Here is a 56216-nt window from a genome sequence, read left to right as displayed (position 1 = left end):
TGCGGCGCGAACAAGTGCATATCTTGCGCCGTGAAGACAACCGCACCGTCGTGGATACGCCGGACGAGCATCCGCAGGGGATGGGAATAACCGGGTTGTTGAAAAGTGACTTGTTTGGGCTGGCTTCAACTTTGGATGCGGAAACGGAGCGCCGTTTGTTCCGTCGCAACGAGTTGTATGCAAAAGATCGGCGAACTCTTGCTGAGGATGAAGAGTTGCGACGCCAGAGTGAAGAACTGGCCGATCTTGGTTTTTCGAATGCGGATTTCAAAGATCCGTATTACGCAAAATTTGTTCGCCAAATGGGAAAGCACACCAGATTTCACAAACGCGAACTTTCCCCGGCAGAACGGGCGGAGCAGGACGCCATTGCCGAGGAAATTATTGATGAAATTTTGCGCCAAGGAGACGCAGGGTGATTTTTATTGATGTCGAGGGTCGGCAACCGATTGATAAAGATATTCCTGGTTGGACGCCTTGGTCTGCGGCTGACTGGAACGCATGGTTGGCTCAGTCGAAGCGATTGACGAGTGAGCTTGCAACGCTCGATGCTGCGGGCAAGGTAGACGAGCGGAATAAGTATATCGATAGCCACAGTGCTCACTGGGGAAAACTAAAGCCTTGGCTTTCTGCTTTGTCGGGCGGTAAATGTTGGTTCACAGAGGCCCGAGATATTGCGTCCCATCTCGATGTTGAACACTTTCGACCAAAGAAAAGTGCAAAGAATTCCAAGGGGCCGGAGCGGGATGGCTATTGGTGGCTAGCGTTCAACTATGTCAATTTTCGATTTTCAGGATCTGTCCCGAATCGTAAAAAGGGAGTTTGGTTTCCACTCAGACACGGATCAAAATATTCTACGTTCAAAAATCAATGCGAGGATGACGAAACATTTCATTTCCTGGATCCAACAAATGCGCATGATGTGACTCTGATCTCGTTCGATGAAACCGGTAGTGCAATACCCACACCCGGCATTACCCGCTGGGAGCGGGTTAGGGTCAAAAGAACGATTGAAAGACTCAAACTCACAGATCACCCTGAGTTGGCTGAGGCACGTAGAAAGTTGTGGCAAAAAATGAACAATACGATCACTGCCTACTATCAAGCTAAGGCACAGGCATGTACGCCACACGCTGCGGCCGCACGACAGAAAATGAACGATCGAGCAAGGGAGATCGTCAGGTTGACACGGCCATCCGAACAGCTTTCTTCCGTAGCGCGGTGGTGCGTTGAGTTCCGAAATGATCCACAGCTCAGGAAGCTGATCGGATGACTGTCAGCCCTTTCTCTCTCCGCATCTTCGTCGCCGACGGAGACCCCGACGGCCTGCGCATCGTCGAACGCTCCAACTGGATCGGCAAGGCGCTGGTATTTCCTCGCGCCTTGCTGCCGCAGGTGAAGGCCCGGCCCGAGCTGCAGCAGACCGGTGTGTACCTGTTGCTCGGCCCGCGGCCGGATGGTGAGGGCGAGTTGCTCTACGTGGGCGAGGGCGACCCGATTCGCCCGCGGCTGGAGAGCCACTACGCGCAGAAAGATTTCTGGACCCGCGCCATCGGCTTCGTTGCAGTGGGCGGGCTGCTGAACAAGGCGCATGTGCAGTTTCTGGAGGCGCGGCTGATCGCGCTGGCCCGCGCGGCCAAGCGCGTGCCGCTGGACAACGCCAACCAGCCCACCGAACCCAGCCTGAGCGAGGCGGATCGGGCCGACATGGAGGTGTTTCTGGCCCACATGCTGGGCATGCTGCCGGTGCTGGGGGTGCATGCGTTCGAGTCGGCGCCAGCCGTGGCCGCCAAGGCGAGCCCGGTGCTCAGCTGCAAGGGCAAGGGCGCGTTGGCCAGCGGTTACGAAGCGAGCCAGGGTTTTGTGGTGAAGGCGGGTTCGCAGGCGGTGGCCGAGTCGGTGCCTTCCATGCAGCAGCATGTGCGCGGCATGTTCGACCTGCGGCAAGAGCTGATCGCCAACGGCGTGCTGGCGCTGGCTGAAGGGCTGTACCGCTTTACGCAGGACTACAGCTTCAGCTCGCCCAGCACGGCGGCGGCCGTGGTGCTTGGCCGCAGCGCCAACGGGCGCATTGAGTGGAAGGATGCGCAGGGGCGCACTTTAAAGGCGTTGCAGGAGGCGGAGGCGGGGCATGAGCTTTGATTGTTTTATTGGCATCGACTATTCAGGTGCCGAGACGCCCACATCGAGGCTCAAGGGGCTGCAGGTCTACGCGGCGCAGCCAGGTGGCGGACCTGTAGAGGCCTGGGCGAGCCCCACACGTTCCAACAACGGACAGCGCGTGAACTGGACCCGGCAGGAAGTGGCCGAACGGCTGCTGCAGGAGGTGCACAAGGGAACACGTTTTCTGGCTGGCATTGACCATGGCTTTTCGATGCCTGTGAGCTACTTTGCGCGCTACGGGCTGGAGAGCTGGCCTGATTTCTTGTCTGACTTTGTGCACCACTGGCCAACGCACAGCGACCACGTGTATGTGGACTTTGTGCGCGACGGCAATCTCTACCGCACGGGAGATGCGCCGCCACCCGGCACCCGCACCGGCAGCTCTGACGAGTTTCGCCTGACGGAGCGCTGGACCTCATCGGCCAAGAGCGTGTTTTTGTTTGATGTGCAGGGTTCGGTGGCCAAGTCCACGCATGCCGGTATTCCGTGGTTGAAGTGGTTGCGTGAGCAAGCCTGCGAGCGGCTGCATGTGTGGCCGTTTGATGGGTGGGCCATTCCTTCAGACAAACCGGTGCTGGTGGAGGTGTACCCCTCAATTTTTCGCAACCGGTACGAGCGTGAAGGGCGAACGCCAGACCAACAAGACGCTTACGCCACGGCGCGCTGGATGCGTGAAATGCACGGGCGGGGCGCTTTGGATGGCTACTTTGCGCCGCCGCTGTCGCTGGGCGAGCGCGCAGTGGCGGACCTGGAAGGGTGGATATTGGGCGTGCGCTGACGGGTTGCATTTGGGTGGATGTTTCTTTACATTCCATATTCGCGATTTGCGAATAAAGAACGAAATGCAGCTCAAACCCCAAGACTTCCTGGTCGCCCTCAAGCTCGTGGCTTTGGGGGATCAGCGCTGGACCTATGTCCGCCTGGCGCAAGAGGTAGGTTTGAGCGCTTCAGAGGCCCACGCCTCAGTGAAGCGGGGTTTGCAGGCCGGGCTGCTGGTGGACGCGGCCTTGCTGGCGCCGCCGCCCGCTGCGGCGCCGGGCGACCAGGAGGCCGCCGCCATTTACCGGGTGCGTGGCAAGTCGCGCCGCGCCCTGGCGGGGGTGGCCAGCAACGCCGACAACCCGGCGCGGGTACACAGCCGCAACCTGGCAGAGTTTGCGGTGCACGGCGCCAAATACGCCTTTGCGCCAGACCGGTTGCCGGTGACGGTGGGCGTACCCACGAGCCATAGCGCGCCCGCTTTCGCAGGCGTGTTTGCGCCAGGCTCTGACGACTGGGTGTGGCCGCACCCCAATGGCACGGCCCGCGGGCAGGGGCTGGAGCCCTTGCACCCGGCGGCACCTTTTGCCGCCATGCAAGACGCCAGGCTGTATGAAATGCTGGCCTTGTTTGATGCCTTGCGCGTGGGCCGCGCGCGCGAGCGCGGCATGGCGCTCAAGCGGCTGCCGCTGCTGATCTACTCCGACGGACCCAAGCCCGCAGACAGGCCCGTGCAGGGCTAACCCCAGCCTGGAATTGTTGTCTGGCATGGCCCACGCCATGGGGCTCGCTGTGCGAGCAGGGGTTGTTTGTGGGCGGCTGCGCCGCCGGCTTGCTGATATCTCAGCCCTTGCTCAGTGACGCACGCGCCACCGAAGACGTGGACGCGAGCGCGGAGCAGCCCGAAGGCCGCTGGCGCGCCTACAGCTTTGACGACATCGTGGCGCGCGACAAGGCCAGCCTCGACATCTTCTGGCTGAAGGACGACAGCCTGGCCGACAGCGACAACCTGCCGGCGCCGGCCGTGATCGCGCAAGAAATTGTGGAAGACCTGCAGGCGGCCCTGGAGCAGTTCAAGCTGATTGCCGGCGACCTGGGCGCCGATGTGGCCGAAGAGGTTTGAGCCGATGAGCGGTACGGTTCAGCGTGCCGCGTTTTCACGCTGGAGCGTGGGTGTTTGGCCTCAGGCGTTCACCATCACCAGTTTGCCTTTGACCGAGCGCGAACCCATGATGGCGTAGGCCCGGGGCAGCTCGCTCATGGGCAGTGTCTGGTCGATCACGGGTTTGATCTGGCCTTTGCCATACATCGTTGCCAGCGTTTGCATCATGTCTGCGTTGGCCTTGGGCTCGCGCCGGGCAAAGTCGCCCCAGAACACGCCGACGATGCTGGCGCCCTTGAGCAGGGTCAGGTTCAGCGGCAGGCTGGGGATGGGGCCGCTGGCAAAGCCCACCACCAGGTAGCGCCCGCGCCAGGCGATGGAGCGAAAGGCGGGTTCGGCGAAGTCGCCGCCCACCGGGTCGTAGATCACGTCGGGGCCTTTGCCGTCGGTGGCCGCCTTGATGGCGTCGCGCAAACCTTCTTTGGGCGTGTGCACGCTGTAGTTGATGGTGGCATCAGCCCCCAGCTGGCGGCAGAGTTCGCACTTTTCTTCGCTGGACGCTGCGGCAATCACCCGCGCCCCGGCCGCCTTGGCAATCTGAATGGCCGCGGTGCCCACGCCGCCTGCCGCGCCCAGCACCAGCACGGTTTCGCCCGCTTTCAGGGCGGCGCGGTCCATCAGGGCGTGCCACGAGGTGGCGTAAATCATGATGAAAGCCGCTGCGTCCACGGCCGGGAAACCGGCAGGCAGAGGCATGCACAGCGCGGCGGGTGCCAGCGTGTGGGTGCCAAAGCCGCCGGTGCCGCTCAGGCAGGCCACGCTTTGGCCCACCTGCAGGTGTTTCACGCCTTCGCCCACAGCGCGCACCACGCCCGCGTATTCCGAGCCCGGCACAAAGGGCAGCGCGGGCTTCATCTGGTATTTGTTCTGCACGATCAGCAGGTCGGGAAAGTTCAGGCTGGCGGCCTGGATCTCAATCAGCACCTCGCCCGCCTTGGGCTCGGGGGTCGGCAGTTCTTTCCAGGTCAGGGCTTCAACGCCCACAGGGTTTTCGCACAGCCAGGCTTGCATGGGTTGTTCCTCGTTGGGTTCGTTCAAAGCGGATCATGATAGGCACGCAACCCCGGGGCGCCCCACGGGGAAAGCCCTGTGCTTGTCCCTCGTGTGACGCGGGTATGTCGGCCCATTTGCTGCGGCGGGTGTTCCTTTGGCGCGGCGTCTCACCCCCCCGTAAGCACCTAAAATCGAGCACATGAAAATTCTCATCTCCAACGACGATGGATACCAGGCGCCCGGCATCGTGGCCCTTTATGAAGCCATCAAGGCGCTGCCCGGTGTGCAGGTGGAGGTGGTGGCACCTGAACACAACAACAGCGCCAAGTCCAATGCCCTCACCCTGCATTCGCCCTTGTATGTGCACACCGCCCACAACGGTTTTCGCTACGTCAACGGCACACCAGCCGACTGTGTGCACATTGCGCTGACCGGTTTGCTGGGTTACCGGCCCGATCTGGTGGTGTCGGGCATCAACAACGGCGCCAACATGGGCGACGACACTATTTATTCCGGCACCGTGGGCGCGGCCATGGAAGGCTATTTGTTTGGCATTCCGGCCATTGCGTTTTCTCAGACCGAAAAGGGCTGGGCCCACCTGGATGCGGCAGCCCAAAAAGCCGCCCAGCTGGTCACGCAGCTCATGCCCTCCCTGCCCGAGGCTGCCCACCGCGGTGTGCCCTGGCTGCTCAATGTGAACATCCCCAACCGCCCGCTCGACGACATCAAGGGCTTCAAGGTGGCCCGCCTGGGGCGCCGCCATGCGGCGGAACAGGTGATTTCGCAAGTCAATCCACGCGGTGACACCATGTACTGGATTGGCAGTGCCGGCGCCGCCAAAGACGATGCCGATGGCACCGACTTTCATGCCGCCGCCCAAGGCTACGCCACCATCACGCCGCTGCAGGTGGACCTGACGGACCATGAGCGCCTGCCTTACTGGGCGCCCACAGCCGCGCATTTGTCGGCACCCGCAGAGACTCAGCCCCCGGCTGGAGCGCCTGCGTGAAGCGCAACCTGCCGGTGGCCCCCAGCGTGGCCAGCCCGGCCCGCGCGAGACCGAGCTTTCCAGCCAAGATGGCGTCGAGTGTGCAGCCTGTGGCGGCCAAGGCCAACGGCGGGCCCGCCCCCAAGGTCGTGGCATCGGCTGGCGCTGTGCAAGCGGGGGGCAAACCAGCGCAGCCCGGTGTCCAGCGCCCAGCGGTGTCTGCCGGTATGGGCATGGACTCGCAAGCGGTGCGTGCGGCCATGGTGCGAAAACTTCAAGCTCAAGGCCTGGCGCACCCGGCCGTGCTCGCGGCGCTGGCCGCGGTGGAGCGCCACCGTTTTGTGGACACGGCGCTGGCCAACCAGGCTTACGAAGACACCAGCCTGCCCATCGGCCTGGGCCAGACGATTTCAAAGCCCAACGTGGTGGCCCGCATGCTGGAGCTGATGTGTGAAGGCCGCACCGACAAGCTCGGCCGGGTGCTGGAGATTGGTACCGGCTGTGGTTACCAGGCCGCGCTGCTCAGCCATTTGTCACGCGAGGTGTACAGCATCGAGCGCCTGCGCGGGCTGCACGAGCGTGCCCGTGAGAACCTTCGCTGGTTTCGTCTGTCCAATCTGCATTTGCTGTTTGGTGACGGCATGCTGGGTTATGCCCAAGGGGCGCCTTATGCCGCCATCATTGCAGCCGCTGGTGGCAACGACATTCCACAAGCCTGGATCGACCAGCTGGGGGTGGGTGGGCGGCTGGTGGCGCCGGCCATGACGGAGTCGGGTCATCAAAACCTGGTGGTGATCGACAAGACCGCCAACGGCGTTGTCCGCACCGTGCTCGAAGCGGTGCTCTTCGTGCCCCTAAAATCGGGTGTCGCATGACGTTCTGCCTGCAGTAGGTTGGGCTTATTCTTTTTAGGGTGTGGTCAGTGGCCACGCCGGGTATCACAGGTGGGAGTTTTCATGAGCAATTTTTCGAATTTGGCGCTGGATCGCACGCGGCAGGGTGCCCGTCCGCACTGGCAGGGCGCTGCGGTGCTGAGCGTGTTGGCGGCGCTGCTGGTCGCGGCCGGGTGTTCCACCCAGCGACTGGCCCAGCCCGCTCCTGTCGAAGACCGGTCTTCGACCCGCACCGAGGTGAAAAGCCTGCCGGGCGCTGAAAACGCTGGCAAGCCGGGTTACTACACCGTGCGCCCCGGCGACACGCTGTTTCGCATTGCTCTGGACAGTGGCCAACCTTGGCGCGACGTACAAACCTGGAACAACCTGAGCAACCCCAATGTGCTGGAAGTGGGCCAGGTGCTGCGCGTGGTGCCTCCAGCCGGCGTGGCGCCCGTGGTGGTGGCTGCGCCGGCCGCACCGCTCACGGCGTCCACCTCGGCCGTGACCAGCACGGGTGTGGTGGCGCGCCCGCTGGCGCCCGCCGGCACGGCAACGGCCAGCGTCACCCCTGCACCTGCGCCCGTTGCGGCCCCCGAGCCGGCTGGCGCCGACGACATCAACTTCGTCTGGCCCGCTCAAGGTACGTTGGTGGCCACGTTTGACGAGGCCAAAAACAAAGGCGTCTCCATTGCTGGCCGCGTGGGCGACGCGGTGGTGGCCGCTGCCGACGGTCGCGTGGTGTACGCTGGTGCCGGTCTGCGGGGTTATGGCAACCTGATCATCCTGAAGCACAACAACACTTACCTCACGGCCTATGCCCACAACCAGGCCTTGCTGGTGCGCGAAGACCAAGCCGTCAAGCAGGGGCAAAAAATCGCCGAAATGGGCAGCAGCGACACCGATCGCGTGAAGCTGCATTTTGAGGTGCGCCGCCAAGGCAAACCCGTCGATCCGCTGAACCACCTGCCCAAGCGCTGAGCGGGTTGTATTGAACACAACGACAGGCTGAACACCATGGGCTGGCCTGTCCTTGTTTTCGACATCGAATCCATCCCCGACATCGCCGGTCTGCGCGCCTTGCGCGGCGAGCCCGCTGAGGCCTCCGATGAGCAGGTCTACGCAGCCTGGCTCGCTGAGCGCAAGGAAAAGGGCCAAAGCGACTTCATGCAGCTGCACCTGCAGCGCGTGCTGTGCATCAGCGTGGTGTTTCGAAATTCAGAAGGTTTGCGCATCCACTCGTTTGTGGACCGCGACGACCAGAGCGAAGGCAAGGTGGTTCAGACCTTCTTCCACGCGGTTGAAAAACACATGCCGCAGCTGGTCAGCTGGAACGGCAGCGGTTTTGACTTGCCGGTGCTGCACTACCGCGGTTTGCGCCACGGCGTTGAGGCCAGCAAATACTGGGACATGGGCGAAGACGACCGCGAGTTCAAGTGGAACAACTACATCAGCCGCTACCACATGCGCCATCTGGATCTGATGGACTTGCTCGCCATGTACAGCCCCAAGAACAACGCGCCGCTGGACGCCATGGCCAAGTTGTGCGGCTTTCCCGGCAAGCTGGGTATGGATGGCTCCCAGGTGTATGCGCAGTACCTCGCGGGGCAGACCGATGACATCCGGCGCTACTGTGAAACCGACGTGATGAACACCTACCTCGTGTATTGCCGCTTCCAGAAAATGCGTGGCGGGCTCACCGAGGCCGAATACGAGCAGGAAATAGCGCTGGTGAAAGAAACCTTGGGCCAACTTGCGCCCATGGAGAGCCATTGGGACGAGTACCTCAAGGCCTGGGTCTGAGGCGTTTTAAAGTTTGGGCCTCTGAGACAATCGGGGCATGACCGCCTCTACCCTTCACGAAAACAGCCTCCTCACCACCGCCAGCGACAACCCGCAGGCCTCCCCCACCGAAGCGCTGCCCCACGGCTGGCTGGCCGTCGAATCGCTGGACATTGACGCCCAGGGCATCGCCCGCCGACCCGACGGCAAGGTTGTCTTCATCGAAGGCGCACTGCCGTTTGAAGTCGTCAGCGTCAACATTCACCGCAAGAAAAACAACTGGGAAGCCGGTACCGTCACCGCCATCCACCGCGAATCTTCGCAGCGCGTGCGCCCAGGCTGCCCCAACTTCGGCCTGCATGCTGGTGCCTGTGGTGGCTGCAAGATGCAGCACCTGCACGAAACCGCCCAAGTGGCCGTCAAGCAGCGGGTGCTGGAAGACAACCTGTGGCACCTGGGCAAGGTGAAGGCCGAAACCCTGTTGCGTCCCATCGAAGGACCGGCCTGGGGCTACCGCTACCGGGCTCGGCTGTCGGTGCGCCATGTGCACAAAAAAGGCGAGGTGCTGATTGGCTTTCACGAGCGCAAGAGCCGCTACGTGGCCGACATGAAGGTCTGCCATGTGCTCCCGCCGCATGTCAGTGCCATGCTGATGCCGTTGCGCGATCTCATTTTTGGCATGGACGCGCGCGAGACTTGCCCCCAAATTGAACTGGCCTGCGGCGACGACGTGACCGCCCTGGTGCTGCGCCATCTGGAGCCCTTGTCGGAAGACGACCTGGCCCGCCTGCGCGCTTTTGCCGTGCAGCACGGCGTGCAGTGGTGGCTGCAAGCCAAAGGCCCCGACACCGTGAAGCTGCTCGACGAGGGCGGCCCGGCGCTGTGCTACCGCCTGCCCGAATTTGGCATCACCATGCCGTTCAAGCCGACCGATTTCACCCAGGTCAACCCGCACATCAACCGGGTGCTGGTGGCGCGCTCGCTGCGGCTGCTGGACGCGCAAAAGCACGAGCGTGTGATCGACTGGTTTTGCGGGCTCGGCAACTTCACGCTGCCCATTGCCACCCAGGCTGGCGAGGTGCTGGGCATTGAAGGCAGCGAAGCGCTGGTGGCCCGTTCCCGCGACAACCTGGCAGGCAACCAGGCCGGGCGTTTGGCACCCTTGGCGCCCACGGCGTTTGTGGCGCGCAACCTGTTTGACATGACGCCAGTGCTGCTGGTGGCCGACGGCACCGCCGACAAATGGCTGGTGGACCCGCCGCGCGAAGGCGCTTTTGCCTTGGCCAAGGCCCTGGCCGACCTGCATTTGCATCCCGAATTGCGTGGCAGCTGGACGCCACCCAAGCGCATTGTTTATGTGAGCTGCAACCCCGCCACGCTGGCCCGTGACGCCGGCTTGCTGGTGCACCAGGCGGGTTACCGCTGCGTGGCGGCGGGGGTGGTCAACATGTTCCCGCACACGGCCCACGTGGAGAGCATGGCGGTGTTTGAGCTCGACGAAACCCGGGCGGCTGGTCCAGACGCCTGAACGCAGCGCCTGCGCTCAGGACCTGCGCGCAGCCTTGTCCTGGGCGTTGGGGTCGGTGGGAGGGGCACCAGCAGCCGGTTCGGTGACCGACTGAGACGGCGCCGGCTCTGAGGGCATGCCGACAATCTCGTTGTCGCGCATGTACTGGTCCATTTCTTTCCAACCCGCGAACACGGCGGCTTTGCCCGCTTTCGGGTTGCTGCCAAAGCACGACTCGATGCTGCGCACCGCATGGCGGCAGGCGCTGCCAATGGCCTTGGCTTCGGCCTCTTTTTTGGCGTTGATCTGCGTTGCCGTTTCAATGCCCAGGGCCTCGCAGCCGGACAGCAGACTGGCGATGGCGAGCAGGCAAAGAGAGCGGGTGGTGTGGCGCATGGTGAGTCCGGCAGGTTTGCTTTCTTTTTCGGCCTTTTCTGTCCAAACTTGATAGCGTCTAGCGATCCATTTCCCCGTCTGCCCGCCGAAGACGCCAAACACCGCAAACGGACAAAAAAAAAGGACCCGAAGGTCCTTTTTCAGCGTGCCAGCTGCCGGCTGGCTTTTTTGATCGCTTAGTCGCGCTCGCCGCCAAAAATACCCAGCAGGGCCAGCAGGCTCTGGAAAATGTTGAACAGGCTTAGGTAGAGGCCCAAGGTCGCGCTGATGTAGTTGGTTTCGCCACCGTCCACAATGCGCTTCAGGTCGTACAACAGGTACAGGCTGAACACGATGATGGCCAAGGTTGCAATGGCTGCCATGCCGGCGGTGCTGCCCACGAAAATGTTCACGACGGCGCCCACCATAATGGCCAGTGCGCCCACAAACAGCCACTTGCCCATGCCCGACAGGTCGCGCTTGATCACGGTGGACAGGTTGGCCATGACGAAGAATACGCCGGCGGTGCCGCCAAAGGCGGTCATGATCAGGCTGGAGCCGTTGCTGAAGCCCAGCACGGCACCGAGCATGCGCGACAACATGAGACCCATGAAGAAGGTGAAGGCCAACAGCACGGGCACACCCGCTGCGGTGTTCTTGGTTTTCTCGATGGCAAACATGAAGCCGAAGGCGCCACCCAGGAAGACGATCAGACCCAGGCCCCCCGTCAAGCTGGCGGTGATGCCGGTGGCCACACCGATCCAGGCACCCAGCACCGTGGGCAGCATGGACAGCGCGAGCAGCCAATAGGTGTTGCGCATCACTTTGTTGCGATCGACTGACGAGGCGACGGCGCTACCGAAGCGGCCGCTGTTTTGAACGTGGTCGGTCATGGTGGTGATCTCCTTCATCATCTGACTTGCTAAAACAAACCGTTGCCAAACCCGCAGGTCAACAACGCTCTCCAACCTATTGTAGGGTGCCGCCTACCGCACAACGCCGTTCGGGCAAAAGCTCCATTTTTCGTAAGGTCACTAGTGACCTCAAAGCGCCCAATGCACGCGGTATCGTGGAAACCCTGTGACTGAGCGTTTAAGCTCAGTCCTTGTTACGCCCAATACGACTCAACAACCTCGGAAAAAGTTCATGAAAAACAAAGCCGTCCTCGAAATCGCTGACATCAAACAGATGGCCGCTGCTGCTGAAGCTGAAGCGCTGCAAAACAAATGGGCCGTGACCATTGCCATCGTGGACGACGGTGGCCACTTGCTGTGGCTGCAGCGGCTGGACGGCGCCCCGGCCATTTCTTCACACATTGCACCCGCCAAGGCGCACACGGCTGCGTTGGGTCAGCGCGAAAGCAAGGTTTATGAAGATGTGATCAACCAGGGTCGTGTGTCGTTCCTGAGCGCGCCCGCCGTGTCGGGCATGCTGGAAGGCGGCGTTCCCGTCATGAAAGACGGCCAGTGCATCGGTGCTGTGGGTGTGAGCGGCGTGAAGTCGAGCGAAGACGCGCAGATTGCCCGCGCGGGCATTGCTGCACTCGGCCTGTAAGCCGCAGGGGCGGCTGGCCCCTGAAAAAATGACTGGCTACCGAAAGTGCTAGAAAAGCACTTTCCTGGCTGGCCCAAAAAACGACGCCGGCGCCTGTAAAAGCGCCAGGTCGCCCCACGATCAAGATGGGTTGCGTGCTGCTTTTGCCGCTGGCTTCGGGTTGCTCAGCTTCATTTGGTCAGGATCAGTTTGCCAGCCCGTGTGCTTTGCAGGCGGTAAACGGTCCCGTTGTGCTCAATCACCACCGTCTTCTCCCCACGCAGCAGGTCTTGGCTGGGCAGTGCGGTGGCTGCGGTGGCTGCGGTCGAGCCTGACCGCCTTGGCTCGGCAGACGCTGCCAACGGCCCGTTCGTCTCGTTCGGTTGACTCATGCTGTCTGTCTTTTCAGGGTTGGCGTTTTGCATGGCTCACGGCCCGGGCGCAGTGGGTTCGGTGATGAAGCCGATCTTGCGTACACCGGCGCGCTGCGCAGCCGCCATGGCCAGGGCCACGCGCTCGTAGCGCACCGCTTTGTCGCCGCGAATGTGCAGTTCGGGTTGCGGCGTTTGGGCCGCAGCCAGCCCCAGGCGGTTGGCCAGAGCGGCGTCGTCCACCTTTTGCTCGTTCCAGAAATAGGCGCCGTCTGCGTCAATGGCCAAACGGATGTTCTCCGGTTTGTCTTGCACCTTTTCGTTGCTGGCGTTGGGCAGGTCGATGTTGACCGCGTGTTTGATCACCGGCACGGTGATGATGAAAATGATGAGCAGCACCAGCATGACGTCGATGAACGGGATCATGTTGATCTCGCCCAGCATGGCGTCGCTGTCTTCCTGGGTTCCAATGGCCATGGTCGTGTCTTAAAAGGTTCAGGCTTTTTTCATGGGCAGCACCTTGCCGTCGCCACCCGCCGTGACGCGGGCACCGGTGACAAAGTAAGCGTGCAGGTCGTGCGCAAAGCGGTTGAGCTTGTGAACGATGCCCTTGTTGCCGCGCAGCAGGGCGTTGTAGCCCAGCACCGCCGGAATGGCCACCACGAGGCCTAGGGCGGTCATAATCAGTGCCTCGCCAATGGGGCCTGCTACCTGGTCGATGCTGACCTGACCCGCTGCACCAATGCCCAGCAAGGCGTGGTAGATACCCCAAACGGTGCCGAACAAGCCCACGAATGGCGCGGTGGAGGCCACCGAAGCCAACACCGACAAGCCGCCCTGCGCGCGGGCCTGGAAGTCGTCCACACTTTTGCGCAGTGAGCGCTCCACCCAGTCGCTCACGTCCAGCGCGTCGTGCAGCTGGCGCACGGGGGGGGAGCCGTTGTGGCCGTCTTTGTGCAGGATGTGGCGCGTGGCTTCACGGCCTTCCATGGCCACAGCCCGAAACGGGTTGCCATCGGGCTCGCCGAGCTTGTCCAGGCCTTCGGCAAAGTCGGCGCTGTGCCAGAAGCCCTCAACGCCTTTGGCCTGGGCGCGTTGGGCGCGTTGGTCCAGGGCCTTCCACAAAATGATGATCCAGGTGGCCAGCGACATGACCAGCAGCACCAGCGCGACGCTGCGGGTGACCCAGTCACCCTGCGTCCAGACGTGGGCCAGGCCCGAGGTGGCGAATTGCGTTTCCATGGTTTCAAGCTCCGGGAGAAAAGGGGTTATTCAAGAACAAAACTGATCGGTACGTTGAACCACATGGCCTCGGCCACGCCGTTGCGTTTGCCTGGCGCGTAACGCCATTTCAAAACCGTTTGCAGCGCGGTCTGGTCCAGCCGGTCGTAGCCGCTGGAACTGCGTATTTCGGCTCTGCTGGCCGCGCCGTTGGCCTCAATGAATACGCGCACCACCACCTTGCCTTGTTCGCCCAGGCGCTTGGACAGCGGCGGGTACGGCGGCCGCGGGTTGTTCAGGTAGTCGGCGCTGCTCGAAGGCAGTTCCACGCGGGGCGGCGCCGGGGGTGCCGGTGCTGGCTCGCTCACGGCCGCCAGCAGGGCAGGTGGTGCGGGGTCCGGCTGCGTGGCGCCTGTGGGTGCATCGAGCGCGGGTGTGGGGCTGGTTAGGGCCACGGGCTGGGGGGTCGGGGTTGTCGCCGGTTTCGGCTGTTTGGGTGCCTGGCTCACCGGGCGAGCTTTTTCGGTGGGCGGTGCGGGCGGCAGGGGGGTGATCTCGGGCTGTGGCGCCTCGATCAATTCGGCCATCACCAGCGCCGGCATCACCTTGGCCACGGCGCGGTGCAGCAGGCCGCTTTGCAGCGCCCACAGCCCAGCCACGTGAAAGCCCAGCACCGCCGCAACGATAAGCAGGCGGCGCTGAACGGGGGGGCGTGGGGCTTGGAAAGGCATGGGGCTGGGGAAGGGCGCAAAGCTTGCGCTGGCGGCGGTCATAGTTTAGGCGTGCTGGTGGGTGGTGTCAGGGGGTGTGGCGCTTGGGGCTGATGACCGGGCGCAAGACCCAGCGCAGCGCCGCGAGCAGGATCGCCAGACTGACGGCAAGCATGGTGAGACCGGTGGCCATGGCGGTTCCTTGGTGCGGTGGGGTTGTGCAGGTGTGGTGTGTAGAAGTAGATCATTCTACATGAGAATGATTCGCAATAAATGAATAAGGAGGGATGAGACGTGTTTTCTGGTCTGCGGGTAGGCTCTTACAGCCACGACCCGACTGTTCGCAGGTGCGTCAAGCCAATGTCAGGTGGGCATCGTCCAGGGTACGGCATCCGGTGAGCGCCATGGCTATCTCCAATTCATCACGCAACAGCCGGATCACGTGGGCCACACCGGTGGCGCCAGCGTTGGTGAGTCCGTGCAAAACGGGGCGGCCCACCAGCACGCTTGACGCGCCCAGCGCCATGGCCTTGAGCACGTCGGTGCCCCGGCGAATGCCGCCGTCCACCAGCACCGGCACGTCGCCCTGAATTGCTTGGACCACGCGCGGCAGCAAGCGGGCGGTGGCGGGCACCGTGTCGAGCGTTCGCCCGCCGTGGTTGGACACGATCACACCGGCCACACCGCAGCGAACGGCCTCCACCGCATCCGCCGGGTGGGTGACGCCCTTGAGCAGCACCGGCAGATGCGTGATGGAGCGCAGCCAGGCCACGTCGGCCCAGGTGGGGGCGTGCGTGAGTAGACCATCGAACAGCGCGCTCTGCCCGGGTTGCAGCGGGGCGGCCGCAGGCGCGTTCATGCCGATGAGATTGACCGCAGTGACGCCAGCCGGTGTGTGAAAACCCGCGCGGCGCTCGCGGTCTCGCACACCCTGCACGGGCGCGTCCACCGTCAGCACAAGAGCTTCGTAGCCCGCTGAAGCGGCGCGCTGCACCAGCTCGCGGGTAAAGCCGCGGTCGGGTTGCATGTACAGCTGGAACCAGAGCGGTCCGCGGTCAGCATCGGGCAGGTAGGTTCGGGCCACGTCCTCCAGGCGGGTGCTGGCCTGGGTGCTCACCACCAGACCGGCACCCAGCGCTGCAGCGGCCAGAGCGGTGGCGTGTTCACCCTGTGGGTGGGCCAAGCTTTGGTAGGCCATGGGCGCCACCAAAATGGGGTGCGCCAGCGTGCGGCCCAGCAGCGGTACCCGGGTGTGGCCGCCCGCCAGCGGCCGCAGCACGCGGGGCAGCAGCTCCAGGGTTTGCCAGGCCTGGGCATTGGCCCGCAGCGTGGTTTCGTCGGCTGCGCCGCCATTGAAGTAGGCCCACACCGCCTCGGGCAGCAGCGTTTGGGCGTGCTGTTCGTGGTCAAGCAAGCACACCAGCCCTTGAGGCAACGCACGGGCCATTGGGCTGTTGGGCTGATCTGCCGCTGAGCCCGGGTCGGTGTTGACCGGTTGCATGGGCGCACTCATGTGTCCGCCCACATGCGCAGCAGGTTGTGGTACGTGCCCGTCAGCGCCGTGGTCTCGGCGGTTTCCCCGTGCTGTTGGCGCAGTTTGAGCAGGTTCATGTCCAGGTCAAACAAGAGCTGTCGCTGTTCGTCGCTGCGCACCATGCTTTGAATCCAGAAAAAGCACGCCAGGCGTTGCCCGCGCGTCACAGGCCGCACTTCGTGCAGGCTCGTGCCGGGGTAGAGCACCGCGCTGCCGGCCGCCAGCTTGAAGCTTTGTGCGCCGTAGGTGTCGTGCACGGTCAGTTCGCCGCCGTCGTAGTCGCCAGGTTCGCTCAGGAAGACGGTGCACGACAGGTCGGTCCGAACGCGCTCGGCGGTTTGCTTGGAGTGCACAATGGCACCGTCAATATGAGGCCCGTAGTGGTTGGCTTGTCCGCTGTAGCGGTTGAACAGCGGGTTGAAAATTTTGTGCGGCAGGGCCGCTGAAAAAAACAGCGGGTCGGCCTGTACCGCTTGCAAGATGCGTTGCTGCAACCGAATGGCCAAAGCGCTGTCTTGGGCCAGTTGCTGGTTGTTCTTTTGCGTCACGGCCTGTCCACCCGCACTCGATGCGCCTGAGACCCAGGGCGCTTGCGGTCCCAGGTCGGAGCGAATCGAGGCGAGTTCCCCGGGATTCAAGAGATTTTTCAGGACAAGGATCATGTTGCGTGTGGCGCAGGCCGTGGGCTTGGGGGACGTTCAGAACAAGGTCTTCAGGCTCAACTGGACACTGCGCGCAGCACCCGGCACATAGAAACCCCGGTACAGCGAGTCGGCATACAGCTTGTCGGTCAGGTTGGTCACGTTGAGCTTGACGGAGGTGCTGTCCGACACCGTGACCTCGACCATCGCGTCGGCGGTGGCAAAGGCCTTGGCCACCAGCGAGCGCTGGCCTTCGGGGTTTTGCTCCCCACGGTAGTTCAGGCCCGCGCCCATGCGCACCCGGGGCGTTACGCGGTAGGTGGTCCACAAGCTGGCGCTGTGCTTGGGCGTGAGTGCGGGGCGGTCGCCGGCTACTTGCGCCCCTGTGCCTGTCCCGTTGGGTGCTACGTTGCTTTCGTCAATGCGGGCGCTTGGAATCCAGGTGTGGTTGTAGAAAATGTCCCATTTCGGGTTGATGCGGCCCGACAGGTTGAATTCCATCCCGGTGGCGTGGCGCTTGCCTGAGAGCAGGTATTGCGTGGCAGCTGTGTCTGAATCGGTGTTGCGCTCGTTGAATTTCTCGGAACGGAACAAGGCCACGCCCAAGCTTGCACGGTCTTCAAACAACTCAAACTTGCCACCGATTTCGATGTTTCGGCTCTTCTCCGGTGGCGTGTTGGACAGTTTGTCGTTGTTGCTCCCGGGTGCAAAGCTGCCCAGTGCAAACTGGTAGGTGTCGCCCGAGGTGTTGTACGAAGTGCCGGCTGAGGCGTAGTAAGACGCGGTGGTGCTGGGCTGGAACAGCACGCCCAGGCGCGGACTCCACAAACCTTCGCTGATCTCTTTGCTGTTGCCGGCGGTGTCGCGGTAAGCGCCTTTGAATTTGTCGTAGCGCAGGCCGCCCAGCAGCTTGAGCTGGCGGGTGATCTCCACCGTGTCCTGCAGGTACAGGCCAACGCCGCTGGCCTTGAACGTGTTAAGCAGCAGATCGCCACGCACCACGGTGCTGACCGCGCCGTCGTTGGGCGTACCGACCAGGGTGGTCAAGCCGCTCGGTGTGCCGGCAAAGCTGTTGTTGCGCTGGGCGTTCTCGTAAGACAGGTCCACGCCAGCCATCAGGTTGTGCTGTTTGCCGAACGCGGAAAACCGGTTGGTGTAATCGCTCTGAACCTGCGTCAGGTCGCTGATGCCCACCCGGCCTTTGGGCGTGCGGGTGATGACCGTGGCGTCGTTCAGGTTGTCGATGGTGGTGCCCGAAGCGAAGCGCACCACACTGGCCCACAGGTCACGCTGATAGGTTCCGTGCCGCACCTGGGTCTTGAGTTGGCTGTTTGGGTCAAACCGGTGCAGGTGGCTGAAGGTGGCGTAGGTGCTTTCGGTCTTCAGGTAATCACTCGCCAGGCCGTAGTAGTTGCTGGCCGGCAGGCTGGCCACGATCTCGTTGTTGACGATGAACCAGGGGTGGTTGTAAAGCGGCGTGCCATCGGTTTCCAGGTGGTACAGCCCCACGGAGAACTCATCTTTCAAGCCAATACCCCAGCGGTAGGTGGGTGCAATGCCTTTTTTGTTCACGGTGGCGCCGTCGTTCTCGGCGCTGTGCAGCATCGCGTTGAGCCGCAGGGCTGCGTCGTCGCCCGTCTTGATGTTGAAGTCGCCGGTGAGGCGGCCTTCTTTGCCGGTGCCCACCGTCAGGTTCACCTCGTGCTGGTCCATCAGAAACGGTTGTTTGCTGACCTGGTTGACCACACCGCCGGTGGAGCCTTTGCCAAACAGCATGGAGGCCGAGCCTTTGAGGATTTCAACCCGGTCGTGGTTGAAGGTGTCCCGCTCGATCAGCGGTGCGTCCCGCAGGCCGTCCACGTAAATATCACCTGCCTGGCCAAGCGAAAACCCCCGCATGCGCACGTCCTCTTCGCCGGTTTCCCCGGCCAGAAAGGTGACGCCAGCGGTGGTTTTGAGCACTTCCCGGAAATCGTCCAGGTTGCGGTCGTTCAGCAGCATCTCGGTCATCACCGTGACCGACTGCGGAATGTCGCGCAGCGCTTGCTGGCCTTTGCCGATGGTGCTTTCGGTGGCGCGCAGGTTGTTTTTGGACTGGGGCGTTTCAGCCTGCTCGCGCACCACCACGGTTGACAGCGTTTTTTCGGACCCATCGGGTGCGGTTTGTGCCATGGCACCGACAGACCCGGCCAGCAGCATGGCCCCCAGGGGCAGCAAGGCGGCGTTGCTTTTCGCTTGTGGGGATGGGGTCGAGTTGGCTTTTTGGGCAGGGACGGGGCTGAAGCGGTTTTTCCGGTTGGACATGGTTGCGTTGGCAGTCGATCAGGTTTTCGGCTGGCTGGAACGCACGGCATGCGGCGCTGTGGCTGGCTGGAGAATGTAACTGTATAAGAAATGCGAACGATTCGCAATAAGATAAATTGGTTTCGGATCGCTTGTCGCGCAGTCGCCACACAGAGCGAGTGGGACTGCTCCAGAGGTTTTTCGGCTTTGTATGTTGCATAGCAACAAAATCTATGAGGTGTATAGAGACTATCAATAAAGATAATCAATAGTTTTGAGCTATGATTCGTTCATCGCCACAAAGCGAAGCGTTTCTTCAATCTTTTTAACCAACCTAGGAAACTCCATGTCTCTGATCAATACCGCAGTCCAGCCTTTCAAAACCCAGGCTTTCCACAACGGCAAGTTCATTGAAGTCTCTGACGAAAGCCTGAAAGGCAAGTGGTCGGTCCTGATCTTCATGCCGGCCGCGTTCACCTTCAACTGCCCGACCGAAGTGGAAGACGCTGCTGACAACTACGCCGAGTTCCAGAAAGCCGGCGCCGAGGTCTACATCGTCACGACCGACACCCACTTCTCGCACAAGGTGTGGCACGAAACCAGCCCCGCCGTGGGCAAGGCCAAGTTCCCTCTGGTGGGCGACCCAACCCACACCCTGACCAACGCGTTTGGTGTGCACATTCCTGAAGAAGGTCTGGCCCTGCGCGGCACGTTCGTGATCAACGCCGACGGCATCATCAAGACCGCCGAGATCCATTCCAACGAAATCGCCCGCGACGTCAAGGAAACCCTGCGCAAGCTGAAGGCCGCCCAGTACACCGCCGCCAACCCCGGCCAAGTGTGCCCAGCCAAGTGGAACGAAGGCGCCAAGACGATCGCTCCTTCGCTGGAACTCGTCGGGAAGATCTAAGCACCCCCGCGCCGCGCCTGCGGCGCGTCACCCCCTCAAGGGGGCAACGCTGGCGGCCCGGCAAAGCCGGTTCCGCGGCGTTCTTGGCTCAGACACTTCGCTCCGGCGCAGATTTGTTTTCTTGCCATTGGCAGCACCGCTGCCTCATGGGCTTGCTTGCAGGCCCATGCACCAGCGGCCTTCCGCACCTTAATTTTCTTTTCAGGAGTTCAACATGCTTGACGCCACCCTCAAATCGCAGTTGCAGCAGTACCTCGGTATGCTGCGCCAGCCGATCCAGCTGATCGCTTCGCTGGACGACAGCGACACAGGCATCGAGATGCGCGGTCTGCTCGACGACATCGTGTCGCTGTCCGACAAGGTCACGCTGGACACTTCGGGCGACGATGCGCGCAAGCCGTCTTTCGTGGTGGCCCGCGCCGGTGAAACCCAGGGCGTGCGTTTTGCCGGCCTGCCGCTGGGCCACGAGTTCACTTCGTTGGTGCTGGCGCTGCTGTGGACGGGCGGCCACCCGCCCAAGGTAGATGCCGACGTGATTGACACCATCAAGTCCCTGGACGGTGACTTCAGCTTCGAGGTCTACATGTCTCTGAGCTGCCACAACTGCCCGGACGTGGTGCAGGCGCTCTCTTTGATGGCGATCTTCAACCCCAAGGTCAAAACCGTGGTGATTGAAGGCGGCGCCTTCCAGCAAGAAGTGAACGAGCGCCAGATCATGGCCGTGCCCATGGTGTTCCTGAATGGCCAGGTGTTTGGCTCCGGCCGCATGACGGTGGAAGAGATCGTGGCCAAGCTGGACACCAAGTCGGGCGACCGCGAAGCCGCCAAGCTCAACGCCAAGGACCCGTTTGACGTGCTGATCGTGGGTGGTGGCCCAGCCGGTGCGGCAGCGGCGGTGTACGCCGCCCGCAAAGGCATTCGCGTGGGTGTGGCAGCCGAGCGCTTTGGCGGCCAGACCAACGACACCATGGCCATCGAAAACTACATTTCGGTGCTGGAGACCGACGGACCCAAGTTCGCTGCGGCGCTGGAAGCCCAGGTGCGCCACTACGAGGTGGACATCATGAACCTGCAGCGAGCCGACAAGATCATCCCCGCTGAAGAGCCGGGTGGTCTGGTGACGGTGCAGATGGCCAACGGCGGCGAGCTGAAGGCGCGCAGCGTGATCCTGTCCACCGGCGCACGCTGGCGCAATGTGAACGTGCCCGGCGAGCAGGAATACAAAAACAAAGGCGTGGCCTACTGCCCACATTGCGACGGCCCGCTGTTCAAGGGCAAGCGCACGGCGGTCATTGGCGGTGGCAACTCTGGCGTGGAGGCGGCCATTGACCTGGCCGGCATCGTGGCCCACGTCACGCTGGTGGAATTCGCCGACCAGCTCAAGGCCGACGCCGTGCTGGTGAGCAAGCTGAAAAGCCTGCCCAACGTGACCATCCACGTGAACGCCCAGACCACCGAGATCACCGGTGCCGACGGCAAGGTCAACGGCCTGAAGTACAAGGACCGCGCGACGAATGAAGAACATTTGGTACCGCTGGAAGGCGTATTCGTGCAGATCGGCTTGGTTCCCAACACCGAGTTCCTGAAAGGCACGGTCGAACTGAGCCGCTTCGGCGAGATCGTGGTGGACGCCAAGGGCCACACCGATGTGCCCGGCGTGTTTGCCGCTGGCGATTGCACCACGGTGCCTTACAAGCAGATCGTGATCGCCGCAGGCGAGGGCTCCAAGGCCGCGCTCAGCGCGTTTGACTACCTGATTCGCCAGCCCGTGGCGGCGGTGGCTCCAGCGGAAGCTGCCATGGCCTGACGGGTGGCGCGCCGCGCTCTGAGGCAGGGCGCGACGGTTCAAACGCAAAAAAGGGCTTCGGGAAACCGAAGCCCTTTTTTGCGTTTGAACGGGCGCCGCAACCGGTGCGGGCGCGGAGGCCGCGCTCGAATGTGATCTATTTGCTAGGGGCTTACCCTAGGGCCATGCTGGCGGGCCCCGATCAGCAATTTAGCTGTAAGGAAGCGGATCCACAGTCGCCCCCGTAATGCCAACAACCGCACGGGAATTGGCATGCAAAACGTGGCGGCGCAAGCCGTCGAAACAGCAAAAGCATCACTTTGAGGAGATGGCTTTCATGACAACTGATAGCAACGCAAAGGCCTACTGGTCTGCCACGCTTGGTCTGCTGACCAAGGTGCTGATCATCTGGTTCATCGTGTCTTACGGAGCAGGCATCCTGTTCGTTGGCGTTCTGAACAACATCAGTCTTGGCGGTTACCCGCTTGGCTTCTGGTTCGCCCAGCAAGGCTCGATCTACATCTTTATTGCGCTGATCTTTTACTACGCCAGCGCGATGGGCAAGATCGACCGCAAGTTCGGCATGCAAGAAGACTAAAGGAAGACCAAGATGGAACTCCAAACCACTATTTACATTTTCGTCGGGTTGAGCTTCGCGCTCTACCTCGGCATCGCCTTCTGGGCACGCGCGGGCAGCACGTCCGAGTTCTACGTGGCTGGCGGTGGCGTGCACCCGATCACCAACGGTATGGCCACGGCTGCTGACTGGATGTCGGCGGCTTCGTTCATCTCCATGGCGGGTCTGATCTCCAACATGGGCTACGGCGGCGCCGTGTTCCTGATGGGCTGGACTGGCGGCTACGTGTTGCTGGCCATGTTGCTGGCGCCGTACCTGCGCAAGTTTGGCAAGTTCACCGTGCCTGAGTTCGTTGGCGACCGCTTCTACTCGAAGGCCGCCCGCAACGTGGCCGTGTTGTGTCTGCTGGTGGCTTCGCTCACCTACATCATTGGTCAGATGACCGGCGTGGGCGTGACGTTTGCGCGCTTCCTGGGCGTGTCCAGCGAGCAAGGCATTTACATCGGTATGGCCATCGTGTTTGCTTACGCGGTGTTCGGCGGCATGAAGGGCATCACCTACACCCAGGTGGCTCAGTACTGCGTGCTGATCGCGGCCTACCTGGTGCCAGCGTTCTTCATCTCCCTGAACCTGTCGGGCAACTTCTTGCCACAGCTGGGCCTGGGTTCTGACTTGGCCGGTACCGACATTTCGCTGCTGACCAAGCTGGACCAAGTGGTGACCGATCTGGGCTTTGGCCAGTACACCACCACCAGCGCCGGCTCGACGCTGAACATGTTCTTCTACACCGTGTCGCTCATGATCGGTACCGCCGGTCTGCCCCACGTGATCGTGCGCTTCTTCACCGTGCCAAAAGTGGCTGACGCCCGTTCGTCCGCCGGCTGGGCGCTGGTGTTCATTGCTTTGCTGTACACCACCGCTCCGGCTGTGGGCGCCATGGCCAAGCTGAACCTGCACGGCACCGTGAACAGCGCTGTGGGTCTGAAGCAGACCGCCAACGGCATTGAAGTGGACGCCGACGTGGTGAAAGCCAATGGCGACCTGTACGCCACCGAAGCCAGCCTGGTTTACGAGCAGCGTCCTGACTGGATGAAGCGCTGGGAAAAAACCGGCCTGCTGAAGTGGGAAGACAAGAACGGCGACGGCCGCATTCAGTACTACAACGACAAGACCAAGAACGAAGCCGCCAAAGGCAAGGCAGAAGCTGCCGGCTGGAAGGGCAACGAGTTGACCGTGAACGCCGACATCATCGTGCTGGCCAACCCGGAAATTGCTCTGCTGCCTAACTGGGTGATCGCTCTGGTGGCTGCTGGTGGCCTGGCCGCTGCGCTGTCTACCGCTGCAGGTTTGCTGCTGGCCATTTCGTCCGCCGTGTCCCACGACCTGATCAAGGGTGCTATCAACCCTGACATCAGCGAGAAGAACGAACTGATTGCCGGCAAGATCGCCATGGCAGTGGCTATTTTCGTGGCAGGCTGGCTGGGTCTGAACCCGCCGGGCTTCGCGGCCGGTACCGTGGCTCTGGCCTTCGGTATTGCAGCGTCCACGATCTTCCCTGCGCTGATGATGGGCATTTTCAGCCGCACCATCACCGACAAGGGCGCCATCGCCGGTATGTTGTCAGGCTTGTTCGTGGTGTTGTTCTATGTGTTCGCACACAAGGGCATCTTCTTCGTGAAGGGCACCGACTACCTCGACCTGATCGGTGGTGCCAACTCGTTCTTCACGATCACCCCCGAGGCCTTCGGTACCGTGGGTGCTCTGGTGAACTTTGCAGTGGCCTACGTGGTGAGCAAAATGGGCTCTCCAGTGCCTAAGCACATCCAGGAACTGGTGGAGTCGGTGCGCGTGCCCAAGGGCGCTGGCACGGCCACTGGCCACTAAGTTGAACGGAAAGACCGGGCGCCCAGCAATGGTTGGGCACCGGGTCTGAATCCTGGCCCCGCTGGTTCGCTGGCGGGGCTTTTTTCATGGAGGACAATCCGGTACCCGCCGGCTTGTCCCCCAAGGTTTGTTGTGCACAGCCCGTCGGATCGGCCGTTTGCGCACAGCACATCTGCTGGCTGTTTTTAACAAGGACTTATCGGATGCACTTGCCGAGCGTTTTTATATTCAACTGGATATTTTTGTTGGCCTTGTTCCCAGTGAGCTTCTTTTGGCTGCGCCGGGCTTACCGTATTTTGGTGAAGCGCGATTTTTCCGAGGTCGCTCTCAAGAAAGGCTTGCCGCCGCCCAATGCCGAGAAATACGCGCCCTATGAGATGGCCATCAACATGATCGGCGGCGTGGTGCTGGTGGTGTTGCTGGTCGCAGTGCTGGGTTTCCAGGCGCTGGCTTCGGAAGACTGGGTTGCCATTGCCGGCGTGACGCTGTGGGTCAAGCTATTTGCCTCCTTCGCACTGGGTCGCCAGGCACACGGATTGGGGCCCAAAAAGAAGCCGGCGGCCAGCAAAGAGACCCAGTGAAGCAGGTCTGCCCAGCCGGTGCTGCGGGGTGGGCTTGTCGGTGATGTGCCCGGGCGCTGCGCCACACACGCAGCGCCGCCGCGACAGGGATCAGTACACCAGCCGATCCGGTTGAATTTCTTGCAGGATCGTGGTGGCGATCTCTTCGATCGACTTGGTGGTGGTGGACAGCCATCGAATGCCTTCGCGGCGCATCATGCCCTCGGCCTCGCTGATCTCCATGCGGCAGTTTTCCAGGCTGGCGTAGCGCGAGTTGGGGCGGCGTTCGTTGCGAATTTCGCTCAACCGCTCGGGTGCAATCGTGAGCCCGAAGATTTTTTTGCGGTGGGGCACGAGCGCCGGCGGCAGCTTTCGGCGTTCAAAGTCTTCAGGAATCAGCGGGTAGTTCGACGCCTTCAGCCCGTACTGCATCGCCAGGTAAAGCGATGTGGGCGTTTTCCCGCTGCGGCTCACGCCCACCAGGATCACGTCGGAGCCCTGCAGGTCGCGGTGGCTCTGGCCGTCGTCGTGCGCCAGGGAAAAGTTGATGGCTTCGATCCGGTCGTTGTAGGCCTGGCTTTTTGAGGCGTCTGAAAAGCGGCCTACCCGGTGGTTGGACTTGATGCCCAGCTCTTGTTCCATGGGCTCGACAAAGGTGCCGAACATGTCCAGCAACATGCCCTGGCAGTGTTCCTTCACCACCCGAAGCACATCCATGTTGACCACGGTGGTGAACACCAGCGGCCTTTTGCCCTCCACCTCGGCTGTGTGGTTGATCTGCCGTATGGCCTGGTGGGCCTTGTCCACGCTGTCAATGAAGGGCAGGCGCACCCGCCGAACGGGCGCTTCAAACTGCGCCAATATGGCGTTACCAAAGGTTTCGGCGGTGATGCCGGTGCCGTCAGAGATGAAAAAGACCGTTCGGTTGGGCATGGTGGTACCGGGTATGGGCGAAAAGGGAGGACTGCAGGATTGCGAAAAATTCAAACCCTGCCGCCGTGGCTTTCACGCGCCTGCAGGCTAGGTGGCCGCCTCATCCGGGGCATGCACCCTACAATCACGGGTTGCGGCCGGTGACCATTATCCGGGTTACGGCCCCCAGATTCAGCCCCTTTGCCCGGTGCCAGACCCACAACAGAATTACAGGTCTTTAGCTGGTGCGTGGAGCCCCCGGTTTTTTAACCTTGAGGAGTCTTTCCATGTCCAACCTGTTTGCCCCGACCGATCTGGTCGTGCCTTTCGAGCATCTGCGGATGACCGATGTGGATTCTGTGGGCGGCAAAAATGCCAGCCTGGGTGAAATGATCTCGCAGCTGCCCAGCGGCGTGAAAGTGCCCACCGGCTTTGCGACCACCGCCCACGCGTTTCGCGAGTTTCTGCAGTTCGACGGCCTGACCGATCGCATCAACGCGCGCCTGGATGCGCTGGACACCGAAGACGTGCGCGCGCTGGCTGAAGCCGGTGCCGAGATCCGCGCCATGGTGGAAAACCAGCCGTTTCCCGCCGACCTGGAAAAAGCCATTCGCGATGCGTTCACCACGCTGGTGGGTGACAACGACAAAGCCACCTTTGCGGTGCGCTCGTCGGCCACCGCCGAAGACCTGCCCGACGCCTCGTTTGCCGGCCAGCAGGAAACCTTTTTGAACGTGCACGGCATCGACGAAGTGCTGCACAAGATGAAAGAGGTGTTTGCCTCGCTGTACAACGACCGCGCCATCAGCTACCGCGTGCACAAGGGGTTTGCCCACGCCGACGTGGCGCTCTCGGCCGGCGTGCAGCGCATGGTGCGCTCCGACACCGGCGCGGCCGGCGTGATGTTCACCATCGACACCGAGTCGGGTTTTGAAGACGTGGTGTTCATCACCTCCAGCTACGGCCTGGGTGAGACGGTGGTGCAGGGCGCCGTGAACCCCGACGAGTTTTACGTGCACAAGCCCATGCTGAAAGCCGGCAAGCGCGCGCTGATTCGCCGCAACCTGGGCAGCAAGCTGATTCAGATGACCTTCACCACCGCCGAAGATAAGGCCAACGAGGGCGCGCTCAAGGGCAAGCTGGTGAAAACTGTGGACGTGCCGGTGGAGCAGCGCAACCGCTACAGCCTGACCGACGCCGACGTGGAGCAGCTGGCGCATTACGCGCTGGTGATCGAACAGCACTACGGCCGCCCCATGGACATTGAGTGGGGCAAGGACGGCAACGACGGCCAACTCTATATTTTGCAAGCCCGCCCCGAAACGGTGAAGAGCCAGTCGGCCGGCAAGACCGAGGTGCGCTACAAGCTCAAAGGCAAGGGTGCCGTGCTGGCTTCGGGCCGCGCCATTGGCCAAAAAGTGGGCACCGGCCCGGTGCGCCTGGTGAGCCACATCAGCGAGATGGACAAGGTGCAACCCGGTGATGTGTTGGTGACCGACATGACCGACCCGAACTGGGAACCGGTGATGAAGCGGGCCTCGGCCATCGTGACCAACCGCGGCGGCCGCACCTGCCACGCCGCCATCATTGCGCGCGAGCTGGGCATTCCGGCCGTGGTGGGCTGTGGCGATGCCACCGAGCAGCTGAAGGACGGCATGCTGGTGACGGTGAGCTGCGCCGAGGGCGACACCGGCAACATCTACGACGGCCTGCTGGAAACCGAGATCACCGAAGTGCAGCGCGGCACGATGCCCGAGGTGGACGTGAAGATCATGATGAACGTGGGCAACCCCCAGTTGGCGTTCGATTTTTGCCAGATCCCCAATGGCGGCGTGGGCCTGGCGCGCCTGGAATTCATCATCAACAACAACATTGGCGTACACCCCAAGGCGATCCTGGACTACCCGAACATCGACGCCGATTTGAAGAATGCGGTGGAATCGGTGGCCCGCGGCCATGCTTCGCCGCGCGCTTTCTATGTGGACAAGGTGGCCGAGGGTGTGGCCACCATCGCGGCGGCCTTCTGGCCCAAGCCGGTGATCGTGCGCCTGTCGGACTTCAAGAGCAACGAATACCGCAAGCTGGTCGGTGGCAGCCGCTACGAGCCCGATGAAGAAAACCCGATGCTGGGCTTTCGCGGCGCGGCGCGCTACATCAGCGAAGACTTCCGCGAGGCCTTTGCCATGGAGTGCGAGGCCTTGAAGCGGGTGCGCGAAGAGATGGGTCTGGACAACGTGCAGGTGATGGTGCCCTTCGTGCGCACGCTCGGCCAGGCGCAACGCGTGACCGAACTGTTGGCCGAGAAGGGCCTCAAGCGCGGTGAGCACGGGCTCAAGGTCATCATGATGTGCGAGATCCCGAGCAACGCTGTGCTGGCCAACGAGTTCTTGCAGTTTTTTGACGGCTTCTCCATTGGCTCGAACGACCTCACCCAGCTCACCCTGGGTCTGGACCGCGACTCGGGTTTGGAGCTGCTGGCCAAAGACTTCGACGAGCGTGACCCAGCCGTGAAAGCGTTGCTCAAGCTCGCCATTGGCGCCTGCAAGGCGCAGGGCAAGTACGTGGGTATTTGTGGTCAGGGTCCCAGCGACCACCCCGACTTTGCGCAGTGGTTGCGTGACGAAGGCATCAGCTCCATTTCGCTGAACCCCGACTCGGTGGTGGACACCTGGCAGCTGCTGGCATCGACCGCCAAGTAAAGCGCCGGTAGACCCGGCAACGGTAAAAAGCGGCAAGGGGCAACCCTTGCCGCTTTTTTTGTTGCGCTGCAACGTAAGGCGGGGGTCAGTGCCTGGCGCACAATCGTTACAAAGGTGCGTCCACCGAGCGCGCCCGACAACGAGGAGACACGCATGTTTGAAGGACTGGTCGCACAGCGCTTGGTGGCCCTGTTTTTCGCCGGCGGGGCGTTGCTGAACTTTCCCTTGCTCGCCCTGTGGGACCACGACGCTCGGGTGTGGGGCTTGCCGTTGTTTCCGCTCGCGCTGTTTGTCATCTGGGCGCTGCTGATTGCGGTGCTGGCCTGGGTCGTGGAGGGCAGCGCGTCTTCGCGTTCGTCTGTGCCCCACGAGCGCTTGGACTGAGGGGCTGAGAGCCTTTTGCTCATGCCCGCTCGCCACCCCAAAACGCCCAGCCTCTGACCCGGTAGCACTGCCATGTTGTCTGCCCCGCTCGTCATCGGCGTCTCGTTTGCCTACCTGTTGCTGCTGTTTGCGGTGGCGTATTTCGGCGACTGGCGGGCGTCTCAGGGGCGTTCGATCATTGGCAGCCCGTGGGTGTATGCGTTGTCGATGGCGGTGTATTGCACCGCGTGGACTTACTTTGGCAGTGTGGGCCGCGCGGCCAATTCCGGGGTGTGGTTCCTGCCGATCTACCTGGGGCCCATGCTGGCCATGATCCTGGCCTGGATGGTGGTGCGCAAGATGATCCGCATCGCCAAGACCTACCGCATCACCTCCATTGCCGACTTCATTGCCAGCCGCTACGGCAAAAGCCCGACCCTGGCCGGCCTGGTGACGCTGATCACCGTGGTGGGCATCGTGCCCTACATTGCTCTGCAGCTCAAAGCCATTGCCAGCGGCTACGCGGTGCTCACCTCGCCCCTGGGCCAGCCAGCGGTGCAAAGCGCCGACTGGTGGAGCGACAGCACGCTGTATGTGGCGCTGGCGCTGGCGGGTTTCACCATGGTGTTTGGTGCCCGCCACCTCGACAGCACCGAGCGCCACGAAGGCATGGTGGCAGCGATTGCGTTCGAGTCGGTGGTGAAGCTGGTGGCGTTTCTGGCGGTGGGGCTGTTTGTGAGCTTTGGCCTGTTTGCCAGCCCTGCCGCCTTGTTTGAGCAGGCGCATGCCGTGGAAGCGCTGCGCAGCCTGCTGCAGTTTGGGCAGGGGCAGCCATTTGCCTATGCCCAGTGGCTGGGCCTGACGCTGCTGGCCATGCTGTCGGTCATTTTTCTGCCGCGGCAGTTTCAGGTGATGGTGGTGGAAAACGTGGACGAGCAGCACCTGCGGCGTGCGGTGTGGGCGTTTCCGCTCTACCTGCTGCTGATCAATTTGTTTGTGTTGCCCATCGCCATCGGCGGCCTGCTGCATTTCGGCCCCGGTGCCATGGACCCGGAGACCTTCATCCTCTCGTTGCCGTTGTCACAGGGGCAAAACGCTTTGGCCTTGTTTGCCTTTGTGGGTGGGTTGTCGGCGGCCACCGGCATGGTGATTGTGGAAGCCATCGCGGTGTCGACCATGGTGTGCAACGACTTGGTGATGCCCATTTTGCTGCGCATGCGGCGCTTCGGCGCGCGCGCCAGTGGGGACCTGACAGGCCTGTTGCTGGCCATTCGCCGCTTGGCCATTTTGGGCATTTTGTTGCTGGGCTACCTGTACTTTCACCTCGCTGGCGAGGCCTACGCACTGGTCAGCATCGGGCTCATCAGCTTTGCCGCCGTGGCGCAGTTTGCGCCCGCCATGCTGGGCGGCATGTACTGGAAGGGCGGCACACGCCATGGTGCGCTAACCGGTCTGTTGCTGGGTTTTGCCTTTTGGGTCTACACCCTGATGCTGCCTTCGCTGGCCAAGTCGGGCTGGCTGGCGGCCGACTTTCTGCAGCACGGGCCCTGGGGTTTGGCTTGGCTCAAGCCCGAAGCCTTTCTGGGCCTGGTGGGTTTGGACAACCTGACCCACTCGCTGTTCTGGAGCTTGCTGGCCAACGTGGGCGGCTACGTGGGCGTGTCGCTGTGGCGGGCGCCTTCGGCCCGCGAAACCAGCCAGGCTTTGTTGTTTGTGGACGTGTTCAATCGGAAGGCCGGTGCGCGGCCGGTGTTTTGGCAGGGGCGGGCCAAGGTGTCGGCGCTGCTGCCGCTGGCGGGCCGCTTCCTGGGGGCTGAGCAGGCGCAGCGCCTGTTTGCCGACTACGCGCGCCGCGTGGGGGTGGCGGGGATTGACGCCATACCCGCCGACGCCCGCCTGGTGCAGTTTGTTGAGACCGAATTGACCGGTGCGATCGGCAGCGCATCGGCGCGGGTCATGGTGGCTTCGGTGGTGGAAGAAGAGCCGCTGGACCTGGACGATGTGATGCGCATTCTGGACGAAGCGTCCCAGCTGCGGGCCTATTCCCATGCGCTGGAAGAAAAGTCGCAGTCGCTGGAGCGGGCCACCGCCGACTTGCGCGAGGCCAACGAAAAGCTGAAGAGTCTGGACCGGATGAAGGACGATTTCATGTCGTCGGTGACCCACGAATTGCGCACACCCTTGACTTCGATCAGGGCGCTGTCGGAGTTGATGCGCGACGATGACAATATGGATCTGGCGCAGCGCCAGCAGTTTCTGGGCATCATCGTGGTGGAAGCCGAGCGGCTGAGCCGGTTGGTCAACCAGGTGCTGGACATGGCCAAAATTGAAGCCGGTCATGCCGAATGGCACAACACCGAGGTGGACATGCGTGAGCTGCTGGAGCAAGCCGCGGCCACCATGGGCGAAACCTGCCGGGAACGCGGCGTGGTGTTGCAGCTGGCGTTGCCACCGGTGGTACAGCCGCTGTGGGCTGACGCAGACCGGATCACCCAGGTGGTGCTGAACCTGCTGTCCAACGCGGCCAAGTACGCGCCGCGCGGCGCGGGGCGGGTGCAGCTGCGCTTGAAAGACGAGACGGATGGCATCACGGTGGAGGTTCAGGACAACGGTCCGGGCATTGCGCAGGACCAGCAGGCGATGGTGTTTGAGAAATTTCGCCAGGTGGCGGGTGACGACCACTACCGCCCAGGTGGAACGGGCCTGGGTTTGCCCATCAGCCGCCAGATCGTGGAGCACTTTGGCGGGCACATGTGGCTGCAGTCGAGCGCGGGGCAGGGCGCTGTATTTGGATTTTTCTTGCCGCGACAGAACACCGATCATGAAGTTCCGGTGAACGTCGCTTCCGACACACCAGCGACTTGAGTCCCGAAGGACTGAGCGCGGCACACAACAAACAGAGGAGCACCGGCATGAGCCAAAAAATACTGATTGCAGACGACGAGCCCAACATCCTGATCTCGCTGGAATTTTTGATGAAGCGCGAAGGCTACGAGGTGGTGGTGGCGCGCGATGGGCAGGAGGCGGTGGACGCGGTGCTGCGCGAGCGCCCGGCGCTCGTGTTGCTGGACGTGATGATGCCCATCAAGACCGGCTTTGATGTGTGCCACGAGGTGCGTGCCAACGAGGCCGTGCGGGACACACTCATCGTGATGCTCACCGCCAAGGGGCGCGATACCGACGTGGCCAAGGGCTTGGCCCTGGGTGCCAACGCCTACATGACCAAGCCGTTTTCCACCAAAGAACTGGTGCAAAAGGTGCGTGAGCTGTTGGGGTCGCCTGCATGAGCGCCCAGCAAAAAACCGACCGTCGGCTGTGGTGGTTGCTCGGTGTGGCAGCCGTGTTGTCCGTGGCCTGGTTGCTGGCCACCCTGGGTTTGGTGGGCTCAACGCTGGAGCCGACCGAGCGCACAACGGTGTGGGGCCTGCTGGGGGACCGGCTGGCCCTGATTTCGCTGACCTGGGGCGCGGGCATGGCGGCCATTGCCTGGGGGCTCAAGCGCTGGTTTGACCACTGGGTCACGCCATCGGTGCAGCTGGCCGAAGAAGCCCAGGTGCTGCTGAAAACCGATGTGGTGCGCGAACTGCGGCCCAAAGGCAATGTGGAAACCCGCGTGCTGGCCGATCTGTTCAACCAGCTGGTGGGCCAGCGCGAGGCGCTGCGGCGTGAGATGGACAGCAAGGTGCAAGCCGCTGCGCAGGGCATTGAGCAGGAGAAGAGCCGCCTGGCCGCGCTGATGTCCGAACTGACGCAGAGCGTGGTGGTGTGCAACCTGGACGGCCGCGTGCTGCTGTACAACAACCGGGCCCGCATGCAGTTTCGTGCGCTCTCACAGGCTCCCGGCGTGGCCGGTGGTGCCGAGCTGATCGGTCTGGGTCGGTCGATTTACAGCGTGTTTGACCGCAAGCTGGTCGCCCACGCGCTTGAAAATATTCAACAGCGCATGCTGCGCGGGGCAGGGCAGCCGTCGGCGCAGTTCGTGACCACCACCGCAGCCGGGCAGCTGCTGCGGGTGCAAATGGCGCCCGTGCGCTCACCGCAAGCACAAGGGGCCGAAGCCGCGGCCGACCGCATGGAGCTGACCGGCTTTGTGCTGATGCTCGACAACATCACCAGCGACTTTGAAGCCGAGTCGGCCAAAGACCAGGTGCTGCACAGCCTCACCGAGGGCAGCCGTTCGGCACTGGCCAACATGCAGGCGGCCATTGACATGCTGGACTACCCCGACCTGGAGCCCGCCATGCGCGAGCGTTTCCTGGGCGTGATCCGGGATGAAACGCGTTCGCTGAGCCAGCGCATTGGCGCGCTGGAAGCGGGTTCGGCCGACAGCCTGAAGACCCGCTGGCCGCTGGAAGACATGCTGGGTGCCGACTTGGTGAATGCTGCACTGCGCCGCATCGAGACCGTTACCCGTCTGCCTGCCTCGTCCATCGACGTGGACGGCGCGGTGTGGCTCAAGGTCGAAAGCTTTTCGCTGCTGCAGGCGCTGGTGTACCTGGCGGGGCGCCTGGCCGACGAGTTTGAGGTGCGGTTTGTCCAGCTGCGGCTGGGCAACGCCACGGGCAGCCCTGGCAAAGCCCAGCTGGACCTGATCTGGTCGGGCCAGGCCATGAGCACCGAGACGGTGATGAGCTGGGAAATGGACGCCATGAAGGTGGGCAGCGAAACCACGCGCCTGACGGTGCGCGATGTGGTGGAGCGCCACGGCGGTGCTTTCTGGTTTGAGCGCGAGCGTTCGCGGCACCAGGCGTTTTTTCGTTTTCTGCTGCCGCTGGCCAACCCGCAGGAGCAGCTCGATGCGGCCGCGTTCGTCAAGAACGAAAGCCGTCCCGAGTACTACGACTTCGACCTTTTCAAAACTACCGAGCAGACCCGCACCCTGGACGACCGCCGACTCAGCGACCTGGTCTACACGGTGTTTGATACCGAGACCACCGGCCTGAACCCTTCGCAGGGCGACGAGATCATCCAGATTGGTGCGGCTCGCGTGGTCAACAACAAGCTGTTGCGCCAAGAGTGTTTTGAACAACTGGTCGACCCGCGGCGCACGATTCCAGCCGCCTCCATACCCATTCACGGCATCCAGCCCGAGATGGTGGTGGGCCAACCCACCATTGAAAAGGTGTTGCCCGCGTTTCATGCCTTTGCGCAGGACACCGTGCTGGTGGCCCACAACGCCGCTTTTGACATGCGTTTTTTGCAGCTGAAAGAAAAGCAGAGCGGGGTGGTGTTTGACCACCCGGTGCTCGACACGCTGCTGCTGTCGGCCCTGGTGCACCCCAACCAGGATTCACACCGCCTGGAGGCCATCGCCGAGCGCTTCAACGTCACCATCATCGGCCGCCACACGGCCATGGGTGACGCCATGGTGACCGCCGAGGTGTTCCTGAAGCTCATTCCGCTACTGGCCGAAAAAGGCATCCACACGCTGGGTGAAGCGCGAGAGGCAGCGCAGCAAACGTACTACGCCCGATTGAAGTATTGAGCTTCCCCCGCGCCGGCCGCGGGCCGGCGCGGGGGAACTCAGTGCCTGTAGCGCTGGGCCAGCACGCTTTGCAGCGACTGCACCACGGTGAAGGCATCCTTGAGCTGGCTGCGCTCGAAATTGGACACGTCGGCTGGATTGAGGAAATTGTCGGGCGACTCGCCGCGGCTGATCTGCCGGGCCTGGTGCTGGATGCGGGTGTAGGCCAGAAATTCCAGAGCGTCACGCAGGTCGCGCGCGCTTTGCTCGCTGATGGCGCCACCGGCCGCTGCGCTCGTCAGGCGATCGTGGGTGTTCACCGCAGCGTCGCCACCTGCCAGCGCATAGACCCGCGCCAGGTCGACGATGGGCACCACGCCGGTGTGCTTGAGGTCGATTTTGCCTTTGTGCTCGCCACTGCGAACGGTGGAAATACCTTTGAACATGCCCAGCGGGGGCTGGTGCGTGAGCGCATTGCCGACCATGTGTGCCAGAAACAGGCTGTTGCCTTGCGTGCGCTTGAGCACGTCGCTGCGCAGTTTGTCCAGCAGCTCGGCTTTGCCGTGAATCGCGCGCAGGTCAAAAAACACGCAGGTCAGCATCAAGGCTTTCGGGTCGGGCTGGCTCGTCCAGCGCGCGAAATACTCAGCCCAGCGCTTCTGGGGTTGCCGCCATGTATCGGTCATGGCCATCATTTCGCCGGGGCAGTAGATGTAGCCGCAGGCGTCCAGACCATCGCAAACAAACTGGGACAAGTCCTTGAAATAGGCGCCGTGCTCGGCCTCGTCGTAGCGGTCGTCCAGCACCATGCAGTTGTCCTGGTCGGACTTGGCCGTCTGCTCGTTGCGCGCCTGAGAGCCTGCTGCCACCCACACGTAGTCGACCGGCGCCGGGCCCAGCTGTGCTTCACCCAGTTGCAGCAGCCGCGTGGTGATCGCATCGGTGATGGCCGTGATGATGTGGCCGGTGCTGTAGGCCGAGGCCTCGGCCGCCGCCAGACTCTGCTGCAGGCGCTTGATCTTGGTGCTGGCGCGTTGCAGGCCTTCTACCGTGCTTTGTTTGTAGATGTCGCCAGCCAGGTACACGGCCGAGGTGCTGTGCTGTTCGGTCAGATCGGTGGCGGTGATCATGCCGACGATGCGCTGCCCATCCAGCACCGGCACATGGTGGATGTTGTGCCGCGCCATCAACAGCAGTGCGTCAAAGGCCGGGTTCTGCACGTCGATGCTCAGCGGGGCCAGCGTGGCAATGTCCATGATGGGGCGCGCGCTGTCCATGCCGGCGGCGATCACGCGGTTGCGCAAGTCGCGGTCGGTGACCACGCCAAACAGGTGCTCTTGCTCCACGATCAAGACCGACGACACCCGTTGCTCGCTCATGAGCTTGGCCGCGTCGCGGATGCTGGTGTGCGGCGGCAAGGTGATCGGGGCACGCTTGATCAGCGCGCGCACCGGCGTGGTCATGAGGTTGAGGGCGGGGTCTGCGCCGCCCGGCGCACCGCGTGGGCTGCTGGCCGCTGAAGCGGCGCCAGCGCTGCCAGCGGGCAGCAACAGGCTCAGCGCAGGCAATTCGGTTTGCAGGGTCTCGACCAAGGCGCGGTCCATGCTCACCAGCGTGCAGTCGGTTCGGGCCTGGCACTCTTCAACACCAGCCACCCCATCGGCCTGCAAGCCAAACAGTTCACCAGGGTACAACGTGACCACGGGCTGCTGCTGCCCGTCCAGCAGGCTGACGCTACCCGAGACCAACCAGTGCAGCTGTTGCTGCAGTTCGGCGGGTGTACAAGCGAGTGCGCCAGACGCCACTGGCTTCGCCTGGAGCGTGTCAGCCAGCTTCTTTTGGGTGTCGTCGGACAGCAGGCCAAAGATGCGGTGCGCGCGCAGGAGGTCGGCCAAATGCCGTGTGTCGGAAGCGGTTTTTGTCATGGGTCGGGGTTTCTGATGGAGTCAACGAAACATGCTACACCGCACCGCAGCGGTCGCTGGTGGGTAAACCCTCACAGGGTTTGACCTGCGTCAGAGGGTTGGCGGGTGCCCATGTAAGAACGCGGTAAGGTCCAGATTCAGAATGGCGACACCGTTACCGCAGGCTTACATGCTCTTAATGATTTCTGCGCTCAAACTGATCACCGAAGTGGCCTTGTTGGCCCTTGCCGGTCAGTGGATTTTGGGCCTGCTGGCTGGCCAGCGCAAACAACACAACCTCTTCTATCAGGTGCTCGCGATCATCGGGCGCCCATTTGTTCAATTGACACGCTGGGTGACACCGCGTGTCGTCCTGGACCGCCATCTTCCGCTGGTGGCCTTTTTGATTTTGGGTTTTGTCTGGCTGGCCGTTACCGCGGCCAAAATTTCCTATTGCCTGAGGGTGGGGGTCTCTTTGTGCCAGTGAGTCGTCCCACCAAGAGTCGGTTCGTTCACTGGCAGGTGCGGGGCTTGCTGCTGTTTGGGCGCCGTCTCCAGGCGCTTGAGCGCATCACCGAGGCGCTGCACACCAACCCCAGTGACGCCAGGGCGCTGGCGACCCGCGCCCACGTGTTGGCCGAGCTGGGTGAAAAGCCTGCGGCGCTCCAAACGCTGGCCGATTTGGTGGCGCTTGAGCCAGGCCAAGCGGCCAGCTGGTTCAACTACGGTTTTCTGAGCGAAGAGCTGGGCTTGCTGGAGCAAGCTGAAAACGCTTTTCAGCGCGCCATCGCCATCGACCCCCAGCTCGACCGGGCTTGGTATGGTCTTGCACTCTGCCTGATCCGCCAGCGCCGTTTTGACGAAGCCATTTCCGCGCTGAAAAAAAACACCGAACTCCAACCCATGAGCCCCTACGGTTGGTACCAGTTGGCGCGCGTGCATGTGCAACGGCAAGAGCCCGACGAGGCAGCGAAAATCATTCGCCATCTGCGCCGTTTTGAGCCCAAGGTGGCTGCTCAGCTCGAAAGGGAAACGGGCTTGGGCGGACCACGATTGAAGACCGCGTGAACGCCCAAGGCGTTTGTTTTGAACACGGGTTCCCGGCACCAGCCAGGCCCATGATGTGCCCGCATGGGCCAAGTTGACCAAGGTGAAACCCGTGGACCTGACCGACAACCACCGCCGCTACTGGCGCAAGAACCTCCGCATCACGGGGGTGTTGCTGGCCATCTGGTTTGTGGTCACGTTCGTCGTGAGCTACTTTGCCCGCGAACTGAGCTTCAGTTTTTTCGGCTGGCCGTTCAGCTTCTGGATGGGTGCCCAGGGCGCGCTGGTGGTGTATTGCCTGATCATTGGTTTTTACGCTTGGTACATGAACCGCCTCGATATCGAGCACGGTGTTGAAGAAATTGAGGATTGAAGGCGTGGCAGGTAGTTCAGATTCCGGGCCCGCCAGCGGCAAAGGCGCGGCCAACAGAGCCTTCCGCCAGCAGCTCAACAAGGTCTACAAGTGGTACACCGGCGGCTTCTTCGTCTTTGTGATTGCCCTGGCCATCCTGGAGCAGTTGGGGCTGTCGCGCGAATGGATCGGCTTCATCTTTTTGCTGGCCACCATCGGCTTGTACGCGGGCATCGGCATCATGAGCCGCACCACCGACGCAGCCGAATATTACGTGGCCGGTCGGCGTGTGCCAGCGGTCTACAACGGCATGGCCACCGGTGCCGACTGGATGTCGGCGGCCTCGTTCATTGGCATGGCCGGTACGCTCTACCTCACCGGCTACAGCGGTCTGGCCTTCATCATGGGCTGGACGGGGGGCTACTGCCTGGTGGCGCTGTTGCTGGCGCCTTATCTCCGCAAGTTTGGGCAGTTCACCATTCCCGACTTTCTGGGTGAGCGCTACGGCGGCAACATGCCGCGTTTCATTGGCATCTTTGCGGCCATTCTGTGTTCGTTCACCTATGTGGTGGCGCAGATTTATGGCGTTGGGCTGATCACGTCCCGCCTCACTGGCGTGGCCTTTGAACTCGGTGTGTTCCTCGGGCTGGGCGGTATTTTGGTGTGCTCGTTTCTGGGCGGTATGCGCGCCGTGACCTGGACGCAGGTGGCCCAGTACATCGTCCTGATCGTGACCTACCTGATTCCCGTGGTGTGGCTGTCGGTCAAGCAAGCCAACTTTCCCGTGCCGCAGGCCATTTATGGCTACCAGCTTGAGAAGGTCACAGCCAAAGAAAAACTGCTGACCAACGACCCCAAAGAGCTGGAGGTGCGCGGCATCTTCAAGGAGCGCGCCGCCGAGCTGACGGAGAAACTGAAAGACCCAGCCGCGGCACTGAAGGCCGACAAGGCCGCGGCTGAAGCCAAGCTGGCAGAGTTGCGGGCGGCCAACGCACCGTCCAGGGCGGTATCCACAGCCGAACGAGCGGTGTCATCCTTGCCCAAGGATGAAGCATCAGCCAAGGCCGCCTGGACCCGAGACAAGACGCTGGCTGAAACCAAGTCCAAGCCCCTGAATGGCATGCCGCCTCACGCGGCGCAGTTTGCGGGCGATCCGCAAGGCAATGCACAGGAGAAAGCGGCCTACGACAACTCGCGCCGCAACTTTCTGGCCTTGATCTTCTGCCTGATGATCGGCACAGCCGCCCTGCCGCACATCTTGATGCGCTACTACACCGTGCCCAGCGTGAAGGAGGCCCGGCAGTCCGTCACCTGGTCGCTGTTCTTCATCTTTTTGCTCTACTTCACCGCGCCGGCCCTGGCTGTGCTGGTGAAGTTTGAGGTGTTTCATGTGCTGATTGGCACACCCATCGACCAGCTGCCCGCCTGGGTGGCGTCCTGGAACAAGGTGGATCCGAGCCTGATGTCGATCACGGACGTCAACAAGGACGGCATTTTGCAGCTCAACGAGATGAGCATCGGCGGCGACATCATCGTGCTGGCCACGGCCGAAATTGGTGGCCTTCCTTACGTCATCTCGGGCCTGGTGGCAGCCGGCGGCCTGGCAGCAGCCCTGTCCACCGCCGACGGGTTGTTGCTGACCATCGCCAACGCGTTGTCGCACGATCTGTATTACAAAATGATCGACCCCAACGCGTCCACCGCCCGCCGGGTGACCATCTCCAAGGTGTTGTTGCTGATGGTGGCGCTGGTGGCCGCTTATGTGGCCGCGCAGAAGCCTGCCGATATTTTGTTTTTGGTCTCAGCCGCTTTTTCGTTTGCTGCTGCCGCGTTTTTCCCCGCGCTGGTGCTGGGCATTTTCTGGAAGCGGGCGACCGGCATCGCCGCCTCGTTGGGCATGATCGCGGGCCTGGGCGTCACGTTCTATTACATGGTCACCACGCAGCCCTGGCTAAGAGATGTGTTTGGAGTGACCACACCCATAGAGCTCTGGTGGGGCATCTTGCCTATCTCGGCCGGTGTTTTTGGGGTTCCATTGGGGTTTGCGGTGATCATTTTCATCAGCTGGGTGACCCCGGCACCCAGCCGCAAAGTGCAACAACTGGTGGAGCATGTGCGCTACCCCAGCCTGCGAGAGCCTTGATCGTGAGCACTGCAGACGCAGGACCCGTCGCGTCCCGACGCCGAGGTCCATTCACGGCGGCGATCCGGCAAGTTTTGCCAGACCCCAGGTTTTCTTGTTAGAATCGCGGGCTTGCCTTGCTGCACCCCAATCAGACGCTGGGGGCGGCTTTTTTATCCACAAGGAGAGTCTATGCGTCATTACGAAATCGTTTTGCTGATCCACCCGGATCAAAGCGAACAAGTTCCGGCCATGCTGGAGCGCTACAAGGGCATGATCACGGCCGGCAACGGCAAGATCCACCGCGTTGAAGACTGGGGCCGCCGTCAAATGGCGTACCAGATCAACAAGCTGTCCAAGGCCCACTACCTGTGCGTCAACATCGAAGCCGATCAGGCTGTGATGGCTGAACTGGAGCACGCCTTCAAGTTCAACGACGCCGTGCTGCGACACCTCACCGTGCTCAAGAAGAAAGCCGACACTGGCCCATCTTCGATGATGAAGTCGGTCGAGCGCGAAGAAGCCCGCAAGTCCCAGCAACAACCGCAGGAACAGGCCGCAGCGTAACAGCGCTGCGTGACGTCGTCAGCGGGTGAACCAACTTCAATTGTCCGCCGTGGTGGTGCAGGTCCAGAGCCTGCGGTACACACCGGCTGGCATACCGGCTCTCAACATCGTGCTCGAACACGATTCCGAGATCGTTGAAATGGACACCCCCCGGCTCGTGAAGCTGCAACTGAGGGCTGTGGCCTTTGGTGCTCAGGCAGAAGTCTTGTCCCGCCAAGGGCTCGACTCGGCTTGTGAATTTCATGGCTTCCTGACGAACGCCCGCAACGGCAAAGGCGTTGTGTTCCATATCCAAGATTTCAGCAAGACATAGGAAGGCCCATCATGGCTGCACCAAAACGTTTCAACAAAGACAAGCGCCCCAAGCGCAACACCCAATCGCTGCTGTTCAAGCGCAAGCGCTTTTGCCGCTTCACGGTGGCCAACGTCGAAGAAGTTGACTACAAGGACGTCGACGTCCTGCGCGACTTCATCGCCGAAAACGGCAAGATCATCCCCGCGCGCCTGACCGGCACGCGCGCCTTCTACCAGCGTCAGGTCAACACCGCCATCAAGCGTGCTCGCTTCCTGGCCATGTTGCCTTACAGCGACCAGCACCGCGTCTGAAAGAGAGCCTGACATGCAAATCATTCTGCTCGACAAAGTTACCAATCTCGGCGCCCTGGGCGATGTGGTCAAGGTCAAGGACGGTTACGCGCGTAACTTCCTGATCCCCACCGGCCGTGCACGCCGCGCTACCTCCAACGCCATCGCCGAATTCGAAGCGCGCCGCGCTGAACTCGAAAAAGTGGCTGCTGCCAAGCACGCTGAAGCTGCTGCCCTGGGCGAGAAGCTGTCTGCTGTGACGGTCAAGCTGTCGCAAAAAGCCGGTGTGGACGGCCGCCTGTTTGGCTCCGTGACCAACCACGACGTGTCCGAAGAGCTGAACAAGCTGGGCTTCGCTGTGAACAAGTCGCAAGTGCGTATGCCCAACGGCCCGCTGAAGTTGGTGGGCGACTACACGGTGAGCGTGCACCTGCACACCGATGTGACGGTTGACGTCAACGTCTCGGTGCTCGGCGAAACCGCCTGATCACCGGTGCTGGCGCGCAAGCGCTGCACCCAAAAGCCGCCGCGCCTTCGGGTCGGCGGCTTTTTTCATGGCTTGGACTTCATGGCGGATCGGGTCGAGCGCTGAGGGCCTTTGGGGCCTACAGCGCAGTAGTTATCCCGTGAAGTCCACTCTCTGCTCACCGAATACCCACCGGTTGTCCACAGACTTGTCCCATGACTTCTGATCGCTCAGGGCGTACCATTGCCAGTCACTCAAAGAGAGCCCATGTCTGCTGTTTTTTCCGATTCCTTTTCTTCTTTTGATGCCGGCCTGGATGTACCGGGCATGGGTCTTGACCGCCAGGTAGCGCAGTTGCGCGTGCCGCCGCATTCGATCGAGTCCGAGTCCAGCGTGCTGGGCGGCCTGTTGCTCGACAACGGGGCCTGGGACCGGGTGGCCGATCTGCTCAATGAGTCGGATTTCTACCGTTACGAGCACCGATTGACGTATTCGGCCATTGCAACGCTGGTGAATGGCAGCAAGCCGGCCGACGTGGTGACGGTCTACGAGCATTTGCAAAACCTGGGCAAGGCCGACGAGGCGGGTGGTCTGGCCTACCTGAACTCGTTGGCCCAGTACGTGCCGAGCGCCGCCAACATTCGCCGCTACGCCGAGATCGTGCGCGAGCGCGCCATTTTGCGCAAACTGATCACGGCCAGCGACGAAATTGCCACGTCCGCCTTCAACACGCAGGGCCGGCCGGTAGACAAGATCCTTGACGAAGCCGAACAAAAAATCTTCCACATTGGGGAAGAGGGCTCGCGCATGAAAGAGGGTTTTCAAGGCATGGACACGCTCGTGGTCGAGTTGCTTGACCGTGTGCAGGAAATGGCCGACAACCCCAACGACGTCACGGGCGTGCCGACAGGCTTTGTCGACCTCGACCGTATGACCTCGGGTCTGCAGGCGGGCGACCTGATTGTGCTGGCGGCACGGCCTTCCATGGGCAAAACAGCATTTGCCATCAACATTGCGGAGCACGTGGCGCTGAACGAAGGTTTGCCGGTGGCCGTGTTCTCCATGGAGATGGGCGCTTCACAGTTGGCCGTGCGTATCGTGGGTTCCATTGGGCGCATCAACCAGAGCCACCTGCGCAGCGGCAAGCTCACCGATGACGAGTGGCCACGCCTGACCGAAGCGATTGAAAAACTGCGCAATGTGTCGCTGCACATCGACGAGACGCCTGGTCTGAACCCCAGCGTGCTGCGGGCCAATGCTCGGCGCTTGTCGCGCCAGTGCGGCAAGCTGGGCCTCATCGTGGTGGACTATTTGCAGCTGATGAGCGGCAGTGGTTCTGATGGCGACAACCGGGCATCCGAGTTGGGCGAGATTTCGCGCGGTTTGAAAATGCTCGCCAAAGAGTTGCAGTGCCCGGTGATTGCGCTCTCGCAGCTCAACCGATCGGTGGAGACGCGTACCGACAAGCGCCCGATGATGAGCGACTTGCGCGAGTCAGGCGCCATCGAGCAGGATGCGGACATCATCATGTTCATCTACCGCGACGAGTACTACACCAAGGACGCCTGCAAGGAGCCGGGCGTGGCTGAAATCATCATCGGCAAACAGCGAAACGGGCCCACCGGTACCGTGAAGCTGGCGTTCTTGAACATGCTTACACGCTTTGAAAGTTTGGCTGGTGGTGGCGATTACTGACGCTTTTGCCTTTGAATCGAAAAAAAACCGGCCAAGGCCGGTTTTTTCATGGTCGGTGAAGCAGCGCCTCGCGTCAGAGCACCTCGCTGGCGAAGTCCGCCAGCCTGGAGCGTTCACCGCGCGCCAGTGTGATGTGCCCGCCGTGTGGCCATCCTTTGAAGCGGTCCACGGCAAACGTGAGCCCCGATGAGCCTTCGGTCAGGTAGGGAGTGTCGATCTGGGCCAGGTTGCCCATGCAAATGATCTTCGTGCCGGGGCCGGCACGGGTGATCAGCGTTTTCATCTGCTTGGGTGTCAGGTTTTGCGCCTCGTCGATGATCACGTACTTGTTCATGAACGTGCGCCCGCGCATGAAGTTCATGCTCTTGATCTTGACCCGGCTGCGCACCAGTTCGTTGGTGGCCGCACGGCCCCATTCGCCAGCATTGCCGCCATCACCTTTCGCCAGAAATTCCAGGTTGTCATCCAGCGCGCCCATCCAGGGACCCATCTTTTCCTCTTCGGTGCCCGGCAGGAAGCCGATGTCTTCACCCACGCTCACCGTGGCGCGGGTCATGATGATCTCGGTGTAGCGCCGATCGTCCAGCACCTGCGTCAGGCCACTGGCCAGCGCCATCAGCGTCTTGCCGGTGCCAGCGGTACCCGCCAGCGTGACGAAGTCGATTTCAGGATCCATCAGCAGGTTGAGTGCGAAATTTTGCTCGCGGTTGCGGCTGGTCACGCCCCACACGGCATTTTTCAAGTGGGTGTAGTCCTTCAGTGTCTTGAGCACCGCGGTTTTGTCGCGAATTTCGGTGACCCGGGCGTACAGCGAAGGCTCACCGGGCGCTTCAAAGTAGACAAACTGGTTGATGTAAAACTGACCCACGGTAGGGCCGCTGACGCGGTAAAACGTATGGCTACCGCTGGCCCAGCTTTCAATGGTCTTGCTCTGGCGTGTCCAGAAGTCTTGCGGCAAAGCCAGAGCGCCTGCGTACAACAGCTCGCCGTCCTCCAGCGTCTTGTCGTTCTCGTAGTCCTCGGCGGCGAGACCCAGTGCGCGTGCCTTCACCCGCATGTTGATGTCCTTGGACACCAGGATCACTTCCCGCGGGGGGTATTTGCCCCTCAGCGCATGAACCACACCCAGAATCTGGTTGTCCGCCTTGCCTTGGGGCAGGCTGGACGGCAACTGAGCATCCAGTGGTTCCGTCTGGAAGAAGAGCAAGCCCTTGGCCGACTGGTGTCCTGTGGCCGAGAGTTTGAGTCCCTTGGTCATGTCACCGCCCTGCTGGGCCACCAGTGCGTCCAGCGTGCGGCTGGTCTGGCGGCCATTGCGGGCCACTTCGGTCATGCCTTTTTTGTGCCCATCAAGCTCTTCCAGCACGATCATGGGCAGGAAGATGTCGTGTTCCTCAAAGCGGAACAGGCTCATCGGGTCGTGCAGCAGCACGTTGGTGTCCAGCACGAACAGGCGGGGGGCGCCCACGTTACCCGACTTGCTGCGGTCACTGCGGCGGTTGCTGGCCACGGGTGCCGGGCGCTTGGTGGCAGCGCCGCCTTGTGGCTGGCTGGTGGGTTGGCGGGAGTCGCTGGTGTTGGCGGTGGGGGCTACCGCTGCTGGCATTGGCTCGGCAGCCGGCGAAGCCCTGGTCGATTCAACGTACGCAACCAAAGGCGCCGGCACCGCAGGTTGGTTTGTTTTGCGGCTGCGCGACCTGGACCGAGGGTTGCTCGTTGCCGGTGCAGTGTCTGCTGCGGGTGCAACCGGCCCTGCTGGAATCGCGCTGGCTGCCACCGGCACGATGGCTTCACGCACGGGTGCCAAGTCCATGGGTTCATCGGCCGGTTTGCGGTTGTATGCGTCGGGGGAGAGCAAAGATGCGCGTTTTGATGGGGCTGGTGGCAGTGGCATGGCGGGCGTTTGGGTTCAGCGCAGAATCAGAAAACAAAAAGCCGCCGGGGTGACCGGGCGGCTTCGAGGGCTGCTGTGGGTTTTGGAGCGCTGGGAGCGGATGGGCTTCCTCGTGTCATGAAATCATTATGCATGACAGCTGTGACAGTGTTGACCCGGAGCGGATCGGACAGTCACAGCGCTGTGGATTCAATCAACCCGCTTTTTTCAGCGTTTTCACGGCCTTGAGAACCTCTTCGACGTGCCCTGGGACCTTGAGTCCGCGCCATTCCTGTGCGAGCACACCGTCAGGTCCGATCAGGAAGGTGCTGCGCTCGATGCCCTTGACCTTCTTGCCGTACATGATCTTGTTCTTGACCACACCAAACATGTGGCACATTTTTTCTTCGGTGTCGGCGATCAACTCAAACGGGAGTTCGAGCTTGGTTTTGAAGTCGTCGTGAGACTTCATGTTGTCGCGCGAGACGCCGAACACCTGCGCACCCGCTTTGACAAAGTCTTTGTACTTGTCGCGGAACTGCATGGCTTCGGTGGTGCAGCCCGGGGTGTTGTCTTTGGGATAAAAATACAAAACCACCGTTTGCCCAAGGTGCGTTTGATTGCTGACCTTGATGCCGCCGGTGGCTTGAGATTCAAATTCGGGAATGGGTTTATTGACAACGACTGCCATACTGCGTGGACCCCTGACGTAAGTTGGTGGTGATTCGTTGGCTTGTGCTTGGCTACACAGGCTCCCGGTGGCAGCTGTGGCGCACGGGAGGCAGGCCAGGAAACAATCGGGTATTTTAACCCCGAACCGCTTTTTGGGACAGTCCCAGCCCCAGGGTGCTCGGATGGAGCTCTCTCACGGGCCCGAATTGGCGCCGTGTGGATCGCCGCTTGGCCGTGTCTCGATCCGCGCTGCGGGCCTGGTCTTCCCGGTTTGCCGGCCTCAGGTTTCTATCAGTAAGGCCGCTACGACCCGCCTGCCTTCGCTCGCGAGAATGTTGTAAGTGCGACAGGCGGCTGTTGTGTCCATGGTCTCCACGCCAATTCGCTGCCCCATCAGGCTGCGCAGCAAGGCGGGCGGCAGGAAACGGAGTTTGGAGCCGCTGCCGAAAACCACCAGTTCGGGCGCTTCCGTCATCACGCTGGCCAGCATCGAAAAATGCGCTTCGGTCAGGTCTTCAAAACGGGTGCAGGTCCATGGCACCAACTGGCCCGATGAGGCGAGCACCAGGCTTTGGGTGTGGCGCTGCCCGTTGACCGCAATCCAGCCTTCGCCATAAGCAGTGACGGACTGGGTATCCAATTTGTCGGCGTGCAGTTTCATGGCGTGATGGATCAGGCGGCTGGGGGTGCGGCTTGCACGCGGTGGTGTGCCACTGGGGGTGCAGAGATGCGGTGGAGAACTGTGGTCAAATTACAGGTTTTCCCTGCAACCGACCCGTAATATAACGCTCGGCGAACCTGCCCAGGGCGGGTGTGCCGCTTGACCCCTGACTCCCCTTGGGAGGAACTTTGAAAACCATCCAGAAATCCGCCAAGCTCGCCAACGTCTGCTACGACATCCGGGGTCCCATCATGGACGCGGCGCGTCAGATGGAGGAAGAGGGTCACAAGATCATCAAGCTCAACATCGGCAATTTGGCGGTGTTTGGGTTTGATGCGCCCGAAGAGATCCAGCAAGACATGATCCGCAACCTGCCGAACTCGGCGGGTTATTCGGACAGCAAAGGTATTTTCGCGGCGCGCAAGGCGGTGATGCACGAAACCCAGAAGCAGGGTGTCAAGGGTGTAACGCTGGACGACATCTACCTGGGCAACGGCGCCAGCGAACTGATTGTGATGGCCACCAATGCGTTGCTGGACGACGGCGATGAGCTGCTGCTGCCTTCACCCGATTACCCGCTCTGGACGGCCGCCGTGAGCCTGTCGGGCGGCACGCCGGTGCATTACCGGTGCGACGAATCCAACGGGTGGATGCCCGACCTGGACGACATTCGCCGCAAGATCACCCCCGCCACCAAAGGCATCGTGGTGATCAACCCCAACAACCCGACAGGCGCGCTGTATTCTGACGCGTTGCTCAAGTCCATCGTCGAACTGGCTCGCCAACACGGGCTGGTGATTTTTGCCGACGAGGTGTACGACAAGGTGCTGTATGACGGTGTCAAGCACACCGCAATGGCGAGCCTGTCGGAAGACGTGCTGACGCTGACGTTCAATTCGTTGTCGAAGAGCTACCGTTCGTGTGGCTACCGCGCTGGCTGGCTGGTGGTGTCTGGCGACAAAAAGCCTGCCAAGGATTACATCGAGGGCTTGAACATGCTCTCGAACATGCGCCTGTGCGCCAACGTCCCCGGCCAGTGGGCCATTCAGACAGCCCTGGGTGGTTACCAGAGCATCAACGATCTGGTGTGCGAGGGCGGGCGTTTGCGGCGCCAGCGCGATCTGGCCTATGAGCTGATCACCGCCATTCCGGGGGTGAGTTGCGTCAAACCCTCGGCGGCGCTCTACATGTTTCCGCGACTCGACCCCCAGATGTACCCGGTCGAGGACGATCAGCAGCTGTTCCTGGAGCTGCTGCAGGAAACGCGCGTGATGCTGGTGCAGGGCTCGGGTTTCAATTACCCGGACAACCAACATTTCCGCATCGTGTTTTTGCCGCACGAGGACGACCTGCGTGAGGCCATTGGCCGCGTGGCGAAGTTTTTTGAAGGCTGGCGCAAACGCCACGGCACCTGATTTTTCTGAATTCCATTCAAGCAATGACCGATATGAAACCAATTCAAGTGGGCCTTTTGGGCATAGGTACCGTGGGCAGCGGTACGTTCAATGTGCTCAAGCGCAACCAGGAAGAAATCAAGCGCCGCGCTGGCCGCGGTATTGAAATCACGATGGTGGCCGATCTCGATGTGGCCCGCGCGCAGTCTCTGGTAGGGCCCGGTGTGCAGGTGGTGAACGATGCCCGTGCCGTCATTGCCAACCCTGACATCGACATCGTCATCGAGTTGATTGGTGGCTATGGCATCGCCAAGGCGCTGGTGCTTGAAGCCATTGCCGCTGGCAAGCATGTGGTCACGGCCAACAAAGCGCTGCTGGCGGTGCATGGCACCGAGATCTTTGCCGCAGCGTCGGCCAAGGGCGTGATGGTGGCGTTTGAAGCGGCGGTGGCCGGTGGCATCCCGATTATCAAAGCGTTGCGTGAAGGTCTGACGGCCAACAGCATTCAATGGATCGCCGGCATCATCAACGGCACCACTAACTTTATCTTGTCCGAAATGCGCGACAAGGGTTTGGACTTTGACGTGGTGCTGAAGGAGGCGCAGCGTCTGGGTTATGCCGAAGCCGACCCTACGTTTGATATCGAAGGCGTGGACGCAGCGCACAAAGTGACGCTCATGAGCGCCATTGCATTTGGCATCCCGGTGCAATTTGACAAGGCTTATGTCGAAGGCATCACCAAGCTCGGCGCCGCTGACATCAAATACGCAGAGCAACTGGGCTACCGCATCAAGCTGTTGGGTATCACCAAGCGCACGGCCCAAGGCATTGAGTTGCGCGTACACCCCAGCCTGGTGCCCACCAAGCGCCTCATCGCAAATGTGGAAGGTGCCATGAACGCCGTGGTGGTGCAGGGCGATGCCGTGGGCACGACGCTGTATTACGGCAAGGGCGCTGGCAGCGAACCCACGGCGAGCGCCGTCATTGCCGATCTGGTCGATATCACCCGGCTGCACACCGCTGACCCGCATCACCGCGTGCCGCACCTGGCCTTCCAGCCCGACGCCATGAGCGACCTGTCCGTGCTGCCCATGAGCGAGGTGGTGACGAGCTACTACCTGCGTCTGCGCGTGGCAGACGAAGCCGGTGTGCTGGCCAAGGTAACCGGGCTCTTGGCTGACGCTGGCATCAGCATCGACGCGGTGTTGCAGCGCGAGGCCGATGAAATCGGCGGTGAGGGCTCGACCCAGACCGACGTCATCATCCTCACGCACGACACCCGCGAGGGCACGCTGGACGCCGTGCTGGCTCAAATGCAGGCGCTTCCTTCGGTGCTGGCACCGATCACGCGCATCCGCAAGGAAGAGTTGAATTAACCCCACGCGTCGCCTGCGGCGCTACCCCAAGGGGCGATGCTCGTGGGCCGGCAGAGCCGGTTCCATGGCATCTTGATCGAGCACCTCCCCTCGCGGAGCGTCTTGTCTGCTGATATTGGAACTGACATGCAATACCTTTCCACCCGCGGTCACCCGGATCGCAAACGTTTTTGCGAAATCCTGCTGGAAGGCTTGGCGCCCGATGGCGGTCTGTATCTGCCTGAGCGCTACCCACAGGTGGATGCAGCCACGCTGGCGCGCTGGCGGGCTGCTTTCAACGGCGGCGAACCGGGCGGCTACGCTGCGCTGGCGTTCGAGGTGCTGTCGCTCTACATCGACGATATTCCGCCGGCCGATCTGAAGGCGCTTTGCGAAAAGACGTACACGGAGGCGGTGTACGGCACAGCAGCCATCGTTCCACTGAAAAAGCTGGAGGATGGCTTTTACCTCGAAGCGCTGTCCAATGGCCCCACGCTCGCCTTCAAGGACATGGCGATGCAACTGCTGGGCAACCTGTTTGAATACGAACTGGCCCGCCGCGGCGAAGAACTCAACATTTTGGGGGCTACCAGTGGTGACACCGGCAGCGCGGCCGAATACGCCATGCGAGGCAAAAAAGGCGTGCGCGTTTTCATGCTCAGCCCGCACGGCCGCATGAGCCCGTTTCAGCAGGCGCAGATGTTCAGCCTGATGGACGACAACATCCACAACATCGCCATTGAAGGTGTGTTCGACGACTGCCAGGACATTGTCAAAAACGTCAGTAACGACCTGGACTTCAAGCGCGTCTACAAGATCGGTACCGTCAATTCGATCAACTGGGCGCGCCTGCTGGCGCAGGTCGTTTACTACTTCGCCGGCTATTTTCAGGCAACCGCCAGCGACACGCAAAAGGTGAGCTTCACGGTGCCCAGCGGCAACTTTGGCAACGTCTGCGCTGGCCATGTGGCGCGCCAGATGGGCCTGCCCGTCCAGACGCTGGTGGTGGCAACCAATGAAAACGACGTGCTGGACGAGTTCTTCCGCACCGGTGTGTACCGCGTGCGGGCGAGTGCTGACACGTTTGAGACCTCCAGTCCATCGATGGACATCTCCAAGGCCAGCAACTTTGAGCGCTTTGTGTTCGATTTGCTTGGTCGAGACGGTGCCCGCGTGAAAGCCCTCTTTGGCGATGCGCTGCACAAAGCTGGGCGCTTTGAGCTGGGTGCCGATAAGGTGTTTGCCGAGGCCGCCAGTCGCTACGGTTTTGCCAGTGGCAAGAGCTCGCACAGCGATCGACTGGCCACGATCAAGGACGCGTTTGAGCGCTACAACATCATGATCGACACCCACACCGCCGATGGCGTGAAGGTGGCGCGGGAGCACCTGCAACCGGGCGTGCCCATGATCGTGCTGGAGACCGCTTTACCCATCAAGTTCGCTGAAACCATCGTTGAAGCCCTGGGCCGTCAGCCCGATCGGCCAGCCCGTTTCAACGGTATTGAAGACCTGCCCAAGCGCGTGCGTGTCATGCCCGCAGACACCGCAGCCGTGCAGGCCTACGTCGCCGAGCATTGTCCCGTCGCATGAAGGTCGTCGGCTTTGCGGGTTACTCGGGTTCGGGCAAGACCACGCTGGTTGAGCAGCTGATTCCGGCGCTTAAATTTCGTGGCCTGCGTGTGTCGGTGGTCAAGCACGCCCACCACCAGTTTGACATTGACCACCCCGGTAAAGACACCTGGCGCCACCGCGAAGCCGGTGCCTTTGAGGTGGTGGCGGCGTCGCCTAACCGACTGGTGCTGATGCGTGAGTTTGAACAGCCAGCCGAACTCAAGGTGCACCAGTTGATTGCCGAGCTTTACGGCGGTGTGGACTGGGTGCTGGTTGAAGGCTTCAAAGAAAGCGATTTGCACAAGATTGAGATTTGGCGCGAGGCCAGTGGCAAGCCCGCTCGCTACCCCGACGATCCTTTCATTGCAGCCATTGCGACCGACAGCCCGACAGCCTTGCCCGTCTCAACCGCTCGACCGGTACTGGATTTGAACCAGCCAGATGACGTCGCGGCCTGGTTGGTCGAAAATGGCCACCGATTCGATTACAGCCCAGAGATCTACGCGCCATGACCGTTCACAAGCCAGCAGCCCGAGCCCCTTTGATGTCGCTGGACGATGCACTGGCCAGCTTGCTGGGTCGCGTGGTGCCGCTCAGCACCACGGAAAACGTGGCTACCTTTGACGCCGATCGCCGCGTGCTGGCGCAAGACCTGGTTTCTGCGCTGCAAGTCCCGCCAAACAATAACTCGTCCATGGACGGTTATGCGGTGTGCAGTGCCGACGTCACGGCCCCTGGGGTGGTCTTGTCCGTGTCGCAGCGCATTGCTGCAGGCCATGCCGCAGAACCGTTGCGACCAGGCACCTGCGCCCGTATTTTTACTGGCGCCCCCATGCCCGAAGGTGCCGACGCGGTGGTGATGCAGGAAGACACCCAAGATGTGGGTGGCAACATCCATGGCGTGCACATCAACGCCGTGCCCCAGCCGGGCCAGTGGGTGCGCCGGGCCGGAGAAGACGTGACGCGTGGTGCCGTGGTGTTGTCTCGCGGCGAGCGGTTTTCACCGGCAAGCCTGGGTTTGGCCGCCAGCCTGGGCTTGGCCCATGTGCCGGTGGTCGCGCGGCCCCGCGTGGCGCTGTTTTCAACCGGCGACGAACTGGTGATGCCGGGTGATGTATCCCCGCAGGACATGAAGCCGGGCGCCATTTACAACTCCAACCGCTTTTTCTTGCGTGCGTTGTTGCAGCGTCTGGGCTGTGAGGTGAGTGATCTGGGCATCGTGCCCGACCGCCGCGAAGCCACGCTGGCGGCACTTAAAACGGCAGCAGACCACCACGACCTGATCTTGACCAGCGGTGGTGTTTCGGTGGGTGAGGAAGACCACATCAAGTCGGCCGTGCAGCAACTCGGCAGCCTCGATCTGTGGCAGATTGGTATGAAGCCGGGCAAGCCGTTTGCTTACGGGCGTGTGAACCGCGACGCCGGTGCGGGCGCCAGCGCTGCGCAGCCTTGCCATTTCATTGGCCTTCCTGGCAATCCGGTGTCGAGCTTCGTTACCTTTGTGTTGCTGGTCAGGCCGTTTTTACTCAAGCTGCAAGGCGCGCAAGTTCCTCGTGTGCAGCCCGTGATGCTGCCGGCCCATTTCACGGTGGCCCGTGCTGACAAGCGCCGCGAATTTCTGCGCGTGTGTCGCAACGCCGAAGGTGGGTTGGACCTCTTTCCCAACCAGAGTTCGGGGGTTTTGACTTCTGCCGTGTGGGGTGACGGTCTGGTGGACAACCCGGCCGGCGCCACCATCGCCCATGGTGATCCAGTGCCCTATCTTTCTTTTGCAGAGTTGCTCGCATGATTGTCAAACTTCGCTATTTCGCATCGATTCGAGAGGCCATCGGCGCCAGCAGCGAGTCGGCTGACACCAAGGCAGCCACCCTGGGCGCGCTGCGTGAAGAGTTGGTTGCACGCGGTGGTGCTTACGCCGAAGCGCTGGCGCGTGGTCGTGCGGTGCGGGTGGCCTTGAACCAGACCATGAGCGACGAGGGGGCCGCGCTCATCGATGGCGCCGAAGTGGGGTTTTTCCCACCCGTCACAGGAGGCTGAACATGGCACCGCGCGTCAGCATCCAGACCGAAGACTTCGACCTGAGCACCGAGGTGCAGCGGTTGCGCGAGCAGGACAAGCGCGTGGGCGCCGTGTGCAGTTTCATGGGTACCGTGCGTGACCGCAACGACGGGCAGAGCATCAGCACGATGGAGCTGGAGCACTACCCTGGCATGACCGAAAAAAGCATTGAGGCCATGATCGACGAAGCCTTCCGGCGTTTCGACATCTTCGGTGCACGCGTGATTCACCGCGTGGGCTTGCTGCAGCCGCTGGACCAAATTGTGCTGGTGGCCGTGACATCGGCCCACCGTGGCGAGAGCTTCCAGGCTTGCGAATTCCTGATGGACTACCTGAAGACCCAGGCGCCGTTCTGGAAGAAGGAACAGACGCCCGAGGGTGCGCGATGGGTGGACGCACGCGTGAGCGACGACGCGGCGCTGGCCAAGTGGGGTATCGAAGCGCGCAACGCTTGAGTGTCCGTTTGCGCCTTGCGTGTCCCGCGCGACCGTGCGTGGGGTGTGCGCACAACGGACTGAAAACGCACGGCCCTCGCGGGTGCAGCCTGCGCGGATGCGCTGAGACCTTGCTTTTTTCGAATTGGCGCAAAAATGGACGGCGTGCACGTGCTTGGCTGATCTGCGTCAACGGCTGCGCGGTCAGCCTGCATCAGGCTTCATGCTTGTCTTGAAAAGTGGTCGTCAAGCGCCACATACCAGCCAATACAAACATTCGGAGTGCATGATCCATGCGACTCGACAAACTCACCACCAAGTTCCAAGAAGCCCTGAGCGAAGCCCAGACACTGGCGCTCGGCGCTGACCACGCTTACATTGAGCCCGCTCACCTGCTGCTGGCCATGCTGCGTCAGGCCGATGGCCCGCAGTCTTTGCTGCAGCGCGCGGGTGTCAACGTGCCTGGATTGACCAAGGCCGCCGAGGCGGCGATGACGCGCTTGCCGGAAGTGCAGGGGCAAGACCAAGTGCAGGTTGGGCAAGAGCTGTCCAAATTGCTGCAAGCCACCGAAAAAGAAGCCATCAAACGCGGCGACCAGTTCATCGCTAGCGAACTCTTTTTGCTTGCAGTGGCCGACAGCAAAGGGGAGTTGGGGCGCATCTCGAATGAGAACGGCCTGAACCGCAAGAGCCTTGAATCGGCCATCATCGCCGTACGCGGTGGTCAGTCCATGGACAGTCCCGAGGCCGAGGGTCAGCGCGAGGCTCTTAAAAAATACACGATGGACCTCACCGAGCGCGCCCGCATGGGCAAGCTGGACCCGGTGATTGGCCGCGATGACGAGATTCGCCGCGCCATCCAGGTGTTGCAACGCCGGACCAAGAACAACCCTGTGCTGATCGGCGAGCCCGGTGTGGGTAAAACGGCCATTGTTGAAGGCTTGGCCCAGCGCATCGTGGCGGGCGAAGTGCCTGATTCGCTCAAGGGCAAACGCGTGCTGAGCCTGGACATGGCGGCGCTGCTGGCCGGGGCCAAGTTCCGTGGTGAGTTTGAAGAGCGCCTGAAAACCGTGCTCAACGAGTTGGCCAAAGACGAAGGCCAGACCATTGTGTTCATTGACGAGTTACACACCATGGTGGGAGCCGGCAAAGGCGAAGGGGCTATGGATGCGGGCAACATGCTCAAGCCAGCGCTGGCCCGCGGAGAACTGCACTGCGTGGGTGCCACCACGCTCGACGAGTACCGCAAATACATTGAAAAAGATGCTGCACTCGAGCGCCGCTTTCAGAAGATCATTGTGGGCGAGCCCAGTGTGGAAGCCACCATTGCCATCTTGCGTGGTTTGCAAGAGAAGTATGAGGTGCATCACGGCGTTCAGATCACCGACCCGGCCATCGTGGCCGCTGCCGAGCTCAGCCACCGCTACATCACCGATCGCTTTTTGCCTGACAAGGCCATCGATCTCATCGACGAGGCGGCCAGCAAGATCAAGATCGAACTCGACTCCAAGCCCGAGGTGATGGACAAACTCGACCGCCGTTTGATTCAGTTGCAAATTGAGCGCGAGGCCGTGCGGCGTGAGAAGGATGAGGCGTCACAAAAGCGCTTCGGTCTGATTGCGGAAGAAATTGCCCGGTTGGAGAAAGAAATCTCCGACTACGACGAAATCTGGAAGGCTGAAAAAGCCCAGGCGCTGGGCTCCAAGGACGTGATGGAGGAGATGGACCGTATCCGTTCCCAGATCAAGACATTCACCGACAAGGGTGACTTCAACAAAGTGGCCGAGCTGCAATACGGCAAGCTACCCGAATTGGAAAAGCGCCTCAAAGACGCGCAGGCTGTGGAATCGGGGAAAGCCGCCAACAAAGACGGTACGGGCCGCCCGCAGCTGCTACGTACCCAGGTGGGTGCTGAAGAGATTGCAGAAGTCGTGGCCCGCGCGACCGGCATCCCCGTGGCCAAACTCATGCAGGGCGAGCGCGACAAGCTGCTGGTGATGGAAGACAAGCTGCATCAGCGTGTGGTGGGGCAAGACGAAGCCATTGGCGCCGTCGCCAACGCGATCCGCCGCTCACGCTCCGGACTATCCGATCCGAACCGACCCACGGGCTCGTTTCTGTTTTTAGGCCCAACGGGTGTCGGTAAAACCGAGCTGTGCAAGGCGCTCGCCGGCTTCCTGTTTGATAGCGAAGACCACCTGATTCGCATCGATATGAGCGAATTTATGGAGAAACACTCGGTGGCACGCCTCATTGGTGCGCCGCCCGGGTATGTAGGCTACGAGGAGGGCGGCTACCTGACAGAAGCCGTGCGCCGTAAGCCTTACAGCGTGCTGCTGCTGGACGAAGTGGAGAAAGCCCACCCGGATGTGTTCAACGTACTGCTTCAAGTTCTGGACGACGGACGTCTGACCGACGGGCAAGGGCGCACCGTGGACTTCAAAAACACGGTGATCGTGATGACGAGCAACATTGGCTCGCACCTGATCCAGGCCATGGTGGGTCAACCCTACGACGATGTGAAAGAAGCGGTGTGGGGAGAGCTCAAGGAGCATTTCCGGCCTGAGTTCTTGAACCGCATCGACGAGACAGTGGTGTTCCATGCACTCGATGCTCAGCATATCGCTTCCATAGCCGGCATTCAGCTGAAGGCTTTGCAGGCTCGCCTGCAGAAGATGGACTTGCGCCTCGATGTGGCTCCCGCAGCGCTGGATGAGCTTGCTAAAGTAGGTTTTGATCCCGTGTTCGGTGCCCGACCGCTCAAGCGGGCGATTCAACAACGCATAGAAAACCCACTTTCCAAGTTGCTGCTGGAAGGCAAGTACCCGCCTAAGTCGGTGATACCTGTCGGCGTGGACCCCGTTCGCAACCCGGGTGTGTTCGAGTTCGGCGAGGCGGTTGCCATGGATTGACGCCTGCACTTCACAAAACTTCCCCGTAGGTCACCGCGTGCACCGCTGTGTAACCGGCACAGCCCGACCGCGGCGCAACGGGGAAGGGGCGGAAGTAAAAGCTGGGATGAAGGTGCAACCAACCTTGCAACGAAAGCCGCAGCAGCAAATGGTCAGAAAATTTAGCCAAGCTGTTGACCGCCGCGAAAAAACCGATGTATACTGCAAGGCTTCGCTGATCGCTGATCGCTGCAACGCCGCAAGGTAAGCAACCCAAGTCTGCGAAGTGGGCTGAGTCTTCTAGGTAAAAACCCTAAAATACTTTTTCCAGACACCAAAAACTGTGTCATAATACGAGGCTCAGCTGATCGCAGCTAAGCAGGACGGATGAGGTGGCAAGTGCTGCTGAGTTTGTTGGATCATTAAAAATATACAGCCGATAAGCGTGGGCGTTTGAAGGCGATTGCGAAAACGGATTCT

At 61.7% G+C, this 56216-nt stretch carries 55 protein-coding genes (1 of these 55 running past the window's edge); 40 read left to right on the top strand and 15 right to left on the bottom strand.

The window, feature by feature from the left end; all coding sequences use genetic code 11:
* The 6 genes from AC0GNR_RS15625 to AC0GNR_RS15600 all read left to right on the top strand — a co-directional run.
* Positions 1-419, top strand: the 3' portion of a protein-coding gene (locus AC0GNR_RS15625) for a hypothetical protein (protein ID WP_472901822.1). The gene continues 22 nt to the left of window position 1, outside the view; 419 of the gene's 441 nt are visible here — the last part of the coding sequence; the start codon falls outside the window, past its left edge; its stop codon occupies positions 417-419.
* Positions 416-1273 carry an HNH endonuclease family protein gene (locus AC0GNR_RS15620; RefSeq protein WP_472901821.1) on the top strand — a complete coding sequence of 286 codons (858 nt, stop codon included), beginning with the start codon at positions 416-418 and terminating at the stop codon, positions 1271-1273. Before AC0GNR_RS15625 ends, AC0GNR_RS15620 begins: the two co-directional genes overlap by 4 nt.
* Positions 1270-2142 (top strand): GIY-YIG nuclease family protein, encoded by an 873-nt coding sequence (locus AC0GNR_RS15615; protein ID WP_472901820.1) that lies wholly within the window; start codon positions 1270-1272, stop codon positions 2140-2142. Before AC0GNR_RS15620 ends, AC0GNR_RS15615 begins: the two co-directional genes overlap by 4 nt.
* Positions 2132-2941, top strand: coding sequence for a hypothetical protein (locus tag AC0GNR_RS15610; protein WP_472901819.1), 810 nt, complete (start codon positions 2132-2134; stop codon positions 2939-2941). Before AC0GNR_RS15615 ends, AC0GNR_RS15610 begins: the two co-directional genes overlap by 11 nt.
* Before the next feature lie 64 nt (positions 2942-3005).
* Positions 3006-3665, top strand: coding sequence for a hypothetical protein (locus AC0GNR_RS15605; RefSeq protein WP_472901818.1), 660 nt, complete (start codon positions 3006-3008; stop codon positions 3663-3665).
* Positions 3666-3754: 89 nt separating this feature from the next.
* Positions 3755-4045, top strand: coding sequence for a hypothetical protein (locus AC0GNR_RS15600; RefSeq protein ID WP_472901817.1), 291 nt, complete (start codon positions 3755-3757; stop codon positions 4043-4045).
* 60 nt (positions 4046-4105) lie between these two features.
* Here the strand turns inward: AC0GNR_RS15600 and AC0GNR_RS15595 are convergent, their stop codons facing one another.
* Positions 4106-5095, bottom strand: a complete 990-nt coding sequence (locus AC0GNR_RS15595) for an NADPH:quinone oxidoreductase family protein (RefSeq protein WP_472901816.1) — start codon at positions 5093-5095, stop codon at positions 4106-4108.
* 181 nt (positions 5096-5276) lie between these two features.
* Here AC0GNR_RS15595 and surE point away from each other — a divergent pair, with 181 nt between their 5' ends.
* The 5 genes from surE to rlmD all read left to right on the top strand — a co-directional run bounded on the left by surE (position 5277) and on the right by rlmD (position 10247).
* The gene (surE, locus tag AC0GNR_RS15590; RefSeq protein ID WP_472901815.1) at positions 5277-6086 is read left to right on the top strand and encodes a 5'/3'-nucleotidase SurE; all 810 of its coding nucleotides are present in this window, start codon (positions 5277-5279) and stop codon (positions 6084-6086) included.
* A gap of 68 nt (positions 6087-6154) precedes the next feature.
* On the top strand, positions 6155-6940 hold the full coding sequence (locus tag AC0GNR_RS15585) for a protein-L-isoaspartate(D-aspartate) O-methyltransferase (protein ID WP_472901825.1): 786 nt from the start codon (positions 6155-6157) through the stop codon (positions 6938-6940).
* Between the two features lie 81 nt (positions 6941-7021).
* Positions 7022-7918: a peptidoglycan DD-metalloendopeptidase family protein gene (locus tag AC0GNR_RS15580; RefSeq protein ID WP_472901814.1), complete on the top strand. Its 897-nt coding sequence runs from the start codon at positions 7022-7024 to the stop codon at positions 7916-7918.
* A gap of 36 nt (positions 7919-7954) precedes the next feature.
* The gene (locus tag AC0GNR_RS15575; RefSeq protein ID WP_472901813.1) at positions 7955-8740 is read left to right on the top strand and encodes a 3'-5' exonuclease; all 786 of its coding nucleotides are present in this window, start codon (positions 7955-7957) and stop codon (positions 8738-8740) included.
* 37 nt (positions 8741-8777) lie between these two features.
* Entirely contained in the window at positions 8778-10247 is a 1470-nt protein-coding gene (gene rlmD, locus AC0GNR_RS15570) for a 23S rRNA (uracil(1939)-C(5))-methyltransferase RlmD (protein ID WP_472901812.1), read from the top strand.
* Between the two features lie 15 nt (positions 10248-10262).
* On the opposite strand, the gene AC0GNR_RS15565 is transcribed toward rlmD, so the two are convergent.
* Together AC0GNR_RS15565 and AC0GNR_RS15560 are read right to left on the bottom strand one after the other, a co-directional pair.
* Positions 10263-10622 carry a hypothetical protein gene (locus AC0GNR_RS15565; RefSeq protein ID WP_472901811.1) on the bottom strand — a complete coding sequence of 120 codons (360 nt, stop codon included), beginning with the start codon at positions 10620-10622 and terminating at the stop codon, positions 10263-10265.
* 176 nt (positions 10623-10798) lie between these two features.
* A complete protein-coding gene (locus AC0GNR_RS15560; protein ID WP_472901810.1) occupies positions 10799-11494 on the bottom strand; it encodes a Bax inhibitor-1/YccA family protein in 696 nt (231 codons plus the stop codon).
* A gap of 253 nt (positions 11495-11747) precedes the next feature.
* On the opposite strand from AC0GNR_RS15560, the gene AC0GNR_RS15555 reads away from it, so the two are divergent.
* The gene (locus tag AC0GNR_RS15555) at positions 11748-12155 is read left to right on the top strand and encodes a GlcG/HbpS family heme-binding protein (RefSeq protein ID WP_472901809.1); all 408 of its coding nucleotides are present in this window, start codon (positions 11748-11750) and stop codon (positions 12153-12155) included.
* Between the two features lie 170 nt (positions 12156-12325).
* Here the strand turns inward: AC0GNR_RS15555 and hemP are convergent, their stop codons facing one another.
* The 7 genes from hemP to AC0GNR_RS15520 form a co-directional block, all read right to left on the bottom strand.
* Positions 12326-12526 (bottom strand): hemin uptake protein HemP, encoded by a 201-nt coding sequence (gene hemP, locus AC0GNR_RS15550; RefSeq protein WP_472901808.1) that lies wholly within the window; start codon positions 12524-12526, stop codon positions 12326-12328.
* A gap of 36 nt (positions 12527-12562) precedes the next feature.
* Positions 12563-12982: an ExbD/TolR family protein gene (locus AC0GNR_RS15545; RefSeq protein WP_472901807.1), complete on the bottom strand. Its 420-nt coding sequence runs from the start codon at positions 12980-12982 to the stop codon at positions 12563-12565.
* Between the two features lie 18 nt (positions 12983-13000).
* Positions 13001-13747, bottom strand: coding sequence for a MotA/TolQ/ExbB proton channel family protein (locus AC0GNR_RS15540; protein ID WP_472901806.1), 747 nt, complete (start codon positions 13745-13747; stop codon positions 13001-13003).
* 26 nt (positions 13748-13773) lie between these two features.
* Complete coding sequence (locus AC0GNR_RS15535; protein ID WP_472901805.1) at positions 13774-14457, bottom strand: energy transducer TonB; 684 nt, start codon at positions 14455-14457, stop codon at positions 13774-13776.
* A gap of 331 nt (positions 14458-14788) precedes the next feature.
* Positions 14789-15883 (bottom strand): alpha-hydroxy acid oxidase, encoded by a 1095-nt coding sequence (locus AC0GNR_RS15530; RefSeq protein ID WP_472901824.1) that lies wholly within the window; start codon positions 15881-15883, stop codon positions 14789-14791.
* A 62-nt stretch (positions 15884-15945) separates the two neighbouring features.
* Positions 15946-16632, bottom strand: a complete 687-nt coding sequence (locus tag AC0GNR_RS15525; RefSeq protein ID WP_472901804.1) for a Fe2+-dependent dioxygenase — start codon at positions 16630-16632, stop codon at positions 15946-15948.
* Positions 16633-16668: 36 nt separating this feature from the next.
* Entirely contained in the window at positions 16669-18915 is a 2247-nt protein-coding gene (locus AC0GNR_RS15520; RefSeq protein ID WP_472901803.1) for a TonB-dependent receptor, read from the bottom strand.
* 325 nt (positions 18916-19240) lie between these two features.
* Here AC0GNR_RS15520 and ahpC point away from each other — a divergent pair, with 325 nt between their 5' ends.
* The 5 genes from ahpC to AC0GNR_RS15495 all read left to right on the top strand — a co-directional run bounded on the left by ahpC (position 19241) and on the right by AC0GNR_RS15495 (position 24632).
* The gene (ahpC, locus tag AC0GNR_RS15515; RefSeq protein ID WP_472901802.1) at positions 19241-19804 is read left to right on the top strand and encodes an alkyl hydroperoxide reductase subunit C; all 564 of its coding nucleotides are present in this window, start codon (positions 19241-19243) and stop codon (positions 19802-19804) included.
* 214 nt (positions 19805-20018) lie between these two features.
* Entirely contained in the window at positions 20019-21611 is a 1593-nt protein-coding gene (gene ahpF, locus AC0GNR_RS15510) for an alkyl hydroperoxide reductase subunit F (protein ID WP_472901801.1), read from the top strand.
* 316 nt (positions 21612-21927) lie between these two features.
* Positions 21928-22188, top strand: coding sequence for a DUF4212 domain-containing protein (locus tag AC0GNR_RS15505; protein ID WP_439114613.1), 261 nt, complete (start codon positions 21928-21930; stop codon positions 22186-22188).
* 12 nt (positions 22189-22200) lie between these two features.
* Positions 22201-24051, top strand: coding sequence for a sodium:solute symporter family protein (locus AC0GNR_RS15500; RefSeq protein ID WP_472901800.1), 1851 nt, complete (start codon positions 22201-22203; stop codon positions 24049-24051).
* A gap of 86 nt (positions 24052-24137) precedes the next feature.
* On the top strand, positions 24138-24632 hold the full coding sequence (locus AC0GNR_RS15495; RefSeq protein ID WP_472901799.1) for a hypothetical protein: 495 nt from the start codon (positions 24138-24140) through the stop codon (positions 24630-24632).
* 90 nt (positions 24633-24722) lie between these two features.
* Here AC0GNR_RS15495 and ppsR read toward each other — a convergent pair whose 3' ends face one another.
* Complete coding sequence (ppsR, locus tag AC0GNR_RS15490) at positions 24723-25544, bottom strand: posphoenolpyruvate synthetase regulatory kinase/phosphorylase PpsR (protein ID WP_472901798.1); 822 nt, start codon at positions 25542-25544, stop codon at positions 24723-24725.
* 266 nt (positions 25545-25810) lie between these two features.
* Here ppsR and ppsA point away from each other — a divergent pair, with 266 nt between their 5' ends.
* From ppsA to AC0GNR_RS15465, 5 genes are all read left to right on the top strand, one after another.
* The gene (ppsA, locus tag AC0GNR_RS15485) at positions 25811-28222 is read left to right on the top strand and encodes a phosphoenolpyruvate synthase (RefSeq protein WP_472901797.1); all 2412 of its coding nucleotides are present in this window, start codon (positions 25811-25813) and stop codon (positions 28220-28222) included.
* A gap of 153 nt (positions 28223-28375) precedes the next feature.
* A complete protein-coding gene (locus tag AC0GNR_RS15480) occupies positions 28376-28606 on the top strand; it encodes a hypothetical protein (RefSeq protein WP_472901796.1) in 231 nt (76 codons plus the stop codon).
* Positions 28607-28678: 72 nt separating this feature from the next.
* Positions 28679-31450 carry an ATP-binding protein gene (locus AC0GNR_RS15475; RefSeq protein ID WP_472901795.1) on the top strand — a complete coding sequence of 924 codons (2772 nt, stop codon included), beginning with the start codon at positions 28679-28681 and terminating at the stop codon, positions 31448-31450.
* Positions 31451-31497: 47 nt separating this feature from the next.
* Positions 31498-31872: a response regulator transcription factor gene (locus tag AC0GNR_RS15470; protein WP_472901794.1), complete on the top strand. Its 375-nt coding sequence runs from the start codon at positions 31498-31500 to the stop codon at positions 31870-31872.
* A complete protein-coding gene (locus AC0GNR_RS15465; protein ID WP_472901793.1) occupies positions 31869-34070 on the top strand; it encodes a 3'-5' exonuclease in 2202 nt (733 codons plus the stop codon). The genes AC0GNR_RS15470 and AC0GNR_RS15465 overlap by 4 nt, the downstream gene beginning before the upstream one ends.
* Positions 34071-34108: 38 nt before the next feature.
* On the opposite strand, the gene AC0GNR_RS15460 is transcribed toward AC0GNR_RS15465, so the two are convergent.
* Positions 34109-35974: a putative nucleotidyltransferase substrate binding domain-containing protein gene (locus AC0GNR_RS15460; protein WP_472901792.1), complete on the bottom strand. Its 1866-nt coding sequence runs from the start codon at positions 35972-35974 to the stop codon at positions 34109-34111.
* A 178-nt stretch (positions 35975-36152) separates the two neighbouring features.
* Here AC0GNR_RS15460 and AC0GNR_RS15455 point away from each other — a divergent pair, with 178 nt between their 5' ends.
* The 9 genes from AC0GNR_RS15455 (at position 36153) to dnaB (ending at position 42787) form a co-directional block, all read left to right on the top strand.
* Positions 36153-36440, top strand: a complete 288-nt coding sequence (locus tag AC0GNR_RS15455; protein WP_472901791.1) for a hypothetical protein — start codon at positions 36153-36155, stop codon at positions 36438-36440.
* 35 nt (positions 36441-36475) lie between these two features.
* Complete coding sequence (locus tag AC0GNR_RS15450) at positions 36476-37021, top strand: tetratricopeptide repeat protein (RefSeq protein ID WP_472901823.1); 546 nt, start codon at positions 36476-36478, stop codon at positions 37019-37021.
* A 91-nt stretch (positions 37022-37112) separates the two neighbouring features.
* The gene (locus AC0GNR_RS15445) at positions 37113-37373 is read left to right on the top strand and encodes a DUF4212 domain-containing protein (RefSeq protein ID WP_472901790.1); all 261 of its coding nucleotides are present in this window, start codon (positions 37113-37115) and stop codon (positions 37371-37373) included.
* A 4-nt stretch (positions 37374-37377) separates the two neighbouring features.
* Entirely contained in the window at positions 37378-39495 is a 2118-nt protein-coding gene (locus AC0GNR_RS15440) for a sodium:solute symporter family protein (RefSeq protein ID WP_472901789.1), read from the top strand.
* Between the two features lie 171 nt (positions 39496-39666).
* Positions 39667-40041, top strand: coding sequence for a 30S ribosomal protein S6 (gene rpsF, locus AC0GNR_RS15435; protein WP_304829898.1), 375 nt, complete (start codon positions 39667-39669; stop codon positions 40039-40041).
* A 40-nt stretch (positions 40042-40081) separates the two neighbouring features.
* Complete coding sequence (priB, locus tag AC0GNR_RS15430; protein ID WP_472901788.1) at positions 40082-40354, top strand: primosomal replication protein N; 273 nt, start codon at positions 40082-40084, stop codon at positions 40352-40354.
* Positions 40355-40365: 11 nt separating this feature from the next.
* On the top strand, positions 40366-40647 hold the full coding sequence (gene rpsR, locus AC0GNR_RS15425) for a 30S ribosomal protein S18 (protein WP_068166407.1): 282 nt from the start codon (positions 40366-40368) through the stop codon (positions 40645-40647).
* A 13-nt stretch (positions 40648-40660) separates the two neighbouring features.
* Positions 40661-41113 carry a 50S ribosomal protein L9 gene (rplI, locus tag AC0GNR_RS15420; protein ID WP_304834477.1) on the top strand — a complete coding sequence of 151 codons (453 nt, stop codon included), beginning with the start codon at positions 40661-40663 and terminating at the stop codon, positions 41111-41113.
* Positions 41114-41359: 246 nt separating this feature from the next.
* Positions 41360-42787 carry a replicative DNA helicase gene (gene dnaB / locus AC0GNR_RS15415; protein WP_472901787.1) on the top strand — a complete coding sequence of 476 codons (1428 nt, stop codon included), beginning with the start codon at positions 41360-41362 and terminating at the stop codon, positions 42785-42787.
* Between the two features lie 73 nt (positions 42788-42860).
* On the opposite strand, the gene AC0GNR_RS15410 is transcribed toward dnaB, so the two are convergent.
* Positions 42861-44393, bottom strand: a complete 1533-nt coding sequence (locus AC0GNR_RS15410; RefSeq protein WP_472901786.1) for a PhoH family protein — start codon at positions 44391-44393, stop codon at positions 42861-42863.
* Here AC0GNR_RS15410 and AC0GNR_RS15405 point away from each other — a divergent pair.
* Positions 44371-44802 carry a hypothetical protein gene (locus AC0GNR_RS15405; RefSeq protein ID WP_472901785.1) on the top strand — a complete coding sequence of 144 codons (432 nt, stop codon included), beginning with the start codon at positions 44371-44373 and terminating at the stop codon, positions 44800-44802. The two genes, AC0GNR_RS15410 and AC0GNR_RS15405, sit on opposite strands and share 23 nt — an antisense overlap.
* Before the next feature lie 72 nt (positions 44803-44874).
* On the opposite strand, the gene AC0GNR_RS15400 is transcribed toward AC0GNR_RS15405, so the two are convergent.
* A complete protein-coding gene (locus AC0GNR_RS15400; RefSeq protein ID WP_439114631.1) occupies positions 44875-45351 on the bottom strand; it encodes a peroxiredoxin in 477 nt (158 codons plus the stop codon).
* A gap of 261 nt (positions 45352-45612) precedes the next feature.
* Positions 45613-45993: an Mth938-like domain-containing protein gene (locus tag AC0GNR_RS15395; RefSeq protein WP_472901784.1), complete on the bottom strand. Its 381-nt coding sequence runs from the start codon at positions 45991-45993 to the stop codon at positions 45613-45615.
* Between the two features lie 188 nt (positions 45994-46181).
* On the opposite strand from AC0GNR_RS15395, the gene AC0GNR_RS15390 reads away from it, so the two are divergent.
* The 8 genes from AC0GNR_RS15390 (at position 46182) to clpB (ending at position 55757) form a co-directional block, all read left to right on the top strand.
* Entirely contained in the window at positions 46182-47408 is a 1227-nt protein-coding gene (locus AC0GNR_RS15390) for a pyridoxal phosphate-dependent aminotransferase (protein WP_472901783.1), read from the top strand.
* Between the two features lie 32 nt (positions 47409-47440).
* A complete protein-coding gene (locus tag AC0GNR_RS15385; RefSeq protein ID WP_472901782.1) occupies positions 47441-48763 on the top strand; it encodes a homoserine dehydrogenase in 1323 nt (440 codons plus the stop codon).
* Positions 48764-48889: 126 nt separating this feature from the next.
* On the top strand, positions 48890-50332 hold the full coding sequence (thrC, locus tag AC0GNR_RS15380) for a threonine synthase (protein ID WP_472901781.1): 1443 nt from the start codon (positions 48890-48892) through the stop codon (positions 50330-50332).
* A complete protein-coding gene (gene mobB / locus AC0GNR_RS15375; protein WP_472901780.1) occupies positions 50329-50865 on the top strand; it encodes a molybdopterin-guanine dinucleotide biosynthesis protein B in 537 nt (178 codons plus the stop codon). The genes thrC and mobB overlap by 4 nt, the downstream gene beginning before the upstream one ends.
* Entirely contained in the window at positions 50862-52142 is a 1281-nt protein-coding gene (locus AC0GNR_RS15370) for a molybdopterin molybdotransferase MoeA (RefSeq protein WP_472901779.1), read from the top strand. The genes mobB and AC0GNR_RS15370 overlap by 4 nt, the downstream gene beginning before the upstream one ends.
* A complete protein-coding gene (gene moaD / locus AC0GNR_RS15365; protein ID WP_472901778.1) occupies positions 52139-52390 on the top strand; it encodes a molybdopterin converting factor subunit 1 in 252 nt (83 codons plus the stop codon). The genes AC0GNR_RS15370 and moaD overlap by 4 nt, the downstream gene beginning before the upstream one ends.
* A gap of 2 nt (positions 52391-52392) precedes the next feature.
* Positions 52393-52866 carry a molybdenum cofactor biosynthesis protein MoaE gene (locus tag AC0GNR_RS15360; protein WP_472901777.1) on the top strand — a complete coding sequence of 158 codons (474 nt, stop codon included), beginning with the start codon at positions 52393-52395 and terminating at the stop codon, positions 52864-52866.
* Between the two features lie 272 nt (positions 52867-53138).
* Positions 53139-55757 carry an ATP-dependent chaperone ClpB gene (clpB, locus tag AC0GNR_RS15355; RefSeq protein WP_472901776.1) on the top strand — a complete coding sequence of 873 codons (2619 nt, stop codon included), beginning with the start codon at positions 53139-53141 and terminating at the stop codon, positions 55755-55757.
* The last annotated feature ends 459 nt before the right edge of the window (positions 55758-56216 follow it).

Source organism: Hydrogenophaga sp. LT287 (genome assembly GCF_055702805.1).
The sequence above is the reverse complement of the archived record's forward strand: the minus strand, read 5'-3'. Positions and strand labels throughout refer to the sequence as shown.

Excerpts from the sequence above, each read along its gene's own strand:
- AC0GNR_RS15615 (WP_472901820.1), top strand. The coding sequence starts at position 1,270 with ATGACTGTCAGCCCTTTCTCTCTCCGCATCTTCGTCGCCGACGGAGAC.
- AC0GNR_RS15610 (WP_472901819.1), top strand. The coding sequence starts at position 2,132 with ATGAGCTTTGATTGTTTTATTGGCATCGACTATTCAGGTGCCGAGACG.
- AC0GNR_RS15605 (WP_472901818.1), top strand. The coding sequence starts at position 3,006 with ATGCAGCTCAAACCCCAAGACTTCCTGGTCGCCCTCAAGCTCGTGGCT.
- AC0GNR_RS15595 (WP_472901816.1), bottom strand. The coding sequence starts at position 5,095 with ATGCAAGCCTGGCTGTGCGAAAACCCTGTGGGCGTTGAAGCCCTGACC.
- surE (WP_472901815.1), top strand. The coding sequence starts at position 5,277 with ATGAAAATTCTCATCTCCAACGACGATGGATACCAGGCGCCCGGCATC.
- AC0GNR_RS15585 (WP_472901825.1), top strand. The coding sequence starts at position 6,155 with ATGGCGTCGAGTGTGCAGCCTGTGGCGGCCAAGGCCAACGGCGGGCCC.
- AC0GNR_RS15580 (WP_472901814.1), top strand. The coding sequence starts at position 7,022 with ATGAGCAATTTTTCGAATTTGGCGCTGGATCGCACGCGGCAGGGTGCC.
- AC0GNR_RS15575 (WP_472901813.1), top strand. The coding sequence starts at position 7,955 with ATGGGCTGGCCTGTCCTTGTTTTCGACATCGAATCCATCCCCGACATC.
- rlmD (WP_472901812.1), top strand. The coding sequence starts at position 8,778 with ATGACCGCCTCTACCCTTCACGAAAACAGCCTCCTCACCACCGCCAGC.
- AC0GNR_RS15565 (WP_472901811.1), bottom strand. The coding sequence starts at position 10,622 with ATGCGCCACACCACCCGCTCTCTTTGCCTGCTCGCCATCGCCAGTCTG.
- AC0GNR_RS15560 (WP_472901810.1), bottom strand. The coding sequence starts at position 11,494 with ATGACCGACCACGTTCAAAACAGCGGCCGCTTCGGTAGCGCCGTCGCC.
- AC0GNR_RS15555 (WP_472901809.1), top strand. The coding sequence starts at position 11,748 with ATGAAAAACAAAGCCGTCCTCGAAATCGCTGACATCAAACAGATGGCC.
- hemP (WP_472901808.1), bottom strand. The coding sequence starts at position 12,526 with ATGAGTCAACCGAACGAGACGAACGGGCCGTTGGCAGCGTCTGCCGAG.
- AC0GNR_RS15545 (WP_472901807.1), bottom strand. The coding sequence starts at position 12,982 with ATGGCCATTGGAACCCAGGAAGACAGCGACGCCATGCTGGGCGAGATC.
- AC0GNR_RS15540 (WP_472901806.1), bottom strand. The coding sequence starts at position 13,747 with ATGGAAACGCAATTCGCCACCTCGGGCCTGGCCCACGTCTGGACGCAG.
- AC0GNR_RS15535 (WP_472901805.1), bottom strand. The coding sequence starts at position 14,457 with ATGCCTTTCCAAGCCCCACGCCCCCCCGTTCAGCGCCGCCTGCTTATC.
- AC0GNR_RS15530 (WP_472901824.1), bottom strand. The coding sequence starts at position 15,883 with ATGGCCCGTGCGTTGCCTCAAGGGCTGGTGTGCTTGCTTGACCACGAA.
- AC0GNR_RS15525 (WP_472901804.1), bottom strand. The coding sequence starts at position 16,632 with ATGATCCTTGTCCTGAAAAATCTCTTGAATCCCGGGGAACTCGCCTCG.
- AC0GNR_RS15520 (WP_472901803.1), bottom strand. The coding sequence starts at position 18,915 with ATGTCCAACCGGAAAAACCGCTTCAGCCCCGTCCCTGCCCAAAAAGCC.
- ahpC (WP_472901802.1), top strand. The coding sequence starts at position 19,241 with ATGTCTCTGATCAATACCGCAGTCCAGCCTTTCAAAACCCAGGCTTTC.
- ahpF (WP_472901801.1), top strand. The coding sequence starts at position 20,019 with ATGCTTGACGCCACCCTCAAATCGCAGTTGCAGCAGTACCTCGGTATG.
- AC0GNR_RS15505 (WP_439114613.1), top strand. The coding sequence starts at position 21,928 with ATGACAACTGATAGCAACGCAAAGGCCTACTGGTCTGCCACGCTTGGT.
- AC0GNR_RS15500 (WP_472901800.1), top strand. The coding sequence starts at position 22,201 with ATGGAACTCCAAACCACTATTTACATTTTCGTCGGGTTGAGCTTCGCG.
- AC0GNR_RS15495 (WP_472901799.1), top strand. The coding sequence starts at position 24,138 with ATGGAGGACAATCCGGTACCCGCCGGCTTGTCCCCCAAGGTTTGTTGT.
- ppsR (WP_472901798.1), bottom strand. The coding sequence starts at position 25,544 with ATGCCCAACCGAACGGTCTTTTTCATCTCTGACGGCACCGGCATCACC.
- ppsA (WP_472901797.1), top strand. The coding sequence starts at position 25,811 with ATGTCCAACCTGTTTGCCCCGACCGATCTGGTCGTGCCTTTCGAGCAT.
- AC0GNR_RS15480 (WP_472901796.1), top strand. The coding sequence starts at position 28,376 with ATGTTTGAAGGACTGGTCGCACAGCGCTTGGTGGCCCTGTTTTTCGCC.
- AC0GNR_RS15475 (WP_472901795.1), top strand. The coding sequence starts at position 28,679 with ATGTTGTCTGCCCCGCTCGTCATCGGCGTCTCGTTTGCCTACCTGTTG.
- AC0GNR_RS15470 (WP_472901794.1), top strand. The coding sequence starts at position 31,498 with ATGAGCCAAAAAATACTGATTGCAGACGACGAGCCCAACATCCTGATC.
- AC0GNR_RS15465 (WP_472901793.1), top strand. The coding sequence starts at position 31,869 with ATGAGCGCCCAGCAAAAAACCGACCGTCGGCTGTGGTGGTTGCTCGGT.
- AC0GNR_RS15460 (WP_472901792.1), bottom strand. The coding sequence starts at position 35,974 with ATGACAAAAACCGCTTCCGACACACGGCATTTGGCCGACCTCCTGCGC.
- AC0GNR_RS15455 (WP_472901791.1), top strand. The coding sequence starts at position 36,153 with ATGATTTCTGCGCTCAAACTGATCACCGAAGTGGCCTTGTTGGCCCTT.
- rpsF (WP_304829898.1), top strand. The coding sequence starts at position 39,667 with ATGCGTCATTACGAAATCGTTTTGCTGATCCACCCGGATCAAAGCGAA.
- rpsR (WP_068166407.1), top strand. The coding sequence starts at position 40,366 with ATGGCTGCACCAAAACGTTTCAACAAAGACAAGCGCCCCAAGCGCAAC.
- rplI (WP_304834477.1), top strand. The coding sequence starts at position 40,661 with ATGCAAATCATTCTGCTCGACAAAGTTACCAATCTCGGCGCCCTGGGC.
- dnaB (WP_472901787.1), top strand. The coding sequence starts at position 41,360 with ATGTCTGCTGTTTTTTCCGATTCCTTTTCTTCTTTTGATGCCGGCCTG.
- AC0GNR_RS15410 (WP_472901786.1), bottom strand. The coding sequence starts at position 44,393 with ATGCCAGCAGCGGTAGCCCCCACCGCCAACACCAGCGACTCCCGCCAA.
- AC0GNR_RS15400 (WP_439114631.1), bottom strand. The coding sequence starts at position 45,351 with ATGGCAGTCGTTGTCAATAAACCCATTCCCGAATTTGAATCTCAAGCC.
- AC0GNR_RS15395 (WP_472901784.1), bottom strand. The coding sequence starts at position 45,993 with ATGAAACTGCACGCCGACAAATTGGATACCCAGTCCGTCACTGCTTAT.
- AC0GNR_RS15385 (WP_472901782.1), top strand. The coding sequence starts at position 47,441 with ATGAAACCAATTCAAGTGGGCCTTTTGGGCATAGGTACCGTGGGCAGC.
- thrC (WP_472901781.1), top strand. The coding sequence starts at position 48,890 with ATGCAATACCTTTCCACCCGCGGTCACCCGGATCGCAAACGTTTTTGC.
- mobB (WP_472901780.1), top strand. The coding sequence starts at position 50,329 with ATGAAGGTCGTCGGCTTTGCGGGTTACTCGGGTTCGGGCAAGACCACG.
- AC0GNR_RS15370 (WP_472901779.1), top strand. The coding sequence starts at position 50,862 with ATGACCGTTCACAAGCCAGCAGCCCGAGCCCCTTTGATGTCGCTGGAC.
- moaD (WP_472901778.1), top strand. The coding sequence starts at position 52,139 with ATGATTGTCAAACTTCGCTATTTCGCATCGATTCGAGAGGCCATCGGC.
- AC0GNR_RS15360 (WP_472901777.1), top strand. The coding sequence starts at position 52,393 with ATGGCACCGCGCGTCAGCATCCAGACCGAAGACTTCGACCTGAGCACC.
- clpB (WP_472901776.1), top strand. The coding sequence starts at position 53,139 with ATGCGACTCGACAAACTCACCACCAAGTTCCAAGAAGCCCTGAGCGAA.